This window comes from Trichocoleus sp. FACHB-40 (genome assembly GCF_014695915.1).
In the GTDB taxonomy this organism is placed as follows: Bacteria; Cyanobacteriota; Cyanobacteriia; order Cyanobacteriales; family FACHB-T130; genus Funiculus; species Funiculus sociatus.
Genome location: NZ_JACJPF010000046.1, coordinates 57,672 through 115,342, shown reverse-complemented (window position 1 = coordinate 115,342; position 57,671 = coordinate 57,672). Strand labels below are relative to the sequence as shown.

Genomic DNA, 57,671 nt, shown 5'->3' with positions numbered 1-57,671 from the left:
TTTAGGCAACGAACTCATAATTCGTGTTAGGCAGGTTCAACTCCTGCACTGCCGATTACAAATTTATATACCCTTGTCTAGCTTCCAATGGCAGTTAGGAAACAAAAGGGCTATATTATTCCATTGGTTTACTTAAGAAACTAAGGCGGTCAATACAAAGCTGCCCAGAGGTTTTACCCTGCTTATTATATATGCCAACCCACAGACAGTTATTTGTTGCTCCAGCTTTCTAGCATCTTCTCTGACTCGGTAATATTTACTGATTTTATTGGTTAGACAAATCAGATCGCAAAGCTCTTTATTTCTAAGCGATAAATTCGCTTTGGGTGAATTTAATAAAAATAGTCCTGAGTCTCTAAAATACTCAGGACTATTTTTATACCTTTACCGTTTTTAACGAAAAGGCTGTCTTTCAAACACAAATTCACTACCTGTTACCCTAGTGCCACTAACATTGACGTTGACAGTGGGGCTTTGCAAAATCGAAGTATTGAAGGGATTAGGTAAATCTGGAGTGCGAATTATTGGATCGCTAGAAACCTGTTGTTCAAGGAGTTCTCGGTAAAGGATACCAATTCTCTGAGCATCGCGAACGATTTCGAGATCGGGATAAGATGCCCGATCTATACCCCCAACTCCAAATATGAGGTTGAATTGCCTGCGGGTGCTATTATTTTCAAAAAAAGTTTGAGAGTCTTCAAAAAAGGCTCGCTCCACAACATCTGGAATGCCAAGGGTGAAAGGGCTGACAGGTACTCCTACTGGGCTGATAGTGGTTCTTTGTGCGATCGCGCTCTCGGCAATTACACTCGAAGCGGCAGCGAGAACCAACACACCGATTAAATTAGTAAAGCGCATTCCCATATCATTCCTCCACCACTTTTACTCAATCATACCTAGTCTTTAAGTTTAAGATAATTGATGGTCAAATTTTCATAGTTCCACTACTTCTGTGTCCAAGTGATGAGCAACGAAATCCTCCCTCAGACTGATTTAACTTTTTTACCTGCGACTGCCGATTTAACAACGCTGCGCCAGTATCTGCTGGATTTATTTTGCCGTCTAGCTTATAAAGAGGGGGACTTTGTTCTATCTTCCGGACAGCGCAGTTCTTACTACATTAACGGCAAGCAGGTGACACTGCACCCAGAAGGAGCCTTGGCAATTGGTCGTATTTTATTATCGCTGCTGCCAATGGATACTCAGGCAGTTGCGGGCTTGACATTGGGAGCCGATCCCATTGTGACGGCAGTAAGCGTAGTTTCCGCCTATGAAAAGCGAAGTTTACCAGCTCTGATTATCCGCAAAGAGGCGAAGGGACACGGTACAAAAGCATACATTGAAGGGCCGGATCTTCCCGTTGGTGCGAAAGTCGTAGTTTTAGAAGATGTGGTTACGACCGGACAATCTGCCCTGAAAGCAGTTGAGCGTCTGCGAGATGCGGGTTACAGTGTAGACGAAGTAATTTCTCTGGTAGATAGACAACAAGGCGGTGCCGAGTTATACCAGTCTGAGGGGCTGAAGTTTCAGGCTGTGTTTACAATTCAGGATCTTCAACAGCAATATTCTCAAATCAAATAGCGTTTTAAAAACGCAAAGGTACGCAAAGCAATTATTCCTCTGCGTACCTTTGCGTTTTAAATAACTAGCTTTGCGTCACGGGTTCTTTTGCCAAAAACTTCTCCAGTTCTGTCAAAGCATCGGCATCAACCTTAGTCTGCATCGGGCAGAATTTGGGGCCACACATTGAGCAGAATTCAGCAGTTTTGTAAATATCTGCTGGCAAAGTTTCGTCGTGATATTCTTTTGCGCGTTCTGGGTCAAGGGACAATTCAAACTGGCGGTTCCAGTCGAAGTTATAACGAGCCTGGGAGAGTTGGTCATCTCTGTCTCGCGCCCCCGGACGATGCCGGGCAATATCGGCAGCGTGAGCCGCAATTTTGTAGGCAATCAAGCCGTTACGCACGTCTTCGGCATTCGGCAGTCCTAAGTGTTCTTTGGGTGTCACGTAGCACAGCATTGCCGTACCGTACCAGCCAGCCATCGCCGCACCAATGGCAGAGGTAATGTGGTCATAACCGGGTGCAATATCCGTCACCAATGGCCCCAGCACGTAGAAGGGTGCTTCTGAACACTCTTCCATCTGCTTTTTGACATTAAACTCGATTTGATCCATCGGGACGTGTCCAGGCCCTTCTACCATCACCTGCACGTTGTGTTCCCAAGCTTTGCGAGTCAATTGTCCCAGTGTCTTGAGTTCAGCCAACTGCGCGGCATCTGAGGCATCATGCTGACAACCGGGACGCAGGGAATCTCCTAGGCTGAAAGACACATCGTATTTTTTGAAGATTTCGATGATGTCTTGGAAGTGGGTATAAAGCGGGTTTTGCTTATGGTGGTGCAGCATCCACCGTGCCAGAATGCCGCCACCGCGTGAGACAATTCCCGTGATGCGATCGCGCACTAAAGGCAAATGCTCAATTAAAATTCCGGCGTGGATGGTTTGATAATCGACTCCCTGCTGGGCGTGTTTCTCAATTACATGGAGAAAGTCATCGGGGGTAAGCTTTTCAATTGTGCCGTGGACGCTTTCTAAAGCTTGGTACACAGGAACAGTTCCAATTGGCACAGGTGAGGCGTTGATAATTGCCGTGCGAATCTGATCTAAGTTACCGCCGCCTGTGGACAAGTCCATCACGGTATCGGCACCATATTTCACCGCCAGCTTCAGCTTATCGACTTCTTCATCCAGATTAGAAGAGTTGGGGGAGGCTCCGATATTGGCATTCACCTTACACTTAGAGGCGATGCCAATAGCCATCGGTTCTAGGTTGGTGTGGTTGATGTTGGCGGGGATAATCATTCGTCCCCGCGCCACTTCGTCCCGAATTAGCTCAACTGGGAGATTTTCCCGCTGTGCCACATACTGCATTTCTTCAGTAATGACACCCTGACGAGCGTAGTGCATTTGAGTGACATTGCTCTGCCCGTGACGCTTGGCGACCCATTCTGTCCGCATATTGATTTCCTCTATTAACAGCTTCCCTCCGCTGGTATTACCCAGTCTCAGGTTCTAAGGGACTATCTCAGCCTGGTTGTTTCAGGCACCCCTAGCTATGGTTGTTGATTGTACCACTTAGGTCTGGGGAAGACTCCTTGGTTGTAAAAACTTGATGTTTTGTATCACTCTGTGAGGTAGCAGATGTCTTGGCTTGACGGGAATAGCTGGCGAAACTTTAACTGGTGTCATAATAGACATCAATATTTGGACTGAGCGCGCTGGATTGTCCAGAAAACAATCTTGCTTTTTCAAAATGCGTTTATGTAACAACGAATATAGAGGAAATTGCTAGTTATCAATTGAGAGTTTTACATGTAACTTCACTTTCAACGAGATTTTCCCAACATATACTTACGTGCAATTAATAATTATTAAAAAAAACTCATAGCCAGCAATCTAACATAATTAGATGATTGTTCAATAAAACCAAGTATAAATAATTAAAAGATTAAATATGGAAACCTATATGAATTATACTTAATCTCTAGCATTTCTAAATAATTCGTGAAGACGAGATCCCCGACTTCTTTAAGAAGTCGGGGATGTGAAGGACTAGATAACAACTCGAATAGGATTGCTATATTTCGATACCTGAGAACCAGTAATATGGAAAAAAGTCCTCTAAGATACCCTGGAGGAAAATCTAGGGTATTTGAAAAAATAATATATCATATTCCTCTAGACATTGAGGAATTTAGAGAACCATTTGTTGGGGGTGGTTCGGTTTTTTTAGGGTTTAAGCAAACGCATCACCTTTTTCCAATACGTTACTGGATAAATGATTTGAATTATGATTTATACTGCTTTTGGAAAAATGCTAAAGACAAAATTGAAGAATTAGTAGATGCAATTATGCAGTTCCGCCAAAAGTATGCGAATGGTAGAGATTTATACGCTTATTTTACAGATCAAACCAATGTTTACACTGAATTTGATAGAGCGGTTCGCTTTTTCATTATGAATCGTATCACTTTTTCTGGAGTAGTTGACTCAGGAGGCTATTCTCAAAAAGCTTTTGAACAGCGGTTTACTGAATCTTCTATTGAAAGACTGAGACAAATTTCTCCCCATTTATCAGAAGTTAAGGTAACGCATGGGGATTATGAAAAATTGTTGTTTGAAGATGGAGGAAATGTCTTTTTATTTTTCGATCCCCCATACTGGAAAGCCACAAAATCGAAGTTATATGGAGTGAAAGGAGACTTACATACTTCATTCGATCACGAACGATTTGCAGCTAATTTGCAAAAATGCAACCACAGGTGGTTAATTACATACGATGACTCGCCAAAAATCAGGGATCTATTCAGCTTTGCTAAAATAACGGATTGGGAGTTACAGTATGGAATGAATAATTACAAAAAAGATTTTGCAGCTAAAGGAAAGGAATTATTTATAAAAAATTATTAGTTATTTGTACTTAGGTTAACAACCTAGCAACCTGTATTTCAAGTAAATATACTAATAAAAAGAATAGATGATATGAAGCTGCTAAGGATGCAAGCAGTAAACAGTATAAATAGTTATAAAAAAAGAACCAGGCTACAAGTTTAAGCGATTGCGTTTCTGTGAGTTTCGGGGTACGAGAGCGATCGCATCCACTCAGCTTGGGTAATTTCAGTATAATTACTGATTATTTTAAATTTATACCAATTACATAATAGCTATAGTTATCCAGAGAATTTCAAATGGTCAACGCAGCATCTGATAGCTGGAATGAGAGAGATTTTTGGGAAAATGTAGAAACTCAGTTTGAAGAGAAAGTCCAAGATTTCTCTAAAACTTTGAATATAGCTGTCATCGGTAAGGTTAGTTCCGGCAAAAGCTCATTAATCAATGCACTGCTAAAGTGAAGTCGTAAAAAGGCTATAGCCAATGTGGGTGCTGAAGCTGGTGTAACTACTAAACTAAAAGTGTTGCGGCTAGATGAACGAGTTAGATTAATAGATTCACCAGGACTTGATGATGTCCGTGCAGAGAATAGTGAGATTACACGAGAATTTTTAAAACATATTGATGTAGGCATACTCGTTGTAACTGGTGCTTCAGATGCCTCTCAGAAAAGATACTTAGATGACCTTCAATCGCACTGTGATTCTGTATTTGTAGTGCTGAATAAAATCGACGAGTGGGATCGGCTAGATCCCTCAGCTTTAGAAAAGGTTATTAATCAGTGGAAACAGGCACTTCAGATCGAAAAAATTTACCCAGTGTGTGCATTCGGCTACGATCCGGGAACTCGTCCTGAAATTCCACTAGATATTCGTGGTGTTTCCGGGCTTCGGGAGGATCTCCAAAATTTTTTAGCTTCAAAGGGAAAGGATCTACTACTTGCCCGCCACATGGATGATAAAAAATCCTCTGCGACCACTATCATAGTGGGGGCATTAGTTACAGTTGCTGTTCAAGCATTTATTCCTGGTGGGGCAGCTCTTATGACAGCTACACAAGCTGCCGCAATTGTTTCCTTATACTATCTTTACACTGGTGAAGTTCTTTCCTCGAAAGCTGCCTTTGCCATACTTCCGGTAGTTGCTGTTGAAGCAGCTGGAACATCTCTTTTTATCTGGGTTCAATCATTCTTGCCACCAACAGGAGTTGTTAATATTGCAGCGGCAGGTATTGCTGTTAGTATTACTGTTGCCATCTTAGCTACTATCAATTCCATACTTGCAAGTGGAGCAAAGCTTGAGGAGGAAGAACTCCTTAAGTCAAAATTCCGAACTTATCAAAAGCAAACAGTAATGGCTTTAAAAGATTTAGCATTGACAGATGTAAAGGATTTGCCATCTTGGAAAGCGATTATCGAAAAAATTATCTAGACAAGGTTCATTGATTTAAACAACAGCGATCGCATCCACATATCCCTTCGCCTAGGCACAAGTTAGACATTTCCGAAAGCACGATCGCTCTCACGGCTAATTACACCTCATCAGGATTAATTCCCATCTGGCGTAAACGTTCTGCTAATCTTTCAGTCCGAAGGCGTTCTTGTTCAAGTTGCTCATCGCTACTCAGCAAGAGATTTCCTTGTGCATCCCACCAACGTAACCAAGGCGCTTCCATATTTCTATATTGTCCTTGCCAGATGCCTAACTCAACGCCCATTGCAGAAATTGGATAGCGATCGCGCTCATTTGCTTTCATGAGTTCATAGCGACCGTCCACCAGGTGATACACTTCCACTGAGGCTTTCTTCACCTCATAAATGCCATAGAAAGGGACGCGAATTGCCTGTTCATATACCCAAAATTTGCCAGTAATGGGTGTATTGTCTCGTTCTTCGGAACCATCCCCAGAGACAAATTCCAGCACTATTAATGGTGCAATATATTCCTGCCATAAGACGTAAGAACGACGAAACTGATCGTTCAGCATCGGCGGTACATTGGGAACGTAAAACCAATCTGGTGCTTCTGCGCCTTTTTCTGGAGGTTCGGTGATGCGCCAATATATGCCACAATCTTGACCGATAGCGTATTGATTATCGGGATGAAGTTGCTGCAATATAGGTCTAATAGAATCAGTTAGTAGAATGCTTTGAGGATCTTCTTGGAAGTTTTTCCCGAAAGTACCGTTCGAGTCGGGCAACTCCGTGTGATCTGGAAGATGGGTAATGTCTAGTTCGGGGGAGTTGGCAAGAGTCATAGAACTGCGTATTTTGGAGAGAATTATATCTATTTTAGGTTTGGGTAGGAGCGCGATCGCATCCTAAAAAAGCCGGATAAATTGAAATTTATCCGGCTTCCGATTCTGGTGGTGATGCCTCTAAAGATGCCAATTTTGCCTTTCTTGATTGCCTCATTGATTCCCCGACTGTGACATTGAGTTGGTCGCCGATTAAAAGTACCAAAGAACTCATATAAAGCCATAGCATTAACACGATCACAGCACCCACTGCGCCGTAAGCTCTGTTGTAATTGCCAAAGTTGGACACATAAAGCCGAAACAAAGCTGATATGATCGCCCAAGATACTGCCGCCACTATTGCCCCCGGCATAATTGGCGTTCCTTTAACCCAGCGGCTGGGGCCATAACGATAAATAAAAGCAAAAGCTGAGGCGACGATTATAAGCGCCATAGGCCAGCTAAAAAGCCGCCAAATTGCTAGCAATCCTGACCCTAAAAGCCCACTTTGATAAGCGACGAATCGCACAATTAGATCGCTGATAAATACGAGAAAGGAAGCTGTAATTAATAGTAAAATTGTGCCAATTGTTAGTCCGAGAGAAATTAACTTGGCTTTCCAAAAGGGTCGAGTTCGCTCAGGGGGGATTTGATGGATTTGATCCAGGGCGTTCATAGCGGCACTTAAGGCCCCAGAGGAAGCCCAAATTGCGGCAAAGAAGCTGATGGAAAACAGCCCTTGATTTCTAGATTGGCTAATTTCTTGGACGAAACCTTCAATCAGAAAAAGAACTTCTTTAGGGGCAACCTCACTTAATTGACCAGCCAGCTGGTCAAAGGTGGATGTTGAAAATTCAAACAGCCCAATGGCGGTTAGGATAGCCAAGATAGCAGGAAACAGAGCTAACATGGCGTTGTATGCCATTTCTGCTGAGTGACCCGTTAACCGCCTTTGGGCTACCCGCTGGAAGGTTTTCTTTAAGGTTGCCCAGCCCAGATGTCGAAAGAAACGGAAAAAGCGCAGCGATCGCATTATTTTGGTTTTGGCTACAACGTTTCCTATAATGTGCCAAATCAATCGCCAAGGTTACAGGGATCGGGCGAAATTATCCATAATGTTTTATTAGGATTGGACAAATTTTGCAGAATCGATCGTTGCAACGGATGAGGAGCTGTTTTTAATGAGCCACGAGGTATCGCAGTGGTTGAGTGAAATTAAGGCGCTAAAACAGCAAATAGTAGAGTTAGAGCGCGATCGCGATGCGGCGCTAGAAAGTGCTGCATCCTGGCGGCAGCTGTACGCTACAGAAGCGCAGCAACGCCGAACTGAGGCACGTCTTGCTCAGCAACAGATTAAAAAGCTCACAAGCCAACTACAGCAAATCCAAAGTTTGCCACAACCCAAGGCGGACGATCCTGGTGCTGTGGCGGCGATTGTAGAGGAAGTGGAACAGCTGCAAAACTTTGAGGAATTGAAAACGAAACTGATGGAGGCGATGGTTGAGCGCGATCGCCTTGCAATCGACTTAAAATCTGAACAGGCAAGTCATGCTCAAACCCGTAAAACTCTCACTACGGCTATCGGGGATACTTTAGATAGACTTAGCCGCGAACGCATGACTCGCCAAGAAAGTCCAGCGTCAGGAGTCAATGGTCAGTGGAAAAGCAAACAACCACCAACAACTGACAACTGACAGATGTATCGCCTGTCATTGCTAGGACAGGCGATACCAACTGACATTAATTATTTAAAATCCCATTGCCTGAGCCACTGCTGCTACTTCTGGCTCAATTCCCTGCTTAAATGAATTTTGGGAGTGTTTAATCGCCGTATCTGGGTCTTTAAGGCCGTTGCCCGTGAGGACGCACACTACGGTAGCGCCCGCAGGAACTTGGTCTTTCACCTTTAGAAGTCCGGCGACGGAAGCAGCGCTGGCGGGTTCGCAGAAAATGCCTTCTTGTGATGCCAACATACGATAGGCATCCAAAATTTCTTCCTCTGTCACTGCTGCGAACTGCCCAAGGCTTGCTTGTTGAGTCGCGATCGCTTTCTCCCAATTTGCCGGGTTACCGATCCTAATTGCTGTTGCCAAGGTTTCTGGATTCGTCACTACCTTCCCCGTAACTAGAGGAGACGCGCCAGATGCTTGAAATCCCATCATTCGAGGCAAGCGATCACATTTCCCGTCTTGATGGTATTGACAAAAACCCATCCAATATGCTGTTATATTCCCTGCATTGCCTACGGGAATGCAGAGCCAATCAGGGGCATTTCCCAAAACTTCTACAATTTCAAAAGCCGCCGTTTTCTGTCCTTCCAAACGGTAGGGGTTCACCGAGTTTACCAAAGTGACCGGATAACTCTGTGCCATTTCCCGGACAATTTCCAGCGCTTGGTCAAAATTTCCCTTAATTGCCATAACTTCCGCCCCATACAGCAAAGCCTGGGCTAATTTGCCCAAGGCTACGTACCCATCGGGAATGAGTACAAATGCCCTCATCCCGCCGCGACGGGCATAGGCTGCTGCTGCTGCTGAAGTGTTCCCGGTACTGGCACAAATTACAGCTTTTGCCCCGGCTTCCTTCGCCTTGGAAATCGCCATCGTCATCCCCCGGTCTTTAAAGCTACCAGTGGGGTTGAGACCATCGTATTTTACAAAAACTCGTACCTGTTTCCCGATAATTTGCGCGATCGCGGGAACGGGAATCAGCGGAGTATTGCCTTCCAGCAGCGTCACCACTGGCGTTGTTTGTGTAACAGGCAGATATTGCCGATACGCCTCAATTAGTCCAGGCCAACTGGGGCGTTCAGGGGTGCCGTTAACGGCAGGAGAATTAGTCGCAGATACAGTTACCACAGCAATCAATCGATTTTTGATTTTTGATTTTGGATTGATCCTATAGCTAAAGCTATGGGCTTGGAGATTTTAGATTTTACATTTACGATTTGTGACCTAATTAAAGGTTTCTACCGATGTTCTTTCCAATCCAAAATCATCGGAGGCGGAGCTGGAACCTCCGCAAAATCCAAAATCGGCTTGGTCAGAGGGGGGTTCAGGGGACAATTATTGCTAGTCCCCAGTCCCTAGTCCCTACTTAATTCCGAATTCCTTCTGGCTTCGGGCTTCTGACCTCTGTATCCTGACTTTTGACTTCTGGTTTGGGGCGCTTGACCAGCTTTGGCTTGGAACCTTGACGGTCGTCCAGTGGCATTTCTGCCTCATTTGACAGCCAAGAAGGACGAGTCTGATCGTAAACAATTTGCAGTGCTGCTGCTGCGATCGCGTGAGCGTCGTATTCTTCACCTAGCTGCGCGACCACTGGCAAGAAGGAAGCCATGCGTTCGCCGCTCAATACTTCCCGTACCTGAGCTTGCAGTTTTTCCAAACGCCGCCCTTCAATTTCCGCCCGTGTGGGAATCGGGACAATTTTCAGGGTTTGGCGGACTTTCCGCTCAATTAGCACCAGCTTGCGCCGATCCATTGGCTGAATCAGAGAAATAGCTGTTCCGCCATTACCAGCGCGACCAGTACGGCCGATCCGGTGGATGTAGCTTTCTACGCTATCGGGTAGATCGTAGTTAATTACGTGGCTCAGGTGGTCAACGTCTAAACCGCGTGCGGCAATATCTGTTGCAACCACCCAGCGCACCTGATGTTGCCGGAACCGCATTAATAGACGCTCCCGTGCTTGTTGATTCAGGTCACCGTGGTACTCGTCTACACTGTGTCCAGCGGCTTGCAGCTGGTTGGTGAGTTCTGCTGCGGTGCGTCGCGTCCGCACGAAGATCAAAGCAGATTCGGGATCTTCTAGTTCCAGGATGGGCAACAAGGCTCTGGATTTTGACCAGCCCCGCGGCACCATGTAGACTACTTGGTTAATTCGCGATGGAGCTGCTTTGGGTTGCTCCACTGTGAGCATAATAGGCGATCGCAGGAATTTAGCGATCAGCTTCTGAATTGTGGGAGGCATCGTGGCAGAGAAAAATGCCGTTTGCCTTTCCGATGGAACTTGCTTGAGGATGGTTTCCACATCATCAATAAAGCCCATGCTCAGCATTTCATCAGCTTCATCCAAAACCAAAAAGTTGACTTGATCCAGCTTGAGGTCGCCTCGATTTAGCAAGTCGATCACCCGTCCTGGTGTTCCCACCACAACTTGCACGCCCTTTCTCAGGGACTGGATCTGGCGGTCAATCGATTGACCACCATATACTGTTAGCACTCCCAAGCGGCGCTCGCTTGTGAAGGTGCGAATTGCTTGCGAGACTTGCTGCGCCAGCTCTCGTGTCGGTGTCAAAATTAAAGCTTGGACTGCGGGATTTTTGATATCTACCCGCTCCAAAATTGGCAGCGAAAAAGCAGCTGTTTTACCAGTTCCAGTTTGTGATTGTCCTACCACATCCCGGCCTGCCAGCATCTGCGGAATCGCTTGTGTTTGAATTTGCGTGGGCTCAGTAAAGCCTAGTTTTTCTAGCTGCTGAACACGGGCTTCTGATAGTCCCAAGCTTGTAAACGAAAGAGTCATAGTTGTTTGTTCTTAGTTAGTACAGTGTGCAATTTCGCAGTGAAGCGATTGTTAGCAAAGCGCCTGAATAATAGAGATAGGGGCGCGTAAGAGCAGTATGAAGTTTGAAGTATAAAACTATCTTTTATCTTTATGCTTCAGCCTTCATTTTTTAGCATGAGAGCTTTTATTCTTGATCCTTCAGCCTTCAGGATTGAGCGACGACATGACCATATAAGTCGTAGATGTCAGCGTCTGTAATTTCTACAGATACTATCGATCCCAGAGGAGCATCGCCTTCAACGTACACTAATCCATCCACCTCCGGGGAAAACCGGGTCGATCGACCAATTAGTTCGCCTGTCTCTGGATGTTCTTGCTCAATCAAAACATCCATTACCTTACCCACTTGGGCTTGATTTTTCTTCAAGGATATCGGCTGTTGGACTTCCATCAGAGCATCCCGGCGTGCCTCCATCACTTCTTGGGAGAGTTGAGAGGGCAAGTTGTACGCTGGGGTTCCTTCCTCTGGTGAGAAAGTAAATACACCTACATGGTCAAACTCATGCCGTCCGACGAACCCCAGCAGATGTTCAAAATGTTCATCTGTTTCGCCTGGGAATCCGACAATGAACGTTGTCCGCAGCACAGCATCGGGAAGCGCTGTTTTAATCCGGTCAATGATTTGGTCATTAACCTGTCCTTGCCAAGGTCGGTTCATGGCGCGGAGGATGTCCGGATGAGAGTGCTGTAAGGGTAAATCTAGATAAGGCAATACGTTAGGTGTCTCCTGAATTGCTTCTATCACCTGGGGCGTTAGACCAGTGGGATAGGCATAGTGCATCCGAATCCAAGGAATGTCCACTTTCCCTAGTTCCCGCAGGAGTTGAGCCAGTTTTGGCTCTTTGTAAATATCCAGACCGTAGTTTGTGGTGATCTGTGATATGAGAATTAACTCCTGTACGCCTTCAGCAGCTAGCTGTTGGGCTTCGGTAACGATGGATTCAATCGAGCGCGATCGCTGATTTCCCCTGAGATGAGGAATTATGCAAAACGCACAGCGGTAATCACATCCTTCCGCTACCCGCAGGTACGCGACACCTTCTGATGTCGTGCGGTAGCGAGGTGTCGTTTCATCGGCAATGTAGGTCGGCTCAGATGAAACCTGTTTGACCCTCTCGCCGTCTTCAACTCTTTGAATCACATCGACGATTTTCTGATAATCGCCGCTGCCCACGACTGCAACCGCTTCTGGTAATTCCTCCAGCAGTTGCTCTTGGAAATGCTGCGCCATGCAGCCTGCGATCACAATTTTTTTATTCGCTTCCGCCAGTTCTACCAAGGTGCGGACTGACTCTGCCCTTGCTGCTTCAATAAAACTGCATGTATTTACTATAACATAATCTGCTAATTCTTCATTAGTATCTACTTGGTAGCCTGCCTGTACCAGCAGACCCAGCATATGTTCGGTATCTATTCGGTTTTTTTCACACCCCAAGTGGGATATCGCAATTGTTGGCTTATTGCCCATGCCGTTTGTAAGCAAAGTTGTAGGAAAAAAATTTGTTAGTTCGTTCAAGGCTAAAATATTGTAACTTAATTTAACGCACAGCGGTGTACTACCTAGCCAAGTGTGCCAGACTGGGAGGAAAAAGGCAGATCGTGGAAATGCAATTAGCCTTGGTGAGAAAGTACCTTGATTTGCTTTCCCCAAGGGGTTAAGAGCTAATTCTAGTTGAAGCTCCCTACCCTGCCTTGTGGACAAGGGTAGAGATTTTAAAAGAATGCCCCAAGGAGCCTTACTTTCAATCGATGCTCCAATCTAGTAGCTACTGGCGATCAAAAATGATCAAGGGGTAGACCCGCTTAAACAGATAAAATTCTATAGAGGCATCATCCGAGGTGCGATTCATTTCACTACTATTTTTGCAGACGCTGGAGGTTAGCCTACAGGTGTGGCAAAAATTCGTCGGTGTTTTCAGGTAGACAAGTGGACTTAAATCAAATCTTCAAGACACCGAACCCAATTATTGGCGTGGTTCATCTTCTGCCGCTGCCGACATCCCCTCGCTGGGGGGGAAGCCTGAAAGCGGTTATCGATCGGGCTGAGCAAGAAGCGACAGCGCTGAGTGCTGGGGGCGTGAACGGCATTATTGTAGAAAATTTTTTTGATGCCCCTTTTACGAAAAACCAGGTAGATCCAGCTGTTGTCAGTGCGATGACCCTGATTGTGCAGCGGCTGATGAATTTGGTAACACTACCAGTGGGGATCAATGTGTTACGCAATGATGCTCATAGCGCGATCGCGATCGCATCCTGCGTCCAAGCCCACTTTATCCGGGTCAATGTCCTCACAGGCGTGATGGCAACCGACCAAGGACTGATCGAGGGAGAGGCGCATCAACTGCTGCGCTACCGTCGAGAACTAGGCAGCAATGTCAAAATTTTGGCAGACGTTTTGGTAAAACATGGTCGCCCATTGGGTTCCCCGAATCTAACAACAGCCGTACAAGAGACAATCGAGCGAGGGTTAGCAGATGGTGTTATCCTCAGCGGTTGGGCGACAGGCAGCCCGCCCACTCTCGAAGACTTGGAACTGGCAAGCGCCGCAGCCAATGGCACGCCAGTATTTATTGGCAGTGGAGCCAGCTGGGAAAATATTTCGACGCTGATGCAAGCAGCAGACGGCGTAATAGTTTCCAGTTCTCTCAAGCGCCACGGGCGAATTGAGCAGCCGATTGACCCGATTCGCGTTAGCCAATTTGTGGAAGCAACCCGACGCAGCGTTCCAGCAAAATCGGAACAAAAGTCAGTTTCCTCTGTCAGTTTGTAGTTGTTAGTTGTGAAATCAATTGTTAGTTTTTAGTTGTGTATTAACCCGAAAAACAACAACTAAAACTTTTTACGTCTTAATACCTCAGCTTGCGCTTACAGTCCTCATACCTCATTACTGATATGAGTCGCCGACGTTCTACTCCTTGGATTCATCGCTGGTCGCGCCTTCTAATAGCTGCGATCGCTCTTTTAGGTGCCTTAGTAACTGGTTATCTTACCGTTGTTAAGTTAACAGGAGGTGCAGCCGCTTGTCCCACCACCGGCTGCGAACAAGTCCTCTCCAGTCCCTACGCAACCGTCTTTGGTGTACCTCTAACTTTGTTTGGTTTGCTGGCTTATATCGGTATGGCGGCTTTCGCCCTAGCGCCAATGGCAGTCAACCCAGCCGAAAAGAAAGACCTGCACTCGAAACTAGATAACTGGACTTGGCTGCTGCTTTTTGCTGGTGGCACTGCCATGACCATTTTCAGCGGCTATCTACTGTATTTGCTGGCATTTGAAATTAAAGCCGTTTGTCTGTATTGCCTTGCCTCCGCCTTGTTCTCCTTTAGCCTGTTGGTGCTGACGCTGATAGGTCGTGCCTGGGAAGATATCGGGCAACTCTTCTTTACTGGTATTGTGGTTGGCATGGTGGCGCTAATTGGCACTCTGGGTGTCTATGCCAGCACAAAGTCATCGCTGGCGACGAACCCGATAGCTCCCAATCAAGATCCCAGTGCAATCCTTAATCCAGTGGGTTCGCCCCAGCCTGGGATTGGCTGGGAAGTTACCACCAAATCCGGCCCTGCTGAAATTGCTCTGGCGCGTCATCTCAACCAAATTGGAGCCAAGATGTATAGCGCTTACTGGTGTCCCCATTGCTACCAGCAAAAGCAGCTGTTTGGTAAAGAGGGTTTCAATGAACTCGGCCTAGTTGAGTGTGCTGCTGATGGAAAAAACGCACAGCCAGATGCCTGCGTCAGTGCTGGGATTAAAAGCTACCCAACCTGGCAAATTAAGGGTCAACCTGTCGCTGGTGTCCAATCTTTGGAGAAACTAGCCGATCTATCCGGCTATCAAGGCCCCCGTAATTTCAATTATTCTTGGCCCGCTCCTTAAAAAAGTTTGTGTCTAGAAGCCTGGTAAACCGCCCGCTATGCCAGAGCCAGAAATGCTTCTAGCTCTGGCAAGGGAGGGCTGCTATTGGAGGCGCAAGTTTTGCAGCGATCGCTCATACAGATATTCCTACCACTATTCCATCAAGCTATAGCACCATAGTCTATATAAGAAAATTGAACTTTTGGCAAAATCGTGCAGCCAACCCAGATAGTGAAACAAACTTTATGGGCAAGACTCAGGCAATGGTTCCATCAAGAGCGCAGAGTCCTACTTACCTCCTCGACTGTAGCGAGCTGCGTTATCATTCTGCGTTTTGCTGGATTTTTGCAGTCCTGGGAATTGTCTGCTTTAGACCAAGTATTTCGTCTGCGTCCCCCAGAATCTCCCAACGAGCGAATAGTTATTGTCGAAATTAATGAAAAAGACTTGCAGCAGGTGGGACAATGGCCCATCCCTGATGCTGTCATGGCAACTTTGTTGCAGAAAATAAATGCCTTCAAACCTCGCGCTATTGGACTAGATATTTATCGCGATCTGCCAGTCAAACCCGGTTATAGGGAATTTATCAAAGCTTGTGAAACCATCCCCAACTTGATAGGGATAGAACTACTTCCAGATGAAAAAAGCTTAGGTGTCCCACCTCCACCGCCGCTGAAGGTGAACAACCAATTTGGTTTTAATAATGTTGTCGTTGACCCTGATGGCAAGGTACGCCGCAGTCTTCTGTATTGGCACGTGGATGGCAAACGGCATACAAGTTTTGCGCTCCAACTGGCTTTAATCTATCTCAAGGCGGAAGGCATTACCCCCAAAGGATCGCGGGTTAATCCCAGGTATTTGCAGATGGGTCAGGCTGTGTTTCGCCGCTTTGAGTCCACTGACGGTGCTTATGTGCAGGCTGATGCCAAAGGATATCAGATTTTGGCAAACTTTCGCCGGCCCTCTAGCTTTCGGATTGTCTCCATGTCAGACATTCTCTTCAACCGCGTAGAACCTGGCTTGTTGCGCGATCGCGTTGTTTTGATTGGTTCAACCGCCTCCAGCCTTCAGGATTTCTTCTACACCCCTTACAGCAATAATCTCGTCAAGGCCGCACAGCCCATTTCTGGCGTTGAGTTGCACGCCGATTTCTTAAGTCAAATCCTCTCCGCCGCCCTCGATGGACGCCCCTTAATCAATACCTGGTCTGACCTAGTAGAAGCTTTGTGGATTTTCGGCTGGTGCTGGATTGGTGCCAGTGTTAGTTGGCGATTGCCTTTTCCCAAAAAGTCGGTTATCAGTATGTTTTTGGCGGGTACGGGTCTGATTGGTATCTGTTATCTCGCCTTTTTAATTGGTTGGTGGATACCTATTATTCCTCCTTTGCTGGCGTTAAATGGATCTGCCCTTGTCATCACAGGTCATCTAGCCTATCTCAAGGAAGAATTAAAACGCTCTAAAGACTTTTTGCAGACAGTGATTAATACTATTCCTGACCCAATTTTTGTCAAAGACACAGAACATCACTGGATTATATTAAATCAAGCATATTGTAAGTTCAGCGGTTATCCCCTGGAAATATTAATTGAGAAATCCCCTTATGACTTTTTCTCTAAACACGAAGCTGATGTTTTTTGGGAGAACAACGAACGGGTTTTCCAAACTGGTAAGGAGCAGGAAAATGAGGAGGAATTTACCGATGCCTTGGGAAATACTCATCTGATTGCCACCAAAAGGTCGCTTCACAAAGATGCTGCTGGCAATATATTTTTAGTCGGTGTGATTCGCGATATTACTGAGCGCAAGCAGTTGGAAGAAGAACTGAAGCGAACAGCAGCAGAATTGACCCGTGATAACGCTGAACTAAAACAGGAAGAAATGCAGTTGCGTCATCTTGCCTATCACGACCCGCTAACAGGCCTACCCAACCGGCAACACTTCCACGACTGCTTGCATCAGTCTCTGCAATGGGCTAATAGCAATAACCAGTTGGTTGCGCTTCTATTTCTTGACCTGGATGGCTTTAAGCAGGTTAATGATAGCCTCGGACATGATAAGGGCGACTTGCTGCTAAAAATTGTAGCCCAACGGCTAAAGGCTTGCTTGCGCGGCAGCGATACCGTCTCGCGCTTGGGGGGCGATGAGTTTACGGTGATTCTTCCAGCTATTAAGAAAGTGCAAGATGCCGCTACAGTAGCAGAAAAGATTCTAGAAACTCTCTCGCGCGCTTTCGTGCTGGATGGAGATACCGTTTTCGTAACGGTCAGTATAGGTATTAGCGTCTATCCCCTCGATAGTAATGAGCTAAATACGTTAATTAAAAATGCCGATTCCGCTATGTACCGTGCTAAAGAACAGGGTCGGAATCAATTTGTATTATCTTAAGTTTTCCGGTTCCTGCTGCCATGCGGAATTTGAGGTGCTTTATAAGGGGAAACGCTCATGTTTGGCGCTTCCCTGTAAGCGCCAACACTAAATCGCTGTAAGCATTGCCAGTCCTATATACGTGCAAGTGCTGTGTCAATACTTCTCGGATAAGCGACTATGTGAAACCAAGCAGTAGCCTGGACGCGCTACTAAAATTTTTTCTAACCGAGAAGTATTGAGTGCTGTGTTCTTACAGGAACGCGAAAACGCGGAATTTTGCAAAATCTACCCTTGGGAGCATCCTCTTAATTCAATCAACAATATGTAAGAATAATATAAGTTTTTTAAATACATCTTAAAGATAGATGTGTAATTGTCTTCACTAAGGTAAAGAGGTTTTTTCCTGAAGAAGATAAAAATTTAGATTATTATAAATTTCCGGAAGAGTGGTTATTACTCCGGAATAGTGGTTATTACTATTGTTGAAAATACTGAAATGCTAAACATCTTTCATCAGCATCTGGGTTGAGATTTCGCTCTCAGAATTTGAGAGTGCAAAAGCAATAGAACAACTTGTATACCTTTAGACGAGTTGACTTTAACCATTTCTAACTTTACAGAATCTTTATAAAAGAACTATCTTTTATGAAAAGAATGTAAATGAAATATTTCTTAAAAATGCCACCGGATTCTGTCATCGGTATATATACTGATAATACTGACACTTCCAAAAGTGGCGCTCCATCCAAAAGTTTAGGAACTATAACGGGTGTTATGAGTAAATGCCGCAAACTCACAGGAATAGCAACTTTACTAATAGGGTTGCAATTGTTTATCCCTCAGATAGCTGCCGCAAAAGTAAATATCATTGTGGCTACCGATAGCCAGTCAAACAGCTTGTCGATTGACGCTGATGCTAAAAATTCGCTGAAGTCTGCCGTGGAAACGGGGGCAGAACAGCCCTACGATCCAGGTGATAATGGTGGCCCCAGCACGACCCAAGGTGGAGGAAGACGCTAAAGAAAGCCACAGCGCGCAGCGTCTGGTTGGAAAAAGGCAAAAGTTAAAAGAAAGAAATTTGTTTTGTGTTTTGTTGGGATTAGTTTTTTAATAAAGACGATTTCCACAAACGGTTTTTTTGAACTAAGGTGTGGACTTGCCAGCTTGGTAAGACTTCAGAGAAGTCAGTTCGGTAGTGTCCTCCTCGACTTTCGGTGCGAAAAGCAGCACTTTTCAGGATGAGGTATGCCACATCTAGTAAGTTATAGGTTTCTCCCCAGGTTCGTACAGATGAGGTGGCGTCAGGTAAATTGAAGCTGACAGTTTGACCGGGGGTTAAATTTAGCAGGTACTGACTCAAAGAAAGGGCAGCAAATTCTTGTTGCCAAACTTCTATTTGCGCGATCGCATCCTCTAAAACTTCCTGTGACCGACAAATTCCAGCACTTTGCCATACTAAGCGTGGTAACTCTTGCCGCAAAGTGGCAATTTTCTCTATATCTGAAGGATCTAGGATGTTGAGCGAAGGATGAATTAATTCTTCATTTATCTTTGAATAATCATCCTTGATTATTTCCAGCTTCGCCAGTTGAGCGCCAAACACCAAACATTCCAGCAGCGAGTTACTGGCGAGACGATTAGCACCATGAACTCCGGTACTTGCTGTTTCTCCGACAGCATATAAACCGGGGATTGAGGTGTGGTTCATCAAATCGGTGGCGACACCTCCCATCCAATAATGAGCAGCTGGCGCAACGGGAATCGGTTCCCGAAAAACATCAATTCCCCAGCGTTGACAAACCTGAATAATATTCGGGAAGCGGTGGCGAATTTTCTCTTCGGGGATTGGGCGCAAATCCAAGAAAACGTGACCTGTAGAAGGATCGGCGGCAATTTTCTGTAAGTGGCTGAAAATAGCCCGACTGACCACATCTCTAGGGGCGAGTTCACCAGCGGGGTGATAATCAAAGGCAAATCGTCGCCCGACCGAATCTACCAAATGAGCGCCTTCGCCGCGTACTGCTTCGCTGATCAGAAAACGAGGCGCACCCGGTTTAGTTAAGGCGGTGGGGTGAAATTGGACAAATTCTAAGTCGCGGAGGATAGCACCACTCCGCCATGCGATCGCTACCCCATCTCCCGTACTCACAGATGGGTTAGTCGTCTGAGCAAATACTTGACCGCCGCCGCCTGTCGCCAGCACCACAGCACCCGCTCGTACCCAGCTTACATGACCTTGATAGACAAGGCTAATTCCCTGACACCGCTTGCTTTCGGGATTAAGCCACAGACTCAAAGCAAATGCCTGAGATATAACCTGAATATTCTTTCGCTTTAGGACTTGCTCAGTCAGAGTAACAATTATTGCCCTACCCGTTGTATCAGCAGCATGAAGTACGCGAGGACGAGAGTGCGCCGCTTCCAAAGTCATAGCTAGTTGGCTTCCTTTGCGGTCAAAGGCGACACCCATATCCACCAGAGAGGCGATGCAATCAGGTGCCTCTTCTACGAGAAACTTCACCGCTTCCAAGTCACACAACCCAGCACCAGCGAACATCGTATCCTCAACGTGCAAAATCGGTGAGTCAGAGGGAGCGATCGCTGCTGCAATGCCACCTTGCGCCCAGTCGCTGGCAGAAAGGGGCAGGTTATCTTTGGTAATTAAGCCCACTTGATAAGATTCTGGTAGGCAAAGCGCTGCATAGAGTCCAGCTGCACCAGCACCTACTACTAGGACATCAAACTGGGTGGGGATATTTATTTCCGGTAAAGAATCAAAGTTTTTTGGATTCAACGAAAATTTCCTTGCTACTTCCACTAATGATAAATAACCCACTCCCCTAGAGGAGTGGGTTATTAAAACGGCTTACCTACTAACGTGGTTTTTAGTAGTAGCCGTTGTTATAGCGATCGCCACCTTCGACAAAGGTTTCGTCCACTTCCGTTACCGTGAAGTTATCCAGGTTAGCTTGCAGCCGTTCTTTTTGGCTTTCGCTTAGCCCGGCAATTTTCAGGACATCCTCCACATTCTTGTATGGAGCATTATCGACAACCTTCCTAGCCAATGTCGGGTACATTCCGGGATATTGCCGAAAAGCCCGCACGTTGGTATTGTTCAAATCGATTTTTTTACCGAATTCAGTGGCTAGTTTATCGTCCGCGCGATTCCGTAGCTTCTCTAGGGGAGCCTCAACTGCTGCCAATACCGATGAAGAGCGCAGTGTTACGCCCGTCAAATCGGCTGCATACGCATTTTGGGTCAGCCCCAGCCATCCCAGGCAGCTCACCAACAAAGCCAACACACTCACTAGACGAACCAATCGTTTCATAGTCTTCCATCCTCCTAACACAGCATCTTTGAGGATATTATCTCCTCTATTAGTTTAATTTTTGTTTTCTATTTTCTCATCTTATGGCAGCATGGGGATACTTGAGACTCCCAAACCATTAGCAGGCTTGTAGTCTAACCAAATCTTAATAAAGAGCTAAAATCCGATCGGAGAACCGGAGTTTTGTGGCAAGATAAAAGATTGTTCCTCAAGATAGTTAAGCGGATATGGCTCTTAGATTAGGCGACCAGGTTCCCGACTTCACTCAAGATTCTAGTGAAGGCAATATCAACTTTTACCAGTGGGCTGGCGATAGCTGGGTAGTGCTATTCTCCCACCCTGCCGATTTTACCCCCGTTTGTACCACTGAACTCGGTGAAGTCGCCCGCCTCAAGCCGGAATTTGACAAGCGCAACGTCAAGGCACTGGCTTTGAGCGTGGATGACGTAGAATCTCACAAAGGCTGGATTGGCGATATCGAAGAAACTCAGAATGTTGGTTTGAATTACCCAATCCTTGCAGATCCGGATAAGAAGGTTTCTGACCTTTACGACATGATCCACCCCAACGCTGCTAACACAGTAACGGTGCGTTCTGTGTTCATCATCGATCCGCAGAAAAAGCTGCGTCTCACCTTCACCTACCCCCCCAGCACCGGGCGCAATTTCGATGAAATTTTGCGAGTGATTGATTCTCTGCAACTGACCGACCATTACAGCGTCGCTACTCCTGCTAACTGGACAGAGGGAGGTGATTGTGTAATCGTCCCATCTCTGAAAGATCCAGAAGTGTTAAAAGAGAAATTCCCCAAAGGTTACACCGAAATCAAACCGTATCTGCGGATGACTCCTCAACCGGACAAGTAAGGCAAAAGTAAAAAGGTAAAATTTTGTAGGGTGGGCATTGCTCACCCTACTTTGTTAAAGGGTAGAGAAAAGTAAGCGATCGCACTACCATTGAAATCATCTCCATTAGGAAATAGACGCATACACTATGCTTTCATCCCCGTTAGTTGTCAGAATTCCGCCCTCAATGCAAATGACAGATGACGATTTTTTTGAGTTCTGTCAAGTTAATCGTGACTTACGCATTGAAAGAAATAAATTTGGAGAATTGGTGATTATGCCTCCGACAGGCTCAGAGACAGGAAACAGAGAAGGTAATATATTTGGACAGCTATGGGTTTGGTCAGAACAAGATGGCACAGGTATAACTTTTAGTCCAAGTGCTGGATTTAAACTATCAACAGGGGCAGAACGTTCGCCTGATGCGTCATGGATCAGACTGGAACGATGGAATACTTTATCAGCCGAACAAAAGCAAAGGTTTGCTCCCATCTGTCCAGATTTTGTAGTTGAACTCAGGTCGCATTCTGATAATCTTAAGCCTTTGCAAGAAAAGATGTTGGAATATATGCAAGAGCCAGGAGTACAGTTAGGCTGGCTGATTGACCGGAAAAACCGCCAAGTTTATATTTATCGTCCGGGTGAAGAAGTGGAATGTCTAGATAATCCGGCTACAGTTAGTGGCGATCGCGTATTACCTGGATTTGTCCTGAATATGAGTAAAATTTGGTAGAAGCCAAAATAGTACCGCAACGCTTACCTACTCTGGTTGTCGTAAACGAGTGATCGCGCTTTCCAATCAAGCGTCTATCTAAACACCTAATATAAGCCAAAATTTTTATAGAGAATAACTCAGGTAATTTCAGAATGGATATCAAAAATGGATTTGTCGATGCGGTTGGCAATACGCCGCTGATTCGGATAAACAGCTTTAGTGAAGAAACTGGGTGCGAAATCCTGGGAAAAGCAGACTTTCTCAATCCCGGCGGTTCCGTCAAAGACCGCGCCGCGCTTTACATCATCAAAGACGCTGAAGAAAAAGGCTTACTCAAACCCGGCGGTACAGTAGTTGAGGGAACCGCAGGAAATACAGGTATTGGACTAGCCCATATTTGCAACGCTAAAGGCTATAAATGCCTGATTTTCATCCCAGACACCCAATCTCAAGAAAAGATTGATGCCCTAAAAACACTCGGCGCAGAAGTCCGCACCGTTCCCGCCGTACCATACAAAGACCCCAACAACTATGTGAAACTCTCAGGCAGAATTGCGTCCGAAATGGAGAATGCTATCTGGGCGAATCAGTTTGATAATCTGGCAAATCGCCGCGCCCACTACGAAACTACGGGGCCAGAAATTTGGGAACAAACCAACGGTAAAATCGATGCTTGGGTAACATCGACGGGTACGGGCGGCACTTTCGCGGGCGTGTCGATGTTCCTGAAAGACCAAAATCCGGCGATTAAAACTATTTTGGCAGACCCAATGGGTAGTGGACTTTACAGTTATGTCAAGACGGGCGAAATCACAACTGAAGGAAGTTCCATCACCGAAGGCATTGGCAACAGTCGCGTGACGGCGAATATGGAAGGTGTCCCGGTTGATGATGCCATCCGCATTGATGACACTGAGGCTGTGCGAGTGGTTTACCAACTGCTGCGGAAAGATGGGCTGTTTATGGGCGGTTCTACGGGGATTAACGTCGCCGCCGCCGTAGCACTGGCTAAACAGATGGGGCCAGGACATACCATTGTTACGTTGCTTTGTGATGGTGGTTCGCGGTATCAGTCGCGGCTATTTAATCAGGAATGGCTGGCATCGAAGGGACTTTCACCGGATTAAATAAATTAACCCCCAACCCCTACCCGCATTTCAAGGGGCAGGGTGGTTTCATTTATTAAAAGAAAATTCTGTAACGTTGATTCTGGTTGGCGGTAGGGGCTTTTTGATTACCATGCCCCTACAAAATATCGCAATTTTCGATATTTTCTAAGGGTTGTATGAAACCACCCTGCTTCCTGCTTTTCAAGGAGGCTAAGACAAGATTGTTTGATTTTTTACCATGTTAGCGATCGCAGGTTGGGGCGGAGAATGCGAAACTTAACACCCATGAGCATTTGTTGGGTTGAATGCAAGTGTTCCCAGCGTTTGATGATTCCCACCAATAGGTAGATATCCAATTCACAAAACTTGAAACCACAGAGCCATAAATAACGTATAGCAATTAAGCCAACATTTGTATGGGGGTAACTTTGTACGCCCATACAAATGTTGATTAGCGTGGCTTGAAATTACAGATGTTTGAGGGCAATGTATCACCCACCGAAGTATTAGTTTGCCAGAACCGCAGTTGTCGCAAGTTGGGTGCGGTTAAGGTTTTGGCAGCATTTCAGGCACTTCCAGTTCCTGGCATTACTGTAACTGGTAGTCAATGTCTGGGACAATGCGGCAATGGGCCGATGGTGCTGGTGCTTCCGGAACACGTTTGGTATAGTCGCGTCCATCCCGATGAAGTCCCGGCGGTGGTGGAACGACATTTGCGGGGTGGACGAGCGATCGCATCCATGATTTATCGGAAGGTTAAGCAGTAATTACACGTAATCGTGAGTTACAAATGGCACATTAATAAGCTCACCTTGGCTTTCCCCGACCTGCACTTTCAGCCCTTCGCCACCAGCTTTGGTGCGTATATATGCCAATCCAAAGGAACCTTGTTCGGTTTCGGTGTAGCTGGTGAGTTTGCCGACTTTTTCCTCTCCCACGGTAATCACACTCCCAGGTTTTACGGGTGCGCTTAGTCGCACTCCCCAAAGGTGTTGCTTGACTCCTTTATAGGTATTTAAACGGGCAATTGTCTCTTGTCCGATGTAGCAGCCTTTCTCAAAAGAGATTGTCTGCCATAAGCCAGCTTCTAGGGGATTATAATCTTCGGTTAGTTCAAAGTCAGGCGCAGGTCGTCCTTGTTCGATTCGCAGGTGTTCCCAGACGCGATCGCTCATCGGAACTGCCCCAGCTTCTATTATTTTCTCCCACAGCTTCTCGCGATTACCAGCATTTAGGATAAGAGTATATCCCGACGTTGCCAAACCGCTACCTACAGCAACCCGCACATCCTCAAACAATTGGTGCGAGGCATAAGGTTTCCCAATAATTGCACCAGCACCCAACTTTTCTACTAGGGCATCACTTCCCGGCCCAATCAGGCTGAAAGTAGCGGTATCTTCCGTTACATCCTTTAATTGCACCTTGTCAGAGAAAAAGATGTAGCGATCCATTAACTGCATCAATTGCTGGCGGCGAGAAGGTGAAACCAGCAGCAGTACAGAATCTTCAATCACATAAGCAGTGGTTAAGTCAATAGTTCTCGCCGTCGATGTTACAAAAACTGTATCGCAACCTTGTCCTGGTTGGAGTGACTGGAAGTTGTTGGTCGTCTGGTTGTGCAAAAATCGGATGCGGTCATCGTCAGAAACTTGGATGCGTCCCCAGTGAGAGCGATCACACACAGCAACAGAGTCCCGCACCGCTTGGATAGCTGCTGCTTCGTTGCCGTCAATTGTCGATGTTGGCATGGTGATTGTTGCTAATAAGTTTCGATTTTTACCTAGGATTCCTGCTAGGTTCTTTGACTTGAAAATCTTATCAAATCAGGCTGATTGGCTTCAATGTTGTACTCAATATGAAGCTAACATACAGTCAGTAAACTGCTTGTCAAAATACCAGACAACTATAGCAATTCCAGGGTTGGGTACGATACATCTGTAAGGACATGGCAATGCCATGTCCCTACCAAGGTAGACCGGACGCCCGAACCCTGATATATTCCACAAACTGAGAAACGCTGTAAAGTCGCAACCGCATAAACCAAGTTCGCCTGCACGGACTGACAGCAAATTAAGGTTTTGTTTGTGAGCCAGCAAACTTTAATCCGTAAGAGAGTAGCTGCCATGCTAAAGTACGATCCGCTACAACTTCCATCAGAGGAAGAACTACCTTGTTCTGACGATACTCCTGTGGATAATGAACTGCAAAATTTAATCCCTAACTTATTAGGAGCGATTTTAGCCTTCATTTGGCAAGACCGCAGGGACTGGTTTTTTGCTGTAGATATGGGAATTTACCATACAACAGGAACCAATCCCAGAATCCCAATTGTTCCCGATGGCTTCCTCAGTTTAGGGGTAGAGCGGTTGAAGGGTGACAAGTTACGTTTGAGTTACATTGTCTGGAAAGAAAATAACGTTGTACCTGTTTGGGTATTAGAAATTGTCTCTCACACTTACGGAGGAGAGTACGGCAACAAAGCCGCCCAATATGCCCAACTAGGAGTGTTGTACTATGCAATCTACAACCCTGAATACAGCCAGCGCGATAGACACGACCTTTTGGAGGTGTATCGCCTAGTTGATGGAGCTTATGTTCGGCAACCGGGGGAACCCGTGTGGATGCCGGAGATTGGTTTAGGAATTGGGCGGGAACAAGGAACTTATTGGGGAATAACGCGAGAGTGGCTGTATTGGTATGACCAAGATGGGAGAAAGTACCTATCCCCAGAAGAAGCAAGACAAGTGGCTGAACAACAGGCACAGCAGGAGGCTCAAAGGCGACAGATAGCTGAACAACGTGCCGAGCAATTGGCAGCACAATTGAGGGCATTGGGGATTGAGCCGGATGAAGCTTGAAGAAGCGATCGCGTTTAGTGATGAGAATGCGATCGCGCTCTATCTACTATCAATAAATGATTATTGTTGAAATTGGGATAATAACCAAGCACCAACCAAACTTTGATTTTCTTGGCGACTGCGCTGTAAAGCTTCCACTAGCACCGAAATCGCTAATCCCGGCAACACTTGAGACTCAGTAATTCTTTGACTTCCCCCAGCCGATGTGATGGTAAAAGCAATAATTCTGATGTTCACAACATCCACCACCCAATATTCCGCTACTCCTAAATCTTCGTACAGCAGCCGTTTTTGCCCGATATCATCAGATAGTGAAGTATTAGCAATCTCAATCACTAAATCTGGCGCTGGATACTGGTCTAAGTTGATGATTGATGTTCCCCAAGGAATTACATCGGCATTTTCACCAATATAATAAGACACATCTGGTTGACTTTCTTGAACACCTGTTTTTCTATAGGTACAGTTATCCCGTCCATGTATAGGAATGCCTTTGAGGGTAGCAAACAGGTTAACGGCAAAGATAATAATAGTGTGATCGCTGGCGTGGTCAGAGCCGATAGGTGACATTTCTATCCTCAATTGTCCATTGTGGTAATAGCCTTTCGCTTTTTCTAGTTGCGGATCTTCAATCGCCTGGATATATTCATTCCAACTGGCTACAACCCAAGTATCTGTCGTTTTTTTTATTTGTAGTTTACTCATAATTGAAACTATTTGTATCTCTCATCTTTATTGTTATTAATAAAAACACACTCACGAAGGAAATTTATAAATTCTGCTAAAACTTCACTTGAACTAATAATTACCAAAATTGTCTTCCGAAAAGTCCTATCATTTAATTGGACATCTAGGCAACATTCGCTATTATCTATAGAATTTAAAAAAGATTTATGAAAAGACTTCATCTCTTCGTAATCACAATCAACGTTGCTAAGTTGATCGAGATTAAACCCACCTACTGATTCGCCGTGCATAATGGATTTATATCTCAAGGATATCTCCAAGAAGATATCCTCTTTACTAGGTCGTACCCATAGAACTCTCTCTCTTATACCGGAATACGTCACCTTACGTCCGTGAACTCGTTCTTCTTCGACATCTGCTGAAAAGCGTAGAAATAGCAGATGTTTAGTTAATAGGTCGTCATTTACATAAATATGTAAGCCTTCTCTGCATGGGGATAAAACAAGTTGATAACCTTGAAATATTTCCTTTTGGTTAGTATTTTTCAGCCGATAACCTATATATTCAGATGTTGTACAAACTTTAAACTTTTGGTCGAAGCCTGATTGCTCCAGTATCCTTGTAGCCAAAGACATTAAATACTCTCCGGCTTCACTCTTTTTCATGCTTAACGAAACTGGGACGCATACACTGTTCTGGTTTACCTGTTCCTGTTCGTTGCTAACGTTATTTGTGACAGTAGAAGGATAATCGCTTACCCACTCAGGCTTGTACTGGGCGAACGGCTCACGTAAATCACCGCGTTTCGACCGTCGATCGCCTTCAAATTTACTTTTGATGCCGAAGGCGGCATAAAGTTTTTCGATGTGCTTGCGTACAGTTCCTTGATGGATATCCAGAGACTTAGCAATTTCGGCATCTGTACACTTAGCTAACACCATTCGCAATACCTCGACTGTACGAGGGTTCCGCAGCTCCAGCTTTTCCAGTGTTTCTTTGAACTGCTGACGATTCATATCTTTCAAAATATCGCATATTTTATTATCTGCGTACTCTGCGTACTTTGCGTACTGAAATTAGGATAACAGATGCCCATTGTCGTGTGTAGCTGCGTTCTGAGCATGATATTCACAGAAGCATTTGAGTAAAGAAATGAAAATTACAGAAAGTCAGCTCAGATTCCACCAGTTAGAAATACCAGGTATGGAAGAATTTCTCGCCAATCTGGAAACGCAGCCAGAAACTACCAAGATGAACCCAAAACCCATCTCCGAGATTTCGGCTAATAATACACAAATTCAAACCACATTCGATCAGTTGGAAATACCGGGGATGGAAGAATTTCTCTGCAAACTGAAAACACAGCCAAAAACTACTGGCTTAAACGAATACGGCGACGCGATCGCAATTAGCATGAATAATCTCCCTGACGATACTGCTGCTTGAAGAAAAAGCGATCGCGCTATCTTTCCTCCTCTTAGCCCGCGTAGGTGAACTTTGTTTGTGGAGCATCTAGGCTTCAGCCTGCGGGCTTTAGAGATTTTCAACTACTTGGCAAATTCACAAATATTTCTTCCACCAGATGCTTAGCTTTAGCATCCAAAAGGTTCCAGTCTACATCACCAGTGTCTTCTTCAATTAAGCTGGTATCAATCTCTACTTCTGCATTTTCTTGATGGGTCGCTTGATTATAATTGCGAAAACAAACTTGATAGCACAGTTCCCACAAATCAACGCTAACTTCGCGGTCTTGTTGCTGCAAACAAAGCAGATAACCAGGATAGGGATTTGGCATATCAGCTAAAGCATTTTCGATTACAGACGCTTCTTCTGGTGAAGCTGTGGCGAGTTGTTGCTGCAAAGCAGTAAAAGCAGCTTTAGTTTCTTCTGATGTCCCCCCAGACCAAATTAGCACTTCTTTGTAAGTTCCTTTCCAGGTTGATTGATCTAAATGTTTGCGGATGTGGTCAATGATGCGGATGAAGGCTGGCTGCATCAAGATTTCCGCTTGCCCCCAACTGGTAATATCTGTGAATTTTGGTTGCATTATTTTATGGAAGATTAAAAAAGTTGGATAAAAGATTGTTCAAGGCTCAGGCTGTTAAGGTGACGAGGTTGGGACTTCTCGCCGTACATCTTTGACTTGACTAACTTGAAAAATTAATGTAAAAGGTTGACCCATTTTTTGCTCGACAAACTCTTCCAGTAGCAGCACTTGTTTGGGTGTTAAAACTTCCTGAGCGCGAACTGTGAGATAAACTTCTGGTGGGTTAGTTAACCAGTTAGACTCAGTTTTAATTAAATCTACTCGCTGAAAGGTAATGGTTTCTTTAAGCAGTGCTTGTTTTAAACTTGCTTCTAGTCGGGCTTGTCTGATTAATTGTACTAAACTGATACCTAAAGGAACTAGGAGAATTGCTGTAAAAACCAGAGTCCAACTTAGGGCTTTCCGGGCGCGATTTAATGGGGTGTAGCCTGATACTAAAAAGGTCAGCATGCAAGCTAGAGTAATGCCCAACAAATTTGTCATGTACAGCAGTGCTGCACCGAAACTGAGCGACCAATTAGCTTGGGAAAGACCTAAGCCAATGACGCAAACGGGGGGCATAAGTGCGACTGCGATCGCAGTCCCAGCTAAAGTACCAGAAATTTTTGGCTGAACTTTGGCAAAGCCGCTGATTCCCCCAGCAGATACGGCAATTCCTAAGTCTAGCAGAGTCGGTTTAGAGCGAGATAGCACTTCGCTGCCAAATTCTGGCAGTCCGACAAAGGAACCGAGAAGAAATGCTAAAACAATCGCTAAAACTGTACCCGCAATTACTGATTTTAACCCTTGGCGAAACAGCAGAATATCGCCTTCTAATGCGCCAAAAGCTAAGCCGCGAATGGGTAACATTAACGGGGCGATAATCATTGCCCCAATAATTACCGCAGCACTGTTAGTCAGGAGTCCGAAAGTAGCGATCGCGCAAGACCCAACAATCAATACCATATAGTTCAGGTCTATTGTGGATTCTTCCAATAGCCCTTCTCGCAGCTGAGTTATATTTCGCTGTGCCGATTTTCTTAATCGGCGATATTTCAGCCAATCTTGTTGAATGTTTCTTAACAAATTGAAAACACTCCCATAGAATTTTACTCAAAGACGAGGTTAAGCCAATGCTTGTATAGTTAGTAAACTTCTCCCTAAATTGGTGTATATCCGCAGGCAAAGGTCTAAATCCTATGACACCCAAAGCGCGCCAAAAGTGCGATGGTATTGAAATGAAATACCATAATCACCATCCATCGGTAAAATGTAACTACTTCTCAGGGTAGAAATGAGCAGTGAGGTAATTGATAATAGGTAACTGGTAATTGGTAGTAGCAATTACCCATTACCGATTCCCGATTCCCCATTTCCCTTTCCCCATTCCCTGCTAAATTGGCAATGGCACTGCATAGCCTGTCTGAATTTCATGCTTAAGAAAAATAAACGTCCCCTAATTCTGGCTTTGGGAACTGGTGCGTTGCTACTGGGCGGCGCATTGGCTTACTGGCTGCTGGTGCAGCAAAATATTTTACGGGGTAATGTCCCAGAAGGTGCCAAGTTAGTTCCTCAGGATGCGCTCTTTGCCGTGTCAGTTTCTACTGATGAAAAGCAATGGCAGCAACTGCGGGAGTATGGCACTCCGCAAAGCCAAGCTGCCTTTGCCAAACAGCTGCAACAGCTGGAAAAAAATCTCCTCACTGCCAACGGCTACGACTATCAGCAAGATATTAAGCCTTGGGTGGGTAAAGAAGTCACGATCGCTTTTTTGCCGCCGGAAACACCGCAATCCCCGAATGCGATTCCGGTTGGTCAACAATCGGTGGTGATGGTGCTGCCAATTAACGATCCCTTGCAAGCAAAGCAAGTGTTGGAAAGAGCCAGACCGCAAACCGCGAACAAGTTTGTTGAACGCGATTACAAGGGAATTAAGATAAGAGAAACGCCGAGCGGTGCGGCACAGAAGTTTTCCACAACTCTGCTAGAACGTTCTTTGGTTGTCAGCACCGATCCTAAAGGGACGGAGCGCATAATCGATACCTACAAAGGTGCAGCATCTTTGGGGACTACTCCAGGTTACTCGGAGGCGTTGGGTAGGATTCGGGCCACAGATCCGTTTGCGCGATTATATTTTAATGTGCCAGTTGCTACTGCTGTAGCCGCAGCAAATTCGGCGCGATCGCTTCCTTCCCAAAACCTCGCTTCTTTGCAAGAAAAGCAGGGTTTAGCAACATCGGTGATGTTGCAACCAGAGGGAATTCTTTTTAAAGGGGTTTCTTGGTTGAAGCCGAACAGCGAAAACAAGTATGCTGTTGAAAACAATGCCAAAATTATGTCCCGCCGCTTGCCAGAAAACACGCTGATGATGACTTCTGGCGGCAATTTAGAGCGGTTATGGCAAGATTACGTCAAGGGCGCTCAATCAAATCCGATTATCCCGATCAATCCAGAAGCCCTGAAAGCTGGGATAAAGTCTCAACTTGGTCTAGATTTAGAGCAAGATTTGCTGCCTTGGATGCGAGGCGAATTTAGCTTGGCTTTAATTCCCGCACCTAAAGGAGTTCCCTCAAATTTAGGTGCTGGGGTGATATTTATGGTGCAAGCAAGCGATCGCTCTCGTGCGGAAAAATCCCTCCAGCAAATAGATCAGGTGATGGCAAGCCAATACCAATTCCAGGTGCAACAGGGAAGCTTGAATAATCAACCAGTAGTCAACTGGACATCGCAGTTGGGTGGTTTAGCCGCAACTCACGGCTGGTTAGATGGAAATGTTGCCTTCCTGTCCTTGGGCGCACCTGTTGCTACTACCATCGTTCCGCAACCACAAGCAATGCTCTCCGACAGTGAGTTATTTAAACAGGGGATGCCAACAGAACTTAATGCCAAAAATGGTAGCTTCTTCATCGATGTTGACCGCACGATTAATACTGGAAATCTGGCACTGCCGCAATTTTCGCCCGATCAAAAGATATTTACAAATGCGATTCGCTCCATTGGAGTAACAGCTGGGATTAGTAGCGATCGCTCTAGCCGTTTTGACATCTTTGTGCGGACGAAAAAAATTGGCGAACCCAGTAATTCTGGAAAACCTAGTATTTCTCCTACTCCCCAAAGTAGCCCCCAAGCATCTCCCACCGCTTCGCCCTAATTTTAGGAAGCTGCACATCTTTATTGTTTTTTGTCAGCGGTCAGTTGCCACGAAATACTGGCCACTGACTACTGGCAATATCCAAATAAGGAGTTTAAATTTATAAGAGCGATCGCTAATTTATTTTTTGGCAGTAACACTCTAATGCCGGGTCATAACAAGTATTGCTATTTTTATAAAACTCAACTTGGCTGGGCTTATTTGTCACTTCTGAGTTTCCCAAAGCACTGCATAGCCACCAATCACCAGTAAGATTGAGACGTTTTGCCCATTCAGCGATTAACGGTTGAGCTTTTGTATGCCATTCGCTGCTTGGTGAAATTCTGCCAACTTTAACAAGTGCTTCTTTATAATTATTAGATGCTGCTAACTGGTTCGCCCACTCAAATCGACACTCTTGAGTTAGCGCATTAGCATCGGCGTAATAGTTTGAATTACTAAGTGCTGTTTTGGCTTGTACAATGCACTCCTCAAATTTTCCCGCAGCTTTGAGATTTTCAACTTCTGCCAAAATGGTTTTTGCTTGAGAAGTTTGCAAAGGACTTGACGGACTTTGCATCTTAATTAAATTCGTTTCTTGGCTTTGTTCAGCTTGTATTTCAGTGTAAGCGTAAACGCTCATCCCACCAAGAAGAGCAACACCAAGACCTATTTCAAATATCAGGCCAGCTTTGTTGTAGGATGACATAAAATTTCGCACAGTAGCCTTGTGCAGAGATATTGTAAGGGATAGGCTACTGGCTGGAGAATGTTTAATACATCCTGCTATCAGGTGAATCTGCAATACACCCACACTGTACAAGGGTAGCGACTGAAGTCACGCTGGCATTTTGACTTTAACAATAATCACCCAATCGGGTGAATCGATAGAACGAAGTGCGATCGCTTCACAACATCGTATCGTAATATTTACCCTGCGATGGACGGAGGTTGCCAATGTTAAAAAGACTTCTCCAAGCCGCCGCGATCACCTTGTCTCTCAACGTAATTGCGGCACTTAACCAACCTACTATAAACCTGACGACTTATCAATTGCCGTCCGGGAGAACTTCAAAGCCAATAGCGAGTTTGCTGGATCAATTTCTCAAAAACTGAGACTTAATTAATCAAGGAATCGCTAAATGACACCACAATTTAAAGATTTAGAGGCGTTAGCTCAACAAGAAATTGAGCTAATGCCCACATTAGCACTTGCTTTGCGATCGCGCCAATATCAGGATGCACCTCTAGAAGAAATCTTTGATTTACTCGAAAGTGTTACCGAATCCTTTGCAGCGATCGCGCACACGCTTCCTATACAGATGCAACACAGCGCCCGCAAAGAAATTGAGTTTTTCGTTTCTTTGTACCTACAGCGCTTTCATGATGCACTTTACCAAAAAAAATGTTATCTTGCAAAGGCAAAAGTCATTAGTTGTTAGCTAGTGACGATATAGCAATCTTAAAGAGGTTGTAAACTTTAGTAAAGGCTGGTCAACCTATCGCTTTCATGACGAGTGCGGCTTAGCCAAGTGGAGTTTAAATATGAAAAAAAGTTTAATTGCATTTTTATTACTAATATTGGGTTCTGCTTCTGTTGCTTATTACTTTTGGAGTCAGGCAACAAAGCTCCCGGATTGGTACGTTTCTAAAGGAGTAAGTAGCGATAAATTAATTAACCTATCTAATGAAGTAGAAGTACAAGCAGTAAAAACTAAACTACAAGAAAAGATTGATACTAAAATAGAAGACAGCATTAATGCTCGTCAAGAAGTTAGCCCTAAATTAGCCAGGGTTGATGGATATGAAGTTAATACTGATGCAACGAAAAATCCTCAAACCCAAGAAAATAGTAGAACTATACAAATAGACTTAAGCGAAAAGGATTTCAACGAGTTGGTGGTTTCATCGGTAGCAGAAAATACACCAAATAGTAAAGTATTGGAAACAACCAAAGGTTTTAATACAACCATAAAAGATGGAAATCTAGAAAGTGGAGCGGTAATAAATGTTTCTGAGATTCCCAAAGACCGACTAGAGCAAAGGGAAAAAGTTTTTGTAGAAAAGATAACTAAAACTTTCCCTTTTTTAGAAAATCAAGATGTTTATATTGGCATGGAAGGTAAACCTAAGGTAGAAAATGGTCAGTTAAAATTTGAGGAAGATACAAGAATAAAGCTGGGAAACTTGAGCTTGACGATATCAGAACTTTCCCAAAGGCTGGGGATTTCTGAAGATAAAATAAAAGAAAGACTAAAGTTGGAATTGGAACTAGGGCAATTAAAAATAAGCGATATAGAATTTAATGAAAATAACGCTTTGATAAAAGGCTCAGTGAATTGATGCGATCGCGAGTAGGCGCGTCTACCACCAAAGACAATCTAACAGGATACGACGCAAGATGGAGCGATCGCTTGATGCCTCACGCTAAACTGCTAAAGGTGAAAACCGTTGTCAGACCGAGTGCTGCAATTAGCGTTTATGAGCAATCGCCTAGCCCAAGAATCGAGCCTCTATCTCCGCAAACACGCTGAAAATCCCATAGACTGGTGGCCTTGGAGTCAAGAAGCCTTAGAAAAGGCAAAGGCTGAGAATAAGCCAATTTTGCTCTCGATTGGTTACTCCAGCTGCCACTGGTGTACGGTGATGGAAGGAGAGGCGTTTTCAGATAACGCGATCGCGCAGTATATAAATGCCAATTTTATCCCGATTAAAGTAGACCGGGAAGAACGTCCTGACATTGATAGTATTTATATGCAGGCGTTGCAGATGATGAGTGGTCAAGGCGGTTGGCCTTTGAATATCTTTCTGTCGCCTGATGATTTGGTGCCTTTTTATGGCGGTACATATTTCCCCGTAGAACCGCGCTATGGACGACCGGGATTTTTGCAAGTGTTGCAAGCGCTTCGCCGCCACTACGACACCGAAACCGAAAAAATGCGAAGTCTCAAAGAAGAACTTCTCGGTTATATGCAGCAAGCAGCTGTATTGCAAACGGGAGTAGAGACGCAGGGGTTGGATAAAAACTTGTTGCGCCGAGGTTTGGAAACTAGCGCCGGAATAATTGACAGCGACGGACAAGGTGCGAGTTTTCCGATGATACCCTATACGGAGTTGGCGCTGCGGGGTGTCCGATTTAATTTTGAATCCAAATCAGATCCGAAGCAAGCTTGCAGCAAGCGAGGATTAGATTTAGCACTGGGGGGAATTTACGACCATGTAGGCGGCGGCTTTCACCGCTACACAGTCGATCCTACTTGGACGGTGCCACACTTTGAAAAAATGCTTTACGACAATGGGCAAATTGTCGAGTATTTGGCGAATCTGTGGAGTGCTGGGTTAAAGGAAGCGGCATTTGAGAGAGCGATCGCGCACACAGTAAAATGGCTGAAACGCGAAATGACTGCACCCGAAGGTTACTTCTACGCTGCTCAGGATGCGGATAATTTTACCACTCCAGAAGAGGCAGAACCCGAAGAAGGGGCGTTTTACATTTGGAGTTACCCAGAAATAGCTCAGTTGCTAACTCCCCAAGAATTTGCAGAAATTCAAGAACAGTTTACAGTGACGCCGGGAGGCAACTTTGAAGGCAAAATTGTATTGCAGCGCCGTCATCCAGGGAAACTGACTCAAACACTAGAAGCAGGTTTAGAAAAGCTGTTTGAAGCTCGTTATGGTGCCAAGGCAGGATTGGAAACTTTTCCTCCAGCCCGCAACAACCAAGAGGCAAAAACTGGAAATTGGCCGGGACGGATTCCACCTGTCACCGACACTAAAATGATTGTGGCATGGAATAGCCTGATGATTTCGGGTTTAGCCAGAGCTTACGGAGTATTCAGCAAAGAAGAGTATTTGTCTCTCGCGGGCGGCGCTGCCAACTTCATCTTAGATCGCCAATTTGTTGACGGACGCTTCCACCGCCTCAACTACGACGGCTGTCCATCCGTATTGGCGCAGTCGGAAGATTACGCCCTGTTTATCAAAGCGCTGCTAGATTTGCATCAAGTGACTCAAGCTCGTTTTTGGATGGAGAAAGCGATACAGTTGCAAGAAGAGTTTGACGAATTTCTTTGGAGTGTGGAACTGGGTGGATATTATAACACAGCCAAGGATGCCAGTAGCGATTTAATCGTGCGAGAACGCAGCTATGTGGATAATGCTACACCAGCGCCGAACGGGATAGTGATCGCCAACTTAGTGCGTCTAGCTATGCTCACCGAAAATCTGGAATATCTCGATCGGGCAGAGCAAACATTACAAGCGTTTAGCAGCATAATGGAGCGATCGCCGCAAGCTTGTCCAGGTTTGTTTACCGGGCTGGATTGGTATCTTCACTGTACGCTGCTTCGCACTACAGTTAACCAACTTGCCAGCGCGATCGCTCAATACCTCCCCACAACTGTATGCAATGCAGAGGTGATGCCATCAGAGGCGGTGGGATTAGTTTGTCAAGGGCTAACTTGTCTGCAACCCGCCCAAACCCAAGATCAGATGTGGGAGCAACTTTTGCAAAGCCAAACTAGGGGGTAGGGGCTGGGGACTAGGGACTAGGGACTAGGGACTAGGGACTAGGGACTAGGAACTAGGAACTGGCTAAGATTCTTCCCAATCCCCAATCCCCAATCCCCAATCCCCAATCCCCAATTCCCAATTCCCTCACTTTTCCACTGAAGGTGGAATTTGTTCGATACTAATCAGCGCCTCCATGACTGATTTAACCACTGGCGCCGCCACAGTGGAACCATAGGCATTTTCCCCTTTCGGTTCATCCACTACAGCTAAAACCACATAGCGGGGAGAATCTATAGGCAAGATACCCACAAAGCTTGTAATTCTGGCACTAGAGTATCCTCCTGTGGAACTGGCTTTTTGGGCAGTTCCCGTTTTACCACCAATCCGATAACCTGGAATCTGAGCTGCTTTCCCCGTTCCCTTGACCACCACAGCTTCCATCATTTCTAACACCGTCTGGGTAGTCTTCGGGGAAAAGAGGGGGCGCGGTGTTGGTTGATTTGGTTGCCAAAACACCTGTCCTTGAGTATCAAATAACCCCCGGACTAGATGGGGCGTTATCAGTTTGCCACCATTGGCCAGAGAAGCGTGCATCTGTGCGAGATGGATAGGCGTTAGGGAGAATCCCTGACCAAATGAGGTGGTGGCTGGTTCAATCCGAGATGAGGTAAACTGCTCAGAGCTTTTCATCTGCCCTGGTGCTTCAAAAGGCAGGTCAATGCCCGCTGTTTGCCCCAGTCCCAGGCGTTCCAGCCAGCCGTAGTAGACGCTTGGCTTCATTTGTTGCATGATTTGTACCATGCCAATGTTGCTGGAGTATTGCAGAATCTCAGAAATTGTGAGTCTCCCGTGACGGCCAGGTTCAGCGTTTTTGATCTGCCAGCCACCTACCTGAATATTACCGCCGTCATAGAATGTAGTTTCTGGTGTAATTGCTCCAGCTTCCAGAGCGATCGCTACATTCAACGGTTTAAACGTCGAACCTGGCTCATAAAGGTCAGCCAGCGCCCAGTTCTTAAACAAACCCACGTCAGAATTAAAATACTCATTCGGGTCATATGTCGGCTCTGCCACCAGCGCCAGCAAAGCACCATCCCGCGCATCCATAACGATAACCGTACCACGCTTAGCTCTAAACAGCTCTATCTGTTGCTTCAAGGCAGATCGCGCCGCCCGTTGCAAGCGAGAGTCAATCGTCAGCTGTAGTCGCAGGTCATCAAAGTGCAACAATCCTTCTGGCAAATGGTCAGGCATTAACCTGCCATTCCCCGCCCGGCTAAGTCGCACGGTGCGAACAGCACGAACCAGTAAATTTTCCTGACTATATTCCACACCCGCCTGTCCACGATGGTCAACATCGACATAGCCGACCACGTCTGCTGCTAAATCCTTCTGAGGATAGAGGCGGGCGTAATTTTGAATCAGTTCAAGTCCATCGTTTCGCAGTTGGGCGATGTTGTCAGCCTGTTCTTCGGTTAGAGAGTAGGCAACCCGAATCCCACTATCGCGCTGGTTAAACATAGTAACCAGCGCGTCGGCAGAAATTCCCAAAGTCCCACTTAGCTTGGTAGCGATCGCAGATTTTGATTGTTTGAACAGCTTTGGGTGGGCAAACAGTGTATAAGCAGGGCGATCTGTGGCTAAAACGTTGCCGTTGCGATCCACAATCGCGCGGCGCGGCACAAACGGACGCAGATATACCATTTGCTGCTGTCGCGCTTTTGCAAGCAGTGTTGGTGCCTTGACAATTTGCAGCCGATACACGTTCAGTGCCAGCCCTAACCCACTTGCGAACAGCACTCCCCAAACGAGTAGCAGCCGGAAGGATGAAGGATTAGACTGCAAGGCAATTATGCCGTTTGTTTGTTTCTCTTCTTGCGGACTTCTGCCACCCATTAGAGACGCGAGATTGCGCGTCTCTACATTATTTGATGCCTGATGATTTTTTCCGGCACGAGTAGCTTCTAGGGGCAGTTTTTTGGCTGACTCTGGCATCCTAGTAGCTTTGTGATTCAGCAGGTTCGTAGTTTTGCCATTTCCGGAGACTTTCTGCGTAGCTGTCCTACGACTTCTAGATCCTGAATTCTCCATGCCTCTAGTAGCCCATTGGCATTGTTGGTGTTGGTTCTGGGTTAGCAGTCGCTGCTGGTGTGGGCAGTGACTGGCGCTGCGGTGCAGGCGCTAAAAAGATGGTGTTGGCGGGATTAGGAGAAACCAAGCCAGTTCCCGGACGCTCAGCTTCTTGAGCCAACTTATCTTTCAAGACTTCATTCGCCGCCGTCATCTGTCGCTCATTGCGTTGCAAGGTTTCCAGATGCTTGTACTGCCGGCTCCACATCTGCTGAGTATAGACTGTCCAAGCATAAACTCCCAGCGTAGCGGCAATTAAGCCGAAGCACAATATGTCTGAGACGCGCTGCACGTAGGCAAGCGATCGCAGCCAACCTGGTGATTGAGCTTGAAATGCTGGCTTTTGGGTTCTTCTGCTACTGGTTCTAGACGGTACACCGCCTTTGGGTTGCCGCGAGGAGATATCTGGTTTTCTTTTCCCAAGGCGGCGGTCTGAAGCAACGGATTGAGGGACAGCAGACATAAGCAGTTTCTAGTTGTTGGTTATCAGTTGTTAGTTGTCGGTTGTTTTCCCTTGCCACTAACTACTGACACCATTTTGTTTTACTTTGGTAACACTCTGAATTATTGAAACTTCTACAGCTTAGAGTTTCAAATCCAAAATCCAAAATCCAAAATGGTATGACCACTGACAAAGGACAAAACACCAACGACTTTAAACCATAGACACAAAGGCTGTCTATTGTCCACATTTTAGAGTCGCTAGTCTGTTTTCGTGCAATTTGTCAATTCTTACCCAATGGTGTCTTCCTAATCTCCATCCCTAATTTCATCGTGGTGTCTTCCCAGTCCCCAGCCCCCAATTCCCAGTCCCCATCCCTCAATTCCCGATCCCCAATCTCTTTTTTACTTGGTGACAACGGTTTGGGTTGCTGGAGAGGAATTTCTATAATAAACTCTGCACCTTGACCGGGTTGGGAGTGACAGTGTAAGTTGCCTTGGTGTTGGGAGACGATGGTTTGATAACTTACGGTTAAGCCCAATCCCCTGCCCTGACCAACATCTTTGGTAGTAAAGAAGGGGTCAAAGATTTTCGGCTGAATTTCTTGGGCAATTCCAGGGCCATTGTCTGCGATCGCAATCCTCACAAAATCTTCCCCCGTTTCCCCATCACTCACCAATTCTGTACGCAACTTGATAATTTTTTCTTTAGAGGACCACCTGCTGATCGCTTCTATAGCGTTCATCAAGATACTCATAAATACCTGATTGAGTGGCTTTGGGTAACACTCCACGGGGGGTAAGTCGCCATAATGCCGCACCACCTCAATTTCATCGCCCAGGTAACTGTACAGAATTGAGAGGGTACTTTCTAACGCCTCGTGGATATCTATCGATTTTTGGGATGCTTGATTGAGGCGAGAAAAGTGCTGCAATGAGTTAACAATCTCGCGAATCCGCTCAGCACCTACCTGCATCGATTTTAAAATTTTGGGTAAATCTCTGAGTAAAAAATCTAGCTCCACTTGCTCAGTCAGCTTTTGTAATTCCGCATTTCGGTTCGGATACTGAGTTTGATAGCCCTGCACTAACCGGATCAGGTCATGGATATAATTTTCTACATAAGGAATATTGCCGTAGATAAAGTTCACTGGATTATTAATTTCGTGAGCAACCCCAGCCACCATCCGCCCCAAACTTGACATTTTTTCACTCTGAATCAGCTGAGATTGCGTTAGCCGCAGTTCTAAGAGCGTTTGGGAGAGTTGCTCGGCTTGCTGGGCGCTCGTGTGTGCCTGCTGCTGAGTTTGGGCGTACAGATTCGCCTGTTGAATAGAAATCGCCAACTGATCGGCAACTGCTTGGGCTAGTTTCTGGTCATTTTTCGACCAATACCGGATCTCGGAACACTGATTGAGATAAAGAATTGCGTGCAGCGTTCCGTTAGCCTGAACTGGCACCACTAGAGAAGATTTTATCTGGGCTTTTTGGTACTCAAGGTTGGCTTCCCCAACTCGTCCATCTCGCGTAATGTCGGAAATGCTCACCTGTTGACGATGCCCAATCACCCACTGGGTAATTGGGCCGTGAGTATCAAAGTCATCTATTGTCGGGGGGAAAGGCTCCCTACACACTTCATAAAGGTGTTTTCGTCTGAAGGCGGCAGAAGAGGGTTGGGGGTGTTGTAGGTGATTCTCCCGCTCAGATGCACGGATACTCTCCTGTTCATGACTTTCTACCAGATGAATTAGACACCGATCTGCTGATAATGCTTGCATCAGCTCTCGCGTCGCTTCGGTGAGAATGGTCTCTAGGTCAAAACTTTGGCGGGTAAGACTGGTAATCTGATTCACCAGTTGCTCTCTTTGAGCTTGTTTCTGGGTTTGCTCATAAAGCTGAGCTTGACGGATGGCAATTTCCAGCTGCTGGGCGATCGCTTGCAGAAACTCGATTTCGGAACTTGACCAAATGCGGGGTTGCTCTGAAATACAAGCAATAAAGCCTATCGAGCCTTCTGACTGTTTTAAGGGAACCAATAAGTTAGCGATCGCACCCTGGAATATAGGTAATTGTGGCGATCGTTGGTCTTTCTTTATCTGCTGTTGGATCAGCTGCAGCTGGGAAAGCCATCTGCTAACTATACCCACCATGCCTGGATTAGGAACTGCTGTTTTGCTGTTGATGATTAATTTGCCAGTAGCGATCGCGCCCGCGATCGCTCCAAACTTTTCTAGCGGATAGTATCCCAGTTGAGCATTTTTTCGATTGTGGCGCGATCGCTCTACTACTACTTGCACCCGTTGCGTATCCTCGAAATACCACAAAAAACAACACCTATCCAGGTTTAGCAATGTGGCAATTTCGTCTACCGCCGTTTGCAGAACTACTCTCAATTCCAATGAGTTCCGAATCCGGTCAACGATTTTCTGTAGTAGTGTCCAATGTTTTTGAGGATATGGCATCCAGGCTGCTAGTAATTTGCTTTTTTTAGCAAAAATAGGGAACACAAAGCTTTCCTTGAACAATTCGGGCGCTTGTGGGCTAGTTAAATTTTTATGCAGTGGTTACAAGTCCTTTTGTCAAGTTATTTGACCCCGTGAAGCTTTGTCAGCATAACGGATCTTTTCCTCCTTAAGTTGTATTCAGATTAACTAATACTCAACTTCGATAGAAGTGTCTTTCCAATTTACAGGGTTTTTTACTTAAAGCTTAAAAAAACTGCATCACTCTTTAGTTATGTATTTTACACTAAAAATAGTATAGACAGAAATTACCGCTCATGCTAAAATTTTTGTGTTTATTTTGGATTTTCCAAAAATCCTAAAACCCTAAGCAAATTCGCTGTCTGGCGAATAAAAGCAAATCCGCAAAGGCGGCGATAAACCGTCAATACCTAAGACAGCTTAGGAAAGGTGAGGCACGCGGAAATCGTCGGGACTCACTCGAAACGGAAACATCACTTCTAGCCGATTGGGCAAAGTGAAGTTCAAAATCCAGAAATCCTCCTTTGTAGGGACAGGAGTTTCAAGCAAAAAATACAATATTGTGATTAAATAGCAAACGATTCCTTCAGTAGCAATCCATAAAAGAGGAGTGTATGAACAAAAAGATACTTAGTTTGGTTTTGGTACTCGGCTTGGCTGCCACCTTGGGAGCTTGTGACCAAACGGGAGGAGGCGGAGAAGGAGCTAGTCCTTCACCCACCGCATCACCCACCGCATCACCTACCACATCTCCTTAGTAATTAAGCTGGGTTTCGCTTCTCATCCCCTGAATGAAGTTCATACCGCCGAAAGGGTATGATTTTCTCCACTTGGTTGGTTATCCCTAGTCTGAATCTCAGGTTGGTAATCGTTCCTAAGATATTAAGTTAGGCATGTACTACCACCTGGGTATCAGATTTTTAATTACCAGCAAATACAAGTTTTATCTCAGATGTAGGCGCAGCTAAATTTTGGGTAATGGCTGACAAGATTTATATGATATTGCGGTAAGCAGCTTTTGGCGCTAAATGCTACTACTGCAATTAGACAGTTTTGAGTATTGTCGAAACTGAAACTGGGGCTGGGATTTAAATAAATTGCCTATTGAGTGAGAATTTAACCCCAGGGCTAGGTATTCTCAAGCTAAAACTACTCACCAGGCTGAGGAGAGTTCCGGTGCTTTTGGCAAAAATGGGAACCGAAAGCGATCGCACACTCATCGCCGATTTTAAAGTTTTTAGACAGCCATCGTTCTAAACCAGCGCTTTCTTTGCCAGATTCCCAGCTACCGACCGAAGCATTGATGCTGGAATGGTTTGGTGAAAGCATAGGCTTCCTACTCGCCTTCGAGAATAGCTGCCCTGGTTAGCCCTTTAGCACTAATTGCCAATTATCGGAAAGAATACCCTTGGTTGTTTGAGCGCATCAAGCAGATTCAACAAATCTGTAAGGAACCTCTACCCCAGGACTTCTGAAGGATGAACGATGAATTAAAAAAAACAAGTTTTTGCCTTTTGCAGCCTTCCACCCCCTTCAACTGGTTCGCCAGCAGGGGAGAGGGGAAAAACTTTTATTGCTGGGGGTTAGGCGGGATTGCCTTTTGTTTTTTACCTTTTACCTTTTGCCTTCCTGCGTGGGCATTACCGCCGCCGGAGGAAGTGCCAGAGGAAGTATTGCGGACGGAGATTATTACCGAAGCGCGATCGCCAATTGATGGCAAACCGATTACAGCCGCTGAATACGCCCAGCTGCAAGCCGAGTTGCAAACCATTACCCCAGGGGCATCCCCACTCAATCCTCAACTGCGAGAATTAGTTTTTTTGCTGAGAGTGCGGCAACTTCTGCGGGGAATTGGCGTTCCCATCAAATAGTATTTTTTCACTCCCAGCAAGACATCTCAGACTATTGCAATTGATTCCCCGCCAATAATTTTTTACCTTTGCGCCTTTCTCCTGCGGATACTGGTGCCATAATTTGCTATTGTCCCTTAGCAGGATGCAAAATATACAAACATAAAAAAATGTATATAAATATAAAGCACTCTTACATAGAGCGCCTGTAGATGCTTAGAAGCAAAACGACTTTAAGCGAGAGTGGCAGCTACCCTGATGGGTAGTGCAAGCTTCTTATTGAGCGAATCGTCTCAATTTAGTCAAGACCTTTAGGATAAGTAGGTTTATGTCCATGACCATTGCCCCCGAACAGATAGAGCGGATTGTTTGGAATCAACATCAAGACCCATTTGAAATCCTGGGTGCCCACCCCAGCACGCAAAATGGCAAAACCGTCTGGGCAGTTCGAGCCTACCTACCCAATGCGATCGCTGCCTGGGTAGTTCGCCCAGAAGAACGGACTGAATACCCCATGCAATCAGTGCATCATCCCCATTTTTTTGAATGCACCATTGAAACCCCAGAACTAGCAAACTATCAGCTACGAATTCAAGAAGGAGAACACGAGCGCGTTATCTATGACCCCTACGCCTTCCGTTCTCCCCGCCTCACAGACTTTGACCTGCATCTGTTTGGCGAAGGAAACCATCACCGCATCTACGAGAAACTGGGCGCTCATGCGACAGAAATCGACGGCGTAAAAGGAGTTTACTTTGCTGTCTGGGCCCCAAATGCCCGCAACGTCTCAGTTTTGGGAGATTTTAACCTTTGGGATGGTCGCCAGCATCAAATGGGTAAAGGTTCCACTGGCATCTGGGAACTATTTATCCCTGGTTTGGCTGTCGGGGAACACTACAAATATGAAATCAAAAACATTGATGGTCACATTTACGAGAAATCTGATCCCTACGGGTTTCAACAGGAAGTCCGACCTAAAACCGCATCTATCGTCACTGATCTAGATTCTTACCAATGGAAGGACGAAGACTGGATGGAGAAGCGCCGCCACACCGAGCCGCTGACTCATCCCATCTCCGTGTATGAAGTTCATCTAGGATCATGGCTGCACGCTTCCTCAGCTGAACCTGCCCGGTTGCCAAATGGCAAAACTGAGGATGTTGTAGTCGTCTCTGAGTATAAACCAGGGGCGCGGTTCCTCACCTACCGAGAACTGGCAGAACGACTGATTCCCTACGTCAAAGAGCTGGGATTCACTCACATTGAATTGTTACCAGTAGCAGAGCATCCTTATGATGGCTCCTGGGGCTACCAGGTAACAGGATACTATGCCCCCACCTCCCGCTATGGCACAGCCCAAGACTTCATGTATTTCGTTGACCAGTGCCACCAAAACGGGATAGGGGTAATTGTAGACTGGGTTCCCGGTCACTTCCCCAAAGATGGTCACGGTCTCGCATTCTTCGATGGTACTCACCTCTACGAACACGCAGACCCCCGCAAGGGCGAACACAAAGAATGGGGTACTTTGGTATTTAACTACAATCGCCATGAAGTGCGTAACTTCTTGGTTGCCAATGCCCTGTTCTGGTTTGACAAGTACCACATTGACGGAATTCGCGTGGATGCTGTAGCATCGATGCTTTATTTAGACTATTGCCGTGAAGAGGGGGAATGGCTGACTAACCAGTACGGCGGGCGAGAAAATATTGAGGCAGCTGATTTCCTGCGCCAGACGAATCACACGATTTTTAGCTACTTTCCTGGTATCCTCTCGATTGCGGAAGAATCTACCTCTTGGCCTATGGTGTCTTGGCCTACTTATATGGGGGGGCTAGGTTTTAATTTGAAGTGGAATATGGGCTGGATGCACGATATGTTGGACTATTTCCATATGGACCCGTGGTTCCGCCAATTCCACCAAAACAATATCACTTTCAGTATGTGGTACAACCACAGCGAGAACTTCATGCTGGCGCTGTCTCACGATGAGATAGTCCACGGCAAGAGTAATATAATCGGCAAGATGCCTGGTGATGAGTGGCAGAAGTGCGCTAATGTGCGCTGCCTGTTCGCCTTTATGTTTGCTCACCCAGGCAAGAAAACTCTGTTTATGAGTATGGAGTTTGGGCAGTGGAGTGAGTGGAATGTTTGGGGTGACTTAGAGTGGCATTTGTTGCAATATGAGCCGCACCAAAAACTAAAGCGGTTTATGAGCGAACTCAACCAGGTGTATCGCACTGAACCGTCACTTTATACTCAAGATTTCGCTCAGGAAGGTTTTGAGTGGATTGATTGCACTGATAATCGCCACAGTGTGGTTGCGTTTATCCGTCGCGCTAAGGACTCTGAGGAGTTTGTGGTCACGGTCTGCAATTTCACGCCTCAGCCGCACAGTCACTACCGCGTAGGTGTTCCTGTACCTGGATTCTATACGGAACTATTTAACAGCGATGCCCGCGAGTATGGCGGCAGTAATATGGGGAATTTGGGCGGTAAGTGGACTGATGAATGGTCGTTCCACAATCGTCCCTATTCCCTAGACTTGTGTTTACCGCCTCTGGGGGTGCTGATTTTGAAGCTCGACCCGCAGAAGACGGCAGGGGCAATGTCTTAAGGATTATTTTGTAGGGCAGGTAAGATGCCCGCCCTACAAGAATATAAATCTTACAATTTGCAATCTTTATTTTGAGCTTTTCGCAGCATTCCTAAAATGGTGGAAATAAATATGCACCGTTTAGTTTGACCACCATTGTTACTGTTAAGCGTTAGTCGTGCCAGGTATAATCTTTCCCTTGGATTCGGATTAAGAACCACAGCGCCTTTATAATCAAACTGGACTCGACGCGGACTATTTATTGATGGTGGTTGCGATCGCGCACTTAAAGTAGTATTGGCATCGTCTATCTTAATATTTGAATCTAAGGTCTGCCACTGTCCAGGGTTTGGCATAGCGCTAGCGGGATGTACAGCCCACTGAACTAATCCGTTTTGGTCTTGAAAAAAGCTGGCTTGCCAGGTAATTTTGTCTCGCTTGGCGTTACTCTGGGCTTCCCGTATCGCCCAGTAAACTTTATCTTCAGCTGCTCTCAGTCGTTGGGTATTGAGAAATTCTAGCCAGCTGGGGGCTGCGATCGCGCTTAATATTGCTATCATCAAAATTACTACTAAACTCTCTATCAGCGTGAACCCACTGCTGGAGCAATTAGATAACTTTTTACGCATTAGCTAGAGACTTAAAAGACGCACCCAACTTTTCAAGTTTCCTCTCTGGGTGCGTCTTTTGTATTCCGTATCTTCGCTGATTTTTGCAATTGACTATTAGTTGTAGTCAGTATCTTTCCCAGTTGCGATCGCGCTCAATATCCTGATAATCAAAATTGTTACTAAATTCTCTATCAGCGTAAATCTATCGCTGGAGCTATTTAACAGCTTCTATTGACTATTAGTTGTAGTCAGTATCTTTCCCAGTTGCGATCGCGCTCAATATCCTGATAATCAAAATTGTTACTAAATTCTCTATCAGCGTAAATCTATCGCTGGAGCTATTTAACAGCTTCTTACGCATTAGCTAGAGACTTAAAAGACGCATCCAAATTTTCAAGTTTCCTCTTTGGGTGCATCTTTTGTATTCCGTATTTTCGCTGATGTTTAATCAGCTATGTTTCCAGCCATTAACCAGGGCATTTATCATCTTTTTCGGCTTGAATTGCCCCCAATAAAGTTGTCACCTTAACACACCGCTTGGGTCCTGTAGGCGCTGTATAACTACTATTGGCTGTAGCGACGGCGACAGTTAAACCTGTGCTGGCATCCTGTGGTAAAGTACCCTGATAATTAAAAGTAATTGTTTTCGCAGTTGTTGGAGCATAGCTGATGACACCACCAACGGGAGCTTTGTTAGGAGTAGTGATGTTGGTGTAAAGTAAAATTTGCCCTGGTTTGATATCTTGATTTTCTCCTAACTTCTTCCACTCATTGGCGGGAATACTAGCGGCGGCAACATCAGCACCATGAACAACCACTTGTGGAACTTGAGCTTCTGTTTTAAAACTAACACTATAATCGCGCTTTGTTCTTTTAGCCTCTCGCTGGGCTTCTCGAAGGGCATTTAAGGCGGCATCGTTAACTGCATTCACTCGTTGCCGATTTAGAAAGCCAAGCCAGCCAGGGGCCGCGATCGCGCTTAATACTCCGATTATTATAATTACTACCAGCAACTCGATCATCGTGAATCCAGAGTTAGATTTCGATGCTGATCGCTTTGAGGGAAGTTTTTCAAGTTTCGCAGCTGATTTGTCTAATATAAATTGCTGCATAATCTTTAATAAAGCTGGGTTTCTCATTAATTCCTCCTATTTGCTGGAGATACTATAAGCAAAATTTACAATTTCTATTATTCGCCCAGCACAGCACGTTCTTTAATTTGTACCCTTGCATACGGACAATATGTATCTTGAGCAGCACACGTTCCCCCCAAATTAATCCGTTCGCGAGCATTTCCTCTTATAATAATCTCTGCGATCGCGTTTTCTTTTTCTGGGGTATTAGGATTATCTACAGCGGGTTTGTTAAGCGTGAATCCTTTCGTTGGATCTGCGTCAATATAATCAACTAATACCTGCATTTGGACATTATAGGGGTCGCCGCTTTTCTCCCACTGGGTGAAAGATTTCTTACGGTCAAAAGGCTTAAATCCTGCGCTAGGACTTTCGTTTGGCGCATAATCGTTTGCGTTAGCAGTGCTAGTATCTGGGACACCATCTCGAATTTGAAATCTAGCAATACGAGCAGCTTTAGACCAGGTGTTGTTGGAATCATTACCTTTTATTAGATAATAGCCAACCAACGAATAGACAAAAGTATCATCTTGTTTGGTGTTTCCAAGAACTTTCACTGCTTCTTTTCTATAGTCACGCTTCCAAAACACAACAATTGGTTTACAAATGTTTGCCCCACCGTCGGCACAGCCAGCGAAGGTAAGTCCTGGTCCAGGTATTTGATTTGCAATCCCAGACGCAGCCGCATCTGTTGTACTTGTGCTTTTAGTCAATGCGCCAGGCTCGTAGACATAAAATGCCTGTTCCATGTCTTGAGCAATGAAGTCAAGGGCGGCTTGAATTTCTTGCTCTGTACTAGCTTTGGCTTGTTCCTTGCGGTCTGTATCGAGAATATTGACCATAAACCCCAGCAGAGGTGTAAGAACCAGTGCAGCGATGATCATGGCGACCAGCACTTCAATTAAAGTAAAGCCGCTTATTTTCCTGCTCAGATGCGATTGTCTCATCTGAACAGCCAGAAGCCATTTCACTATGCTTTTCATACCCTTTCCTGCGTTAATTGACCTATCAAAAATTATGGAGTACAGCCTAGGCGATTGCATAATTGAGTGAAGCTGGTTTGAGTTGAGGCTATTGCAGTAGTTACTGCTACTACTGGCAATTTGCGAGCGCCCAATCCTTCAGTAAAAGTCGCTTGCTTAGTTCCCTTATCCGCATCGGTCTGTGGTTTCAGAGCTGTAGTATCGCTAAAAGCATCTGCCCTGTAAACCCGCACTAGCAGAGGGTATCCTTCTGTTCCTCCTGTAGTTGTTGTAATTGGTGCAACGCCAACAGTACCGCCCACAATTGGCTGAACGACCATATCTACGAGGCTGGTATGTAGACAGGAACCATCCCCATCGCCATCAATGCAGTACAAACCATCTTTATATTGAGCATTTGGGATGCTCAAAGAGCCTGAACTGTTGGGGCCTTTAACAGCAGAAAATTTAGCGAGATCGTCGGTTACTTGGGCTTTAGTTGGGTTTTTAGTAGTTGCAACGGTGGCAAGAGGAGGCGTAATTCTTCCAGAACGAATACCATCAATGTAGGTTCTAGCAGCTTGGCTTCCCAGTTCCACCCGCCTTGCCTGGACTCGCGTAGCTGTCGAGAGGACAATCACGGGGGCGATCGCACTCAGCAAAATCGCTACTACAATAATCGCCAGCAAAGACTCAATAAGGGTGAAACCTGACTCGCTACTGTTCAGAGTGCGCAGACCTAACCCCCTAGCCCTTTCCTTAGTAGGAAGGGAACTCAAGCCCCTCTCCTTGTAGGAGAGGGGTTGGGGAGAGGTTAACCCAACACTGCTGACACCTGAGTGACTAGATAGATGTTGCTGTTTTTTGGGTGTAATCATAGTTAATCGGCAGTCACTAGTTTTGAGATTGAACCTTTTTAGTCTTTACTGGTAGTCGCCCAAATTCCGACAAGACGCATCCGGTTTGTTAGTGTCACTACCGTCGTTAGCAGCAAACCTGTTGTAGGTGTATGTGTTGCCATTTTGTGCACCAACAGCACCGCACAGCAAGGCTTTCACCCAAGGGTCATCCCGACCAACCTGTCTGAAGAACTCATCGGGAGAGCTGGTTTCTGGCAGTGTAAATCTTTGAGCGAACAAGTCAGGTAACTGCGAGAGCAACCCTACATCAAAACCCCATTGCCGTAAGGGTGGCTTATAGTAAGGCAGTTTACCCCAATTACTTCCTGGGGTAACGGAAAGGTTGTCCGTGGCATAAGCCTGCCGATATCCAAAAATCCCACCAACAGCATCCGAAGCAACAGTATCGAAGGGAGCCGTCGCAAAGTTACTGCGCTTTAGCTGAATAAACGATCCGCTAATTCTGGCGGCAATGTCCGCAGTACCGCTATTATCTGTCCAGTTTTCCAAGAAGCGCACAAAGTTATGCAGACCACCATTGATTTCAGCTAATCCGGTTGCAGGATTGACTCGCGTCGGCGTATCGCCCGTAGCAGCTACTAAATTGAAGGTTGTAGGATTAGCTTTCATCATCCACCGGGTTTCCCCAACCCGCGTACCTGGGTTATTCAAAGTAGCACTAGGAGTGCTATCTGTGTACTGAACCTGCAATACTGGCACCAACAATGGCTGCTCTTGGGAAGTCATCGCAGTCATCTTGAGATTTCCCGCTCCTAAAGCAGCTGGGAGGTTACTTCCAGAGAATCCCAGGAAGCGACCGCCAAGGATTTGAGTAGGATTGCTTATGAACAGAGCATTAGCAGCGCCTGCCGCATTGCTTCCCAGGAAGTTACCTGCTAGGCGGTGTGAACCACTAACAGCATTGAATCTGATGCCCCGATTGGAAACCCAGAAAACTTTGTTAGCATCAACTCCCTCAAGTTTAAGTTCTATCCTTTTTCCACCATTTAGACCAAGATCCATACGCCTGTTCAGTGGAGTTTTGAGGACAAATATAGAATCTGGGGTGCCTTTGAGAGTAATCGTTAGAGGAGTTGCTGGAGGTACAGGGGAGCCAATTCGAGATATAGTAGCGGTAGTAACAGGCAGCTCGTATACAAAAATTCCATCTCCCTTATCGTTATAGACAGGATCGTTGGAATTTAGAATTAGGTCTTTCTGGCCGTTCCAAGTGTCGGGATTATTGGTGGTACCTGTGCCATTAGCTATCCAGTCAGGAGTCAAAGCTGTAAGGGCGGCTCTAAAAGCTTCAATTTCAGCATTAGCTGGACAGGCGCCAGGAGTTATGGCAGCAGCAAGGTTAATTGAGTATTTCCTTGAAGTCCTCCCACCACCAGCACCATTGGTGCACACTGCGTAGTCTGAAGCGCCTATAGTAGGAGCAACAGCATTTAGGCTTCGTCCTGCTATATCAGGAGTATTGGGCAAAACTAGCTCTTCTACGTACTTTGTCGGGTCTGTTTCGTAGTAGAGCGGTCTGGCATTTACGTATGTTATATCCGTAGGTGTGCCTGGGTTGCCAGCTACATTGTTGGTTGTTCTAAACCAGAGTCCATTTCCATTATTAGCTGGTAACCCGATATTCGTTCCTGGTGCATTACCTCCATACTGACAGCCATTATTTTCAGGGGCATTGCCAGTGGGATCAACAGGACAGCCAACTCCCAATGGTTTTGCAGCTGTATTAGCACCAATTTCTGTAAATACCAGTTCGCCTAATTGATTTCTGGCAAAAGCAACCCGACGAGCATAGCCTTGGTCTACTGGAATTAGTTGTTGAATTGCCAAGGTTGGAGGCTTGATTTCCGAGGTTCTAGCAGTAGTCCCTGCTCCCAGACGGTCTACCACATTCCGATTACCACCTCCTGGGGTTTGAAAGGGAGTAGTCCAAGGTAATGCAGACGCTTTTCCTGCAACAGCAAAAGCTTTACCCAGCTGACTTGCCTTGATGTCTATTTCTCTGTCTTGAGAATCTGTTAAGCCGTCGCCGTTAACATCAAAACCAGCAGGGTCATATTCGGCAGATGTTATGACTCCAGGCGGCGCAACAGTATCTTGATAAAAGTCGCGATCGCCATTGACATCAAAACCTACCACCCAGTCATCTGCCGTACATTCGGAAACTGGCAGTTTCCGGCAGATTTCCATCACATACTCAGGTGCTCCGTTTACCCGTCGCTGTACAGGTGTAACGAAATTGTTGAAGTAAGAACTGTTGGGGGCAGTCGCGTTGTTACCAGAGTACGAAGCATCTGTGAATGTAGATCCATTTACAGTTACAGGTAGGCTACCGCTGCTAAGACCGTTAGTGACAAAGTTGTTATCCCAGAAACCGTTCTTCAGACGTTTCTTGAGTGAGTCTCTATCTCCCTGGTTATTATTCAGGTTGTAGTCTCCCTCATTTCGGTATCCAAACCGGAAGCCTAAAGCTGGATTGTCATTAATAGGGTTGAGATCATTATCACTCTTAGAAAGCAGTGTTATGGAGTCTGCCAAAATCGTTGCCGGTCGCCAGTAGTCGCCAGTTGTGCATTTAGGCAGTCTGGGATCTTGGGGGCGACAAGCAAAGTTATCATTAATGTTGCTTCTGGCGTAGAAGTTATTCCAATTCGGAGTTAATAGGGTGCCAAACTCTTCATTACTGTGCTTATTGAATTCTCCCCAGATGTATGTAGGTAAATCTGTGGCTAAGATTAAACCTTTCTCTGCCTCCCTAAAGTTTTGATCCCGCCAGAGTGCGCTACCGTTAGTCAACACAATGCCGTTGGGACGGCGAGTGGGGTCTAACTGGAAGTCATTGGCACTCAGCTGCTTGCGACTTTCAATATCGTCTTTGCCAAGGTAACGCGGGTCTTTGTTGCTTAAATCCAGCAGCGCATCATCGCGAGAAGCGTAAATTATGCCGCTGTTTGGCAGCAGGTACTCTGGTGTTGCCAGTACATTGGCCCCAGTTATTGTTTTTGTACGGAGTCTATTGATATCTAGTACAGTGGCGCGAACTTCCAGGGGCTGACGCTGCTCAACGCTAAGGGCTGTAGCAGTAGTAGCCGTAGGGCTACCAGGCGGTGGCGGCAAGATGTTGTAGTTCCCAGTTAGTTGTGCATTGCCATCATTTGTAAATGTTTCTAGTGCTGTAGTGACTGGATTATCGGTTTCTACTGCCTTAATTTGTCGGGCATCCAGAAAAGCCACTTCTTTGATTGCACCGTGAGGAATGAGAGCAGGGTTGGGATTTATAGTACCGCTCAAAATTTGCAAAGCGCAAACGGTAGAGTCGATAGCAGATTGCTCTGAAAGCGTTAGGGTCTCACCTTTGCCTTTCCGAATCAGAGCATTTCGCAGCGGCTCATTAACAAAGCGTCCGTTCGGAAACTTCAAATTTGCTTGATGATTTATTCTTGCCTGTAAACCCGCAGAAGCTGCATTGCCCGGTAACAAGCCAGTTCCTGGATTTGGTAAGGCACCTGCAACAGTCTGGGCATTGGCGTTAGGCGGTCCGTAAACTACGCCATTGTTTGATCTGGCTCCTTGCAGATCTGTGGGTGGCGTACCGAGTTGTTCGCCGCTGACATCAGGCAGTCCACTGGGGTTTCTGGCGGTAACGCTGTTAGTGGGGTCGTAGTAACTGCTGACGCAAGCAATAGGCGCTTGGTATTGAGCTGGAGCAGCGACATCGAAATTATCTACAGCGTAGTGATATACCGCAGTTGCCCGCATCCGCAGGTCGCCTTTAGCAAATTTGGGAGTGTTGGGGTCAATCGTGTTTGCGATTGTGCCAGGGTTTAAGTTTAAGTTGAAAGTAGTTAAGAGTTCAGCTGGCAGAGGTATCCACCCAGGCGCCGTCCCAATAGCAGGTGAATTATCAAACACTTTTGTCCCCGCTCGTCCCGGCGACATAGGCATAGTGTCCGGCCATACTATGGGGTACTGTTCTACAACACCAGTTGCCGGGTCATCGTAGGTTGGTAATTTTTCTATTTGTGGGGTATTGGGGTTATCGTAAGTTGGCGGTGGCAGAAAAGAATTCTTGCGCTCATAAACTCCGGCACCAGTGATGACGCGCAGACCGCCGACGTTATCTAGTGGTGTTACAGGTTTTTCGGCTGCTGCCTTTTCCCATAAGTCGTCGCGGTTGATTGTCCCTAGATTTACTAATTCTCTAACTTGAGTGGTGCGGTACCGAGTTCCGCCTCCATCTTTCCAACTAGCACCACTAATTTCTTGCGGTTCGTTTTCACCAACAAAGGTTGTGCCTTTTTTCCAGACAGCAGGCAGGTTATTACCGACTAGAATGCGATCGCCTAAATAGTTTTCTTTTTTAACCTCTTGCTGTTTTTCCGGTTCGGTTGCTTCTAGTTGGTTAATCTTCAGCGTTAGCTTTGTATCAGTACCCGTTTTGCCATCAGCTGTGCTAGTAGGATACATCCACTTATCTGGTGGTGCTAAGTCGTCCTTGCTGGTACCGCCAAGTACGTTTGCTTTAGTGTAGCCTGTAGTTCCCGCTCCGGGCTGACCAGTATAAGGAACCTCGCTAAAGGGAACGCGACGGGTACGATTTCTAAACCATAGTTCCAGTTGTTTTCTGCGTTCCTTGTCTTGTTCGCCATCAGGAACCGCCTTAACTTTTCTGTCAACATCCGGCGGATCGGTTGTCCTCGCGTTATCAAACTGTGCATCAACCAGCAATGCGATCCGTTCTGCATACGCCTGGGTGTTATACCCTACCAGCGTTGGAGCGTTGCTTGTAGATTGATTAGTACTGTTAATTGCCTGGTTTGTTGTTGGATTGTTTCTTATTCCCTGGAACAAATGGACATTAACTGCACCTTTATTACTGCCAGCAGCGATTCCACCAAGCGCCACATTGCCGCCAACAATAATCTTGCTACTTTCCTCTTGGTAGTAACAAGAATCCTTACTACTGACTTGATACAGGCTAATATTATTATCCGTTTCTCCTGTTAGGAGATTGCTATTAGTAACAACTCTTCCATTCAACCGAAATTCGGGACCTGGGGTGATCTCCAAGTCGTCCTCGAATACAACGGCATTGTTACTAATAGGAATCCGGCTTCTGTCTTGCTGATACTCTAAAGCCGAAAATCCTTTATTACCCTTGTATGGTTCATACTTCGTCGGATCGGTGGGAGCTGGGGTTGCGGGAATCGGAACCGTAGCTGAATACACAAAAAAGCTTTTCTTTAGTTGTCCGTTTATTGAATACCACCCAGAGTTACCGACCAAACTAGCAGAACTGTCGCCTGCTTGCTCACACTGCCCTCCTGTTCCTGCGGTATTCATGGGCGGCGTTCTTGCCTCTAGCGGGCCTCTTGGCCGGTCAAACTTGCCGCCACTTTGAGTGGGACTGCGAAAGAAAATCCCATAAAGGGTGTAGCTGTCGTACTTACCGTTATTATCGGTATCAATGGGAAATCTCCAGGCTGTTGCCAGAGTTTCATCGTTTTCTAATTTAATGTTGGCATTTGCGGTTGATTTATTAATACTGCCATCGTTGCCGTATTTACCATCATTCTTTAAAAAGTCAGCAACCAGTTTTACAGGCTCTTCGTCATTAAAGGTATATCTTTTTAACTTGCCGGGGCCAGCAAATGCACCATACAGTGCGCTTTCTGCGGGAGTTCCTCTAGGAAGGGTAGGATCAGCAAATAACTCATCAATTTTTGCTTTTGCACGTTCTAATGCTGGCGTTGCTGCTTCAAGTACAACCCTATCTACCCTAACGTTACTGGCATTTTTGGAGCGCTCAAATGACCGGAACACCATCGCCGTTGTCAGCAAGATGACGACCAAAATTACCATTGTCACCGTTGGCAAGATAAATCCAGCGTTTGCCAGATTTGCTTTTTTCCCAGTTACCAATATGCTCCGCAAGAGCCAATTCATCAGCTTTTTGGTGACAGCTTTTGCTATCTGCACCATTTCCCGGAACAGATTTTGAATGGCTTTGAGTAGCTTTTTGTGGGGTGACATACTTGCTTTCCTGTCAAACGTTGGATAGGGCTGAAATGAAGACTGAGGGGTAAATAATCTGCGGTAAATTAAATTTCTATAAAAGGCAGATGGGCTGAACTACCCTAATCGCCTTGGTAAAGCTTCATCAAGACTTCATAATTTTGGCGTTCTTTTCTGTCTTAACAAGTCTAAACTTTGTTATCAACCGGGAAAGTACGCATTTAGATGTAATAAATTTTTATTAAGTTTTTCAGTATTCTTCCGGAGCATAGATACCCCAGCAGAATTGTGAAACAAAACTGAGGTTTGCGCTTCCCCCACAAGACTGATTTAGGGAAGATGTATGAGTTGTCTGTGAAAGATAGCGATCGCCTTAAACATAACTTAACAAACAAGGTGGGTAAATTACTGTATTTAGCATACCCACCTGTCTTAGAAAACCTATCACCTCTCGCAAAAAAAATCGGGAAGCCGCCCAACACCCGACAGAAGCAGGATAGGCATCACAACGGTAGGGACGTTGGATACAAAAAGTTTTATCCCCTAGCCCCCTTTTTTGAGGAGGGCTAGGGGGATGTAAACAATACAGTGTTGCCATCAAAATTTCTACAGAAAAAATAATCAGAGAAATTTCGAGAGTGGCTGCATTTAATAGTGATTTAGGTTGATTCCAGCTTCGTTCGCCATTGCTTGCAAACCCTTATGTTGTAAGGTTTTGATTGCTTTCGTGGAAAGCCGCAGTTTCACCCAGCGATTGCCTTGCGACCACCAAATCCGCTTCGATTGCAGGTTGGCTTCCTGTAGCTTCTTGGTGCGTCGGTGAGAGTGGGAAATGGCAAAGGCATTATTCGCCTTTTTTCCGGTTAGCTGACATTTGCGCGACATAGAATATCTCCAGAGTGGGGTTCGGTTAAATGACCACAGAATTCAGTCTATGGCTAGACAAACAAAGTCTCGCGCAACGCGAGACTTTGGCAAGATGTCTATTGTATCGAATCTCTGGTTCTCAGGCTAAGCTTGGGAACGCGAGATGGTTGCTAGTTGCTAACGTTCTGTGAGACGAGTTAGCACCTGATTCGACCGTTCTACAAAGGTTTTCATCCCTTCGGCATCAAATCCTTTTTGAGCCATGAGCGCCAAATCGTAAATATGTTGACAGATTAGATTAGTCAACTCGCCTGTAGGCGATCGCCCTTCTTCTTGAATAATACTACCTTGACTCATTTGAGTGAGATTCTGGATCAGCGGGTGGGCGGTGTTCACTACCAGGACGTGTTCTTCGGGAAACTCAACATTTTGCTGCTGCATGAGTGCGTTCATCTCTCGCAACCGTCGCAGCACTTCTGGTAACAGCACCATTGCGGGTGGCGTTGCTTGCAGGTCATCTGACTTCAGCGCCTCGGTACGGATGTTAAGTTTAGGCTTGTTGAGGGCTTGCTGGAATAGTTCTTTGATTTGTTCGCTGCGGGTTTTGTTGGTTTTAGGATCAACAATTTCGCCGGATTTATCTTGGTCAATTAGGGTCTTGTCCAGTTCTGAGTCTACGCGGGAGAACTTGACATCCGGATGTTCCCGTTCTAGGAAGCTGATGAAGTGGGTGTCTATGAAGGAGTCCATAAACAGGACTTCTAAACCCTGGCTTTTATGTAATTGTACGTAGGTTGCTTGGGTGACTTCATCAGTGCAGTAAAAGACGCGGTTTTCTTGGAGTTCTTTGTTGCGTTCCAGGTAGTCTTTGAGGGTGGTGTATTGGGATATTGGATTTTGTTGTTCTCCGGAGGCTGGGGTGACTTCTTGCCAAACATCGCCTTCCTGGGATTGTACTTCGACGGCTGGGGGAGTTTCGGGA

At 45.7% G+C, this 57,671-nt stretch carries 52 protein-coding genes, 1 tRNA gene and 1 riboswitch (2 of these 54 cut by a window edge); of the genes, 25 read left to right on the top strand and 28 right to left on the bottom strand.

All coding sequences use genetic code 11. The features are described from left to right. Nucleotides 1-55 (top strand) — tRNA-Ile (locus H6F63_RS09315) (it extends 18 nt beyond the left edge of the window). A 338-nt stretch (nt 56-393) separates the two neighbouring features. Here the strand turns inward: H6F63_RS09315 and H6F63_RS09310 are convergent. Next, nucleotides 394-864: a hypothetical protein gene (locus tag H6F63_RS09310; RefSeq protein ID WP_190636770.1), complete on the bottom strand. Its 471-nt coding sequence runs from the start codon at nt 862-864 to the stop codon at nt 394-396. A gap of 99 nt (nt 865-963) precedes the next feature. On the opposite strand from H6F63_RS09310, the gene pyrE reads away from it, so the two are divergent. Then, entirely contained in the window at nt 964-1,581 is a 618-nt protein-coding gene (gene pyrE, locus H6F63_RS09305; protein ID WP_190636768.1) for an orotate phosphoribosyltransferase, read from the top strand. Nucleotides 1,582-1,645: 64 nt separating this feature from the next. Here the strand turns inward: pyrE and thiC are convergent, their stop codons facing one another. Further along, on the bottom strand, nt 1,646-3,019 hold the full coding sequence (gene thiC / locus H6F63_RS09300; RefSeq protein WP_190636766.1) for a phosphomethylpyrimidine synthase: 1,374 nt from the start codon (nt 3,017-3,019) through the stop codon (nt 1,646-1,648). 6 nt (nt 3,020-3,025) lie between these two features. Next, nucleotides 3,026-3,122, bottom strand: a riboswitch (TPP riboswitch). 545 nt (nt 3,123-3,667) lie between these two features. Here thiC and H6F63_RS09295 point away from each other — a divergent pair. The 3 genes from H6F63_RS09295 to H6F63_RS09290 all read left to right on the top strand — a co-directional run bounded on the left by H6F63_RS09295 (nt 3,668) and on the right by H6F63_RS09290 (nt 5,883). Beyond that, nucleotides 3,668-4,471, top strand: coding sequence for a DNA adenine methylase (locus H6F63_RS09295; RefSeq protein WP_190636764.1), 804 nt, complete (start codon nt 3,668-3,670; stop codon nt 4,469-4,471). A 278-nt stretch (nt 4,472-4,749) separates the two neighbouring features. Beyond that, on the top strand, nt 4,750-4,914 hold the full coding sequence (locus tag H6F63_RS29325; protein ID WP_199297898.1) for a hypothetical protein: 165 nt from the start codon (nt 4,750-4,752) through the stop codon (nt 4,912-4,914). Nucleotides 4,915-4,938: 24 nt separating this feature from the next. Then, the gene (locus H6F63_RS09290) at nt 4,939-5,883 is read left to right on the top strand and encodes a dynamin family protein (protein WP_347276782.1); all 945 of its coding nucleotides are present in this window, start codon (nt 4,939-4,941) and stop codon (nt 5,881-5,883) included. Between the two features lie 100 nt (nt 5,884-5,983). Here H6F63_RS09290 and H6F63_RS09285 read toward each other — a convergent pair whose 3' ends face one another. Then, on the bottom strand, nt 5,984-6,709 hold the full coding sequence (locus tag H6F63_RS09285; protein WP_190636761.1) for a Uma2 family endonuclease: 726 nt from the start codon (nt 6,707-6,709) through the stop codon (nt 5,984-5,986). A gap of 88 nt (nt 6,710-6,797) precedes the next feature. After that, a complete protein-coding gene (locus H6F63_RS09280; RefSeq protein ID WP_190636759.1) occupies nt 6,798-7,721 on the bottom strand; it encodes a YihY/virulence factor BrkB family protein in 924 nt (307 codons plus the stop codon). A gap of 148 nt (nt 7,722-7,869) precedes the next feature. Here H6F63_RS09280 and H6F63_RS09275 point away from each other — a divergent pair, with 148 nt between their 5' ends. Next, nucleotides 7,870-8,382: a hypothetical protein gene (locus H6F63_RS09275; RefSeq protein ID WP_190424285.1), complete on the top strand. Its 513-nt coding sequence runs from the start codon at nt 7,870-7,872 to the stop codon at nt 8,380-8,382. A gap of 54 nt (nt 8,383-8,436) precedes the next feature. Here the strand turns inward: H6F63_RS09275 and thrC are convergent, their stop codons facing one another. The 3 genes from thrC to rimO form a co-directional block, all read right to left on the bottom strand. Beyond that, on the bottom strand, nt 8,437-9,546 hold the full coding sequence (thrC, locus tag H6F63_RS09270) for a threonine synthase (RefSeq protein WP_190636757.1): 1,110 nt from the start codon (nt 9,544-9,546) through the stop codon (nt 8,437-8,439). Nucleotides 9,547-9,784: 238 nt separating this feature from the next. Further along, the gene (locus H6F63_RS09265; protein ID WP_190444176.1) at nt 9,785-11,215 is read right to left on the bottom strand and encodes a DEAD/DEAH box helicase; all 1,431 of its coding nucleotides are present in this window, start codon (nt 11,213-11,215) and stop codon (nt 9,785-9,787) included. Nucleotides 11,216-11,402: 187 nt separating this feature from the next. Further along, nucleotides 11,403-12,725 (bottom strand): 30S ribosomal protein S12 methylthiotransferase RimO, encoded by a 1,323-nt coding sequence (rimO, locus tag H6F63_RS09260; RefSeq protein WP_190636897.1) that lies wholly within the window; start codon nt 12,723-12,725, stop codon nt 11,403-11,405. A 459-nt stretch (nt 12,726-13,184) separates the two neighbouring features. Between rimO and btpA the strand changes: the two genes are divergently transcribed. The 4 genes from btpA (at nt 13,185) to H6F63_RS09240 (ending at nt 18,493) form a co-directional block, all read left to right on the top strand. Then, nucleotides 13,185-14,027 carry a photosystem I biogenesis protein BtpA gene (gene btpA / locus H6F63_RS09255; protein ID WP_190424277.1) on the top strand — a complete coding sequence of 281 codons (843 nt, stop codon included), beginning with the start codon at nt 13,185-13,187 and terminating at the stop codon, nt 14,025-14,027. A 122-nt stretch (nt 14,028-14,149) separates the two neighbouring features. After that, nucleotides 14,150-15,127, top strand: a complete 978-nt coding sequence (locus H6F63_RS09250; protein ID WP_190424275.1) for a vitamin K epoxide reductase family protein — start codon at nt 14,150-14,152, stop codon at nt 15,125-15,127. Between the two features lie 207 nt (nt 15,128-15,334). Then, nucleotides 15,335-17,491, top strand: a complete 2,157-nt coding sequence (locus tag H6F63_RS30925; protein WP_190636895.1) for a CHASE2 domain-containing protein — start codon at nt 15,335-15,337, stop codon at nt 17,489-17,491. Between the two features lie 642 nt (nt 17,492-18,133). Further along, nucleotides 18,134-18,493, top strand: coding sequence for a hypothetical protein (locus H6F63_RS09240; protein ID WP_190636755.1), 360 nt, complete (start codon nt 18,134-18,136; stop codon nt 18,491-18,493). 79 nt (nt 18,494-18,572) lie between these two features. Here H6F63_RS09240 and nadB read toward each other — a convergent pair whose 3' ends face one another. Further along, complete coding sequence (gene nadB, locus H6F63_RS09235; RefSeq protein ID WP_190636752.1) at nt 18,573-20,267, bottom strand: L-aspartate oxidase; 1,695 nt, start codon at nt 20,265-20,267, stop codon at nt 18,573-18,575. Between the two features lie 91 nt (nt 20,268-20,358). Further along, complete coding sequence (psbU, locus tag H6F63_RS09230; RefSeq protein WP_190434738.1) at nt 20,359-20,802, bottom strand: photosystem II complex extrinsic protein PsbU; 444 nt, start codon at nt 20,800-20,802, stop codon at nt 20,359-20,361. A gap of 227 nt (nt 20,803-21,029) precedes the next feature. Between psbU and H6F63_RS09225 the strand changes: the two genes are divergently transcribed. The 3 genes from H6F63_RS09225 to H6F63_RS09215 all read left to right on the top strand — a co-directional run bounded on the left by H6F63_RS09225 (nt 21,030) and on the right by H6F63_RS09215 (nt 23,489). After that, nucleotides 21,030-21,668, top strand: a complete 639-nt coding sequence (locus H6F63_RS09225) for a peroxiredoxin (protein ID WP_190434735.1) — start codon at nt 21,030-21,032, stop codon at nt 21,666-21,668. 127 nt (nt 21,669-21,795) lie between these two features. After that, a complete protein-coding gene (locus H6F63_RS09220; RefSeq protein ID WP_190636750.1) occupies nt 21,796-22,380 on the top strand; it encodes a Uma2 family endonuclease in 585 nt (194 codons plus the stop codon). Nucleotides 22,381-22,514: 134 nt separating this feature from the next. After that, a complete protein-coding gene (locus H6F63_RS09215) occupies nt 22,515-23,489 on the top strand; it encodes a cysteine synthase A (protein ID WP_190434728.1) in 975 nt (324 codons plus the stop codon). Nucleotides 23,490-23,704: 215 nt separating this feature from the next. Here the strand turns inward: H6F63_RS09215 and H6F63_RS09210 are convergent, their stop codons facing one another. Continuing rightward, the gene (locus H6F63_RS09210; RefSeq protein WP_190636748.1) at nt 23,705-23,911 is read right to left on the bottom strand and encodes a hypothetical protein; all 207 of its coding nucleotides are present in this window, start codon (nt 23,909-23,911) and stop codon (nt 23,705-23,707) included. A 33-nt stretch (nt 23,912-23,944) separates the two neighbouring features. Between H6F63_RS09210 and H6F63_RS09205 the strand changes: the two genes are divergently transcribed. Beyond that, the gene (locus tag H6F63_RS09205) at nt 23,945-24,238 is read left to right on the top strand and encodes a (2Fe-2S) ferredoxin domain-containing protein (protein WP_190636746.1); all 294 of its coding nucleotides are present in this window, start codon (nt 23,945-23,947) and stop codon (nt 24,236-24,238) included. Here the strand turns inward: H6F63_RS09205 and H6F63_RS09200 are convergent, their stop codons facing one another. Then, entirely contained in the window at nt 24,239-25,219 is a 981-nt protein-coding gene (locus H6F63_RS09200; protein ID WP_190636744.1) for a folate-binding protein YgfZ, read from the bottom strand. Between the two features lie 375 nt (nt 25,220-25,594). Between H6F63_RS09200 and H6F63_RS09195 the strand changes: the two genes are divergently transcribed. Then, nucleotides 25,595-26,329, top strand: coding sequence for a Uma2 family endonuclease (locus tag H6F63_RS09195; RefSeq protein WP_190636894.1), 735 nt, complete (start codon nt 25,595-25,597; stop codon nt 26,327-26,329). 60 nt (nt 26,330-26,389) lie between these two features. Here the strand turns inward: H6F63_RS09195 and H6F63_RS09190 are convergent, their stop codons facing one another. Next, nucleotides 26,390-27,034 carry a Uma2 family endonuclease gene (locus tag H6F63_RS09190; RefSeq protein ID WP_190636741.1) on the bottom strand — a complete coding sequence of 215 codons (645 nt, stop codon included), beginning with the start codon at nt 27,032-27,034 and terminating at the stop codon, nt 26,390-26,392. 8 nt (nt 27,035-27,042) lie between these two features. Continuing rightward, nucleotides 27,043-28,032 (bottom strand): helix-turn-helix transcriptional regulator, encoded by a 990-nt coding sequence (locus tag H6F63_RS09185; RefSeq protein WP_190636739.1) that lies wholly within the window; start codon nt 28,030-28,032, stop codon nt 27,043-27,045. A gap of 136 nt (nt 28,033-28,168) precedes the next feature. Here H6F63_RS09185 and H6F63_RS09180 point away from each other — a divergent pair, with 136 nt between their 5' ends. Further along, complete coding sequence (locus tag H6F63_RS09180) at nt 28,169-28,462, top strand: hypothetical protein (RefSeq protein ID WP_190636737.1); 294 nt, start codon at nt 28,169-28,171, stop codon at nt 28,460-28,462. A 97-nt stretch (nt 28,463-28,559) separates the two neighbouring features. Here the strand turns inward: H6F63_RS09180 and H6F63_RS09175 are convergent, their stop codons facing one another. Then, nucleotides 28,560-29,063 (bottom strand): hypothetical protein, encoded by a 504-nt coding sequence (locus H6F63_RS09175; RefSeq protein ID WP_190636736.1) that lies wholly within the window; start codon nt 29,061-29,063, stop codon nt 28,560-28,562. 54 nt (nt 29,064-29,117) lie between these two features. After that, nucleotides 29,118-30,128: a TIGR00341 family protein gene (locus tag H6F63_RS09170; RefSeq protein WP_190636734.1), complete on the bottom strand. Its 1,011-nt coding sequence runs from the start codon at nt 30,126-30,128 to the stop codon at nt 29,118-29,120. Between the two features lie 346 nt (nt 30,129-30,474). Between H6F63_RS09170 and H6F63_RS09165 the strand changes: the two genes are divergently transcribed. Further along, nucleotides 30,475-32,193 (top strand): DUF3352 domain-containing protein, encoded by a 1,719-nt coding sequence (locus H6F63_RS09165; RefSeq protein WP_190636732.1) that lies wholly within the window; start codon nt 30,475-30,477, stop codon nt 32,191-32,193. Nucleotides 32,194-32,308: 115 nt separating this feature from the next. On the opposite strand, the gene H6F63_RS09160 is transcribed toward H6F63_RS09165, so the two are convergent. Continuing rightward, a complete protein-coding gene (locus H6F63_RS09160) occupies nt 32,309-32,881 on the bottom strand; it encodes a hypothetical protein (protein ID WP_190636730.1) in 573 nt (190 codons plus the stop codon). Between the two features lie 248 nt (nt 32,882-33,129). On the opposite strand from H6F63_RS09160, the gene H6F63_RS09155 reads away from it, so the two are divergent. From H6F63_RS09155 to H6F63_RS09135, 5 genes are all read left to right on the top strand, one after another. Next, nucleotides 33,130-33,288 carry a hypothetical protein gene (locus H6F63_RS09155; RefSeq protein WP_190636728.1) on the top strand — a complete coding sequence of 53 codons (159 nt, stop codon included), beginning with the start codon at nt 33,130-33,132 and terminating at the stop codon, nt 33,286-33,288. 26 nt (nt 33,289-33,314) lie between these two features. Further along, nucleotides 33,315-33,614 carry a hypothetical protein gene (locus H6F63_RS09150; RefSeq protein ID WP_190636726.1) on the top strand — a complete coding sequence of 100 codons (300 nt, stop codon included), beginning with the start codon at nt 33,315-33,317 and terminating at the stop codon, nt 33,612-33,614. Between the two features lie 103 nt (nt 33,615-33,717). Continuing rightward, nucleotides 33,718-34,515 carry a hypothetical protein gene (locus H6F63_RS09145; RefSeq protein WP_190636724.1) on the top strand — a complete coding sequence of 266 codons (798 nt, stop codon included), beginning with the start codon at nt 33,718-33,720 and terminating at the stop codon, nt 34,513-34,515. Beyond that, the gene (locus tag H6F63_RS09140; protein ID WP_190636722.1) at nt 34,515-34,706 is read left to right on the top strand and encodes a hypothetical protein; all 192 of its coding nucleotides are present in this window, start codon (nt 34,515-34,517) and stop codon (nt 34,704-34,706) included. Before H6F63_RS09145 ends, H6F63_RS09140 begins: the two co-directional genes overlap by 1 nt. Beyond that, nucleotides 34,654-36,702: a thioredoxin domain-containing protein gene (locus H6F63_RS09135; RefSeq protein WP_190636720.1), complete on the top strand. Its 2,049-nt coding sequence runs from the start codon at nt 34,654-34,656 to the stop codon at nt 36,700-36,702. Before H6F63_RS09140 ends, H6F63_RS09135 begins: the two co-directional genes overlap by 53 nt. A gap of 126 nt (nt 36,703-36,828) precedes the next feature. On the opposite strand, the gene H6F63_RS09130 is transcribed toward H6F63_RS09135, so the two are convergent. The 3 genes from H6F63_RS09130 to H6F63_RS09120 form a co-directional block, all read right to left on the bottom strand. Continuing rightward, a complete protein-coding gene (locus H6F63_RS09130) occupies nt 36,829-38,775 on the bottom strand; it encodes a penicillin-binding protein 2 (RefSeq protein ID WP_242019622.1) in 1,947 nt (648 codons plus the stop codon). 4 nt (nt 38,776-38,779) lie between these two features. Next, complete coding sequence (locus H6F63_RS09125; protein ID WP_190424234.1) at nt 38,780-39,277, bottom strand: hypothetical protein; 498 nt, start codon at nt 39,275-39,277, stop codon at nt 38,780-38,782. 262 nt (nt 39,278-39,539) lie between these two features. Further along, nucleotides 39,540-41,717 carry a GAF domain-containing protein gene (locus H6F63_RS09120; protein ID WP_190636718.1) on the bottom strand — a complete coding sequence of 726 codons (2,178 nt, stop codon included), beginning with the start codon at nt 41,715-41,717 and terminating at the stop codon, nt 39,540-39,542. Nucleotides 41,718-42,352: 635 nt separating this feature from the next. Here H6F63_RS09120 and H6F63_RS09115 point away from each other — a divergent pair. Next, the gene (locus H6F63_RS09115; RefSeq protein ID WP_190424230.1) at nt 42,353-42,496 is read left to right on the top strand and encodes a hypothetical protein; all 144 of its coding nucleotides are present in this window, start codon (nt 42,353-42,355) and stop codon (nt 42,494-42,496) included. A 391-nt stretch (nt 42,497-42,887) separates the two neighbouring features. Here H6F63_RS09115 and H6F63_RS09110 read toward each other — a convergent pair whose 3' ends face one another. Next, nucleotides 42,888-43,067 carry a hypothetical protein gene (locus H6F63_RS09110; protein WP_190636716.1) on the bottom strand — a complete coding sequence of 60 codons (180 nt, stop codon included), beginning with the start codon at nt 43,065-43,067 and terminating at the stop codon, nt 42,888-42,890. A gap of 263 nt (nt 43,068-43,330) precedes the next feature. Here H6F63_RS09110 and H6F63_RS09105 point away from each other — a divergent pair, with 263 nt between their 5' ends. Beyond that, nucleotides 43,331-43,609, top strand: coding sequence for a hypothetical protein (locus tag H6F63_RS09105; RefSeq protein WP_190636890.1), 279 nt, complete (start codon nt 43,331-43,333; stop codon nt 43,607-43,609). 307 nt (nt 43,610-43,916) lie between these two features. After that, a complete protein-coding gene (gene glgB, locus H6F63_RS09100) occupies nt 43,917-46,205 on the top strand; it encodes a 1,4-alpha-glucan branching enzyme (RefSeq protein ID WP_190636714.1) in 2,289 nt (762 codons plus the stop codon). Between the two features lie 50 nt (nt 46,206-46,255). Here glgB and H6F63_RS09095 read toward each other — a convergent pair whose 3' ends face one another. The 8 genes from H6F63_RS09095 to htpG form a co-directional block, all read right to left on the bottom strand. After that, nucleotides 46,256-46,813, bottom strand: a complete 558-nt coding sequence (locus H6F63_RS09095; protein ID WP_190636712.1) for a type II secretion system protein — start codon at nt 46,811-46,813, stop codon at nt 46,256-46,258. A 220-nt stretch (nt 46,814-47,033) separates the two neighbouring features. Further along, on the bottom strand, nt 47,034-47,156 hold the full coding sequence (locus H6F63_RS30440) for a hypothetical protein (protein ID WP_277876372.1): 123 nt from the start codon (nt 47,154-47,156) through the stop codon (nt 47,034-47,036). 106 nt (nt 47,157-47,262) lie between these two features. Then, the gene (locus H6F63_RS09090; protein WP_190636888.1) at nt 47,263-47,907 is read right to left on the bottom strand and encodes a prepilin-type N-terminal cleavage/methylation domain-containing protein; all 645 of its coding nucleotides are present in this window, start codon (nt 47,905-47,907) and stop codon (nt 47,263-47,265) included. 77 nt (nt 47,908-47,984) lie between these two features. Then, nucleotides 47,985-48,911 (bottom strand): hormogonium polysaccharide secretion pseudopilin HpsC, encoded by a 927-nt coding sequence (gene hpsC / locus H6F63_RS09085; RefSeq protein ID WP_199297895.1) that lies wholly within the window; start codon nt 48,909-48,911, stop codon nt 47,985-47,987. A gap of 32 nt (nt 48,912-48,943) precedes the next feature. Then, complete coding sequence (gene hpsB, locus H6F63_RS09080; RefSeq protein WP_190636711.1) at nt 48,944-49,768, bottom strand: hormogonium polysaccharide secretion pseudopilin HpsB; 825 nt, start codon at nt 49,766-49,768, stop codon at nt 48,944-48,946. Nucleotides 49,769-49,813: 45 nt separating this feature from the next. Further along, a complete protein-coding gene (hpsA, locus tag H6F63_RS09075; RefSeq protein WP_190636709.1) occupies nt 49,814-55,840 on the bottom strand; it encodes a hormogonium polysaccharide biosynthesis protein HpsA in 6,027 nt (2,008 codons plus the stop codon). A 630-nt stretch (nt 55,841-56,470) separates the two neighbouring features. Continuing rightward, nucleotides 56,471-56,707: a 50S ribosomal protein L28 gene (rpmB, locus tag H6F63_RS09070; RefSeq protein ID WP_190448256.1), complete on the bottom strand. Its 237-nt coding sequence runs from the start codon at nt 56,705-56,707 to the stop codon at nt 56,471-56,473. Nucleotides 56,708-56,866: 159 nt separating this feature from the next. Further along, nucleotides 56,867-57,671, bottom strand: the 3' portion of a protein-coding gene (gene htpG / locus H6F63_RS09065; RefSeq protein ID WP_190636707.1) for a molecular chaperone HtpG. The gene runs 1,172 nt beyond the window's last position; the window shows 805 of its 1,977 coding nt (coding positions 1,173-1,977); the start codon falls outside the window, past its right edge — the gene reads right to left on this strand; the stop codon is at nt 56,867-56,869.

Coding starts and splice junctions, on each gene's coding strand:
- H6F63_RS09310 (WP_190636770.1), bottom strand. CDS start 864: ATGGGAATGCGCTTTACTAATTTAATCGGTGTGTTGGTTCTCGCTGCC.
- pyrE (WP_190636768.1), top strand. CDS start 964: ATGAGCAACGAAATCCTCCCTCAGACTGATTTAACTTTTTTACCTGCG.
- thiC (WP_190636766.1), bottom strand. CDS start 3,019: ATGCGGACAGAATGGGTCGCCAAGCGTCACGGGCAGAGCAATGTCACT.
- H6F63_RS09295 (WP_190636764.1), top strand. CDS start 3,668: ATGGAAAAAAGTCCTCTAAGATACCCTGGAGGAAAATCTAGGGTATTT.
- H6F63_RS29325 (WP_199297898.1), top strand. CDS start 4,750: ATGGTCAACGCAGCATCTGATAGCTGGAATGAGAGAGATTTTTGGGAA.
- H6F63_RS09285 (WP_190636761.1), bottom strand. CDS start 6,709: ATGACTCTTGCCAACTCCCCCGAACTAGACATTACCCATCTTCCAGAT.
- H6F63_RS09280 (WP_190636759.1), bottom strand. CDS start 7,721: ATGCGATCGCTGCGCTTTTTCCGTTTCTTTCGACATCTGGGCTGGGCA.
- H6F63_RS09275 (WP_190424285.1), top strand. CDS start 7,870: ATGAGCCACGAGGTATCGCAGTGGTTGAGTGAAATTAAGGCGCTAAAA.
- H6F63_RS09265 (WP_190444176.1), bottom strand. CDS start 11,215: ATGACTCTTTCGTTTACAAGCTTGGGACTATCAGAAGCCCGTGTTCAG.
- rimO (WP_190636897.1), bottom strand. CDS start 12,725: ATGGGCAATAAGCCAACAATTGCGATATCCCACTTGGGGTGTGAAAAA.
- H6F63_RS09250 (WP_190424275.1), top strand. CDS start 14,150: ATGAGTCGCCGACGTTCTACTCCTTGGATTCATCGCTGGTCGCGCCTT.
- H6F63_RS09240 (WP_190636755.1), top strand. CDS start 18,134: ATGAAATATTTCTTAAAAATGCCACCGGATTCTGTCATCGGTATATAT.
- psbU (WP_190434738.1), bottom strand. CDS start 20,802: ATGAAACGATTGGTTCGTCTAGTGAGTGTGTTGGCTTTGTTGGTGAGC.
- H6F63_RS09225 (WP_190434735.1), top strand. CDS start 21,030: ATGGCTCTTAGATTAGGCGACCAGGTTCCCGACTTCACTCAAGATTCT.
- H6F63_RS09220 (WP_190636750.1), top strand. CDS start 21,796: ATGCTTTCATCCCCGTTAGTTGTCAGAATTCCGCCCTCAATGCAAATG.
- H6F63_RS09215 (WP_190434728.1), top strand. CDS start 22,515: ATGGATATCAAAAATGGATTTGTCGATGCGGTTGGCAATACGCCGCTG.
- H6F63_RS09210 (WP_190636748.1), bottom strand. CDS start 23,911: ATGGGCGTACAAAGTTACCCCCATACAAATGTTGGCTTAATTGCTATA.
- H6F63_RS09205 (WP_190636746.1), top strand. CDS start 23,945: ATGTTTGAGGGCAATGTATCACCCACCGAAGTATTAGTTTGCCAGAAC.
- H6F63_RS09200 (WP_190636744.1), bottom strand. CDS start 25,219: ATGCCAACATCGACAATTGACGGCAACGAAGCAGCAGCTATCCAAGCG.
- H6F63_RS09195 (WP_190636894.1), top strand. CDS start 25,595: ATGCTAAAGTACGATCCGCTACAACTTCCATCAGAGGAAGAACTACCT.
- H6F63_RS09190 (WP_190636741.1), bottom strand. CDS start 27,034: ATGAGTAAACTACAAATAAAAAAAACGACAGATACTTGGGTTGTAGCC.
- H6F63_RS09185 (WP_190636739.1), bottom strand. CDS start 28,032: ATGAATCGTCAGCAGTTCAAAGAAACACTGGAAAAGCTGGAGCTGCGG.
- H6F63_RS09180 (WP_190636737.1), top strand. CDS start 28,169: ATGAAAATTACAGAAAGTCAGCTCAGATTCCACCAGTTAGAAATACCA.
- H6F63_RS09175 (WP_190636736.1), bottom strand. CDS start 29,063: ATGCAACCAAAATTCACAGATATTACCAGTTGGGGGCAAGCGGAAATC.
- H6F63_RS09165 (WP_190636732.1), top strand. CDS start 30,475: ATGCTTAAGAAAAATAAACGTCCCCTAATTCTGGCTTTGGGAACTGGT.
- H6F63_RS09160 (WP_190636730.1), bottom strand. CDS start 32,881: ATGTCATCCTACAACAAAGCTGGCCTGATATTTGAAATAGGTCTTGGT.
- H6F63_RS09155 (WP_190636728.1), top strand. CDS start 33,130: ATGTTAAAAAGACTTCTCCAAGCCGCCGCGATCACCTTGTCTCTCAAC.
- H6F63_RS09150 (WP_190636726.1), top strand. CDS start 33,315: ATGACACCACAATTTAAAGATTTAGAGGCGTTAGCTCAACAAGAAATT.
- H6F63_RS09145 (WP_190636724.1), top strand. CDS start 33,718: ATGAAAAAAAGTTTAATTGCATTTTTATTACTAATATTGGGTTCTGCT.
- H6F63_RS09140 (WP_190636722.1), top strand. CDS start 34,515: ATGCGATCGCGAGTAGGCGCGTCTACCACCAAAGACAATCTAACAGGA.
- H6F63_RS09135 (WP_190636720.1), top strand. CDS start 34,654: ATGAGCAATCGCCTAGCCCAAGAATCGAGCCTCTATCTCCGCAAACAC.
- H6F63_RS09130 (WP_242019622.1), bottom strand. CDS start 38,775: ATGGAGAATTCAGGATCTAGAAGTCGTAGGACAGCTACGCAGAAAGTC.
- H6F63_RS09125 (WP_190424234.1), bottom strand. CDS start 39,277: ATGTCTGCTGTCCCTCAATCCGTTGCTTCAGACCGCCGCCTTGGGAAA.
- H6F63_RS09120 (WP_190636718.1), bottom strand. CDS start 41,717: ATGCCATATCCTCAAAAACATTGGACACTACTACAGAAAATCGTTGAC.
- H6F63_RS09115 (WP_190424230.1), top strand. CDS start 42,353: ATGAACAAAAAGATACTTAGTTTGGTTTTGGTACTCGGCTTGGCTGCC.
- H6F63_RS09110 (WP_190636716.1), bottom strand. CDS start 43,067: ATGCTTTCACCAAACCATTCCAGCATCAATGCTTCGGTCGGTAGCTGG.
- glgB (WP_190636714.1), top strand. CDS start 43,917: ATGTCCATGACCATTGCCCCCGAACAGATAGAGCGGATTGTTTGGAAT.
- H6F63_RS09095 (WP_190636712.1), bottom strand. CDS start 46,813: ATGCGTAAAAAGTTATCTAATTGCTCCAGCAGTGGGTTCACGCTGATA.
- H6F63_RS30440 (WP_277876372.1), bottom strand. CDS start 47,156: ATGCGTAAGAAGCTGTTAAATAGCTCCAGCGATAGATTTACGCTGATA.
- H6F63_RS09090 (WP_190636888.1), bottom strand. CDS start 47,907: ATGCAGCAATTTATATTAGACAAATCAGCTGCGAAACTTGAAAAACTT.
- hpsC (WP_199297895.1), bottom strand. CDS start 48,911: ATGAAAAGCATAGTGAAATGGCTTCTGGCTGTTCAGATGAGACAATCG.
- hpsB (WP_190636711.1), bottom strand. CDS start 49,768: ATGATTACACCCAAAAAACAGCAACATCTATCTAGTCACTCAGGTGTC.
- hpsA (WP_190636709.1), bottom strand. CDS start 55,840: ATGTCACCCCACAAAAAGCTACTCAAAGCCATTCAAAATCTGTTCCGG.
- rpmB (WP_190448256.1), bottom strand. CDS start 56,707: ATGTCGCGCAAATGTCAGCTAACCGGAAAAAAGGCGAATAATGCCTTT.